The sequence below is a fragment of the Streptomyces sp. NPDC048258 genome (assembly GCF_043201995.1).
In the GTDB taxonomy this organism is placed as follows: Bacteria; Actinomycetota; Actinomycetes; order Streptomycetales; family Streptomycetaceae; genus Streptomyces.
The window spans coordinates 482,626-537,558 of the sequence record NZ_JBICZH010000001.1 but is presented as its reverse complement, the minus strand read 5'-3'; the positions used below and the strand labels follow the sequence as shown (position 1 = coordinate 537,558).

Below are 54,933 nucleotides of genomic sequence, written 5' to 3'. Positions count from 1 at the left end.
CTCCTCGGCCGCGACGACGTCGCCGTCGCTGATGGAATCCTCCAGGCAGAGGACCATGGAGACGACTCCGCGGCCGGCCTGCTTGCGGATGTCCCGGGCGAGCTGGGGGCGGGTGGCGGGGCTGTACAGCGTGGCACCCAGAGCCGCCGCGAGGACGCGGGCGGGCGAGGCTCCGGTGAATTCCGCCGGTTCCTGGTGGAAGAGGTCCTTACGGACAGTGGGCGATATGTGCCCGAAGTGACGCATGTGCTTCCCCCGTACTGCCTCGGCGGCCCAACTGGCGTGGCCGGTAATAGTACGTACGAACGTGAGTCAAGAGTTCCTCAAGCACATGAAGTTCAGGTAACCCTCTTGCACCATGCCCAGCTCTCGCGTTCGGGACAAGGCCCTACGGGGGGCCGCATTGTCCCGGTCCACCCCGGGAGGGCAGGATGACGGGCATGACGCACGCGATGCAGAAGGGCTCGAACATCCCGGTGGCCGCCGTGGCGGTCCGGGCGGTGCTCCGCTGGACGGCCGGCCCCGAGGTGCCGGACGTGGACGCCTCCGCCCTGCTGGTGGGCGCCGACGGCCGGGTGCGTTCGGACGAGGACTTCGTCTTCTACAACCAGCCCCGGCACCCCTCGGGGGCCGTTTGGCGACTCGGCAAGAAGCAGCTCGGTGACGCGGTCACCGACGCCGTCCAGGCGGACCTGCGGACGGTGACCCCGGCGGTGGACCGGATCCTGGTGGTCGCCTCCGCCGAGGACGTCCCCTTCCAGCAGGTCCGCGACCTGCGGATCCTCCTCTACGACGCCACCGCGGCCGGTGGCGCAGAGCCGCTGGCCTACTTCGACGTGCGGCCCGAGACGGGCGCCGAGACGGCGCTGATCTGCGGCGAGCTGTACCGCCGGGGCGAGGGGTGGAAGTTCCGCGCCCTGGGCGAGGGCTACTCCGACGGGCTGGTGGGGCTGGCGACGGACCACGGGATCTCGGTCGACGAGAACGCCGCCGATCCCGCCGCGAGCCCGGAGGCCGGGCCGACCGCCGGACCGACCGCCGGACCCACCTCCGAGCAGACGGCCGCGATGGCCCCGCCTGCGCCGCCGGCGCCGCCGACGCAGGCCCCGCCGCCGGTCCAGCCCGCCTACGGGTACCCGCAGCCGGTGTCCCCGGCCCCCGTGCCGGGTCCTGCCGCCGACCCGTCGTTCCGGCTGCCGGTGCAGGGCCCGCAGTTCATTCGCCGCTGACGCCTCCGGCGCCGACGAGGCCGCGAGGCCACTGACGCGCCGGGCCCCGGCCCCGCCCGGGGCTCCGGTCAGGCCTTGCTGCTCTTGTAGCCCCGCCCCCACTGGAGCCCCCAGCCGTACAGCCGGTCCAGCTCGGCCTGGAACCCGTACACGAACTTCACCTCGCGCCGCACGACGAGCTCGCCCTTGACGCGCTCCAGGGAGACCACCGCGCAGGAGCGGGCCTGCGGCTGCCGCTCCTCCAGGGGGATCTCGATCCGCGGCCCGGTGACCGGGAACAGGGTGACCAGGGCGTGGGTCCGGTCGAAGGCCGGGGTCTGGTCGTAGATGTAGACGAAGACCAGCAGCCGCTTGATCTCGTCGGCGTGGTCGAGGTTGACGTAGAGCGTCTCGCCGGACGCCGAGCCGAACCGGTCGTCCCCGCTGAGCTTGACGTACGGCGGGTCGTTGATGTCGCCGAGCAGGTTGCCCAGCGGCTGGACGACGCCGCGGGTGCCGTCGGTCAGCTCGTAGAGACAGCCCATGTCGAGGTCGACATTGACCATGCCCTGGGTGTGCGCCTGCACCATGTCGGGCTTGAACAGCTTGAACGGGTGCCGGAAGAGCTGGCCGCTCTGCCCGGAGCTGCCGCCGATGTCCGAGGTGCGCATGCGCCAGGACAGGTTGACGCGCAGATTGCCGTGGACCGCCCCCTGTTTGGTGAGCGAGACCGTCGGATGTCGCTTGGTCAGCTCGATCGCGTTCGACGAGGCGCTGCCCGACTGGAACTGCACGGCGCGGCTGCCCATGATGCCGTCGAAGAAGCCCATCCCCTACCCCCCTTGATCCTTTGATCCCTTGAACCCCTGGTCCCCAGGTCCGCCGATCCTGCGATCCCTACGGAAGCGGGGCGGCCCGCCGGGTCCGTGGACCCGCCCGGCCGCCCCGCAAATGGAGCGTTCCGCATTACCGCCGCGGTCATGCCTCGGCGGTGGAACCCTCCAGTTCCAGGCGCTTGTTCCGGCGCACCGAGGACCAGAAGGACCATCCGATGAGCAGCACGCCGACGAGACCCGTGATGATCTCGTTGATCTCGTACTGGATGGTGATGAGCAGGAGCACGGCGAGCGCGCCGATGGCGTAGTGCGCGCCGTGCTCCAGGTAGACGTAGTCGTCGAGGGTGCCCTGGCGGACCAGGTAGACCGTCAGCGACCGGACGTACATGGCACCGATGCCGAGGCCGAGGGCCATGAGCACGATGTCGTTGGTGATCGCGAAGGCGCCGATGACCCCGTCGAAGGAGAACGAGGCGTCGAGGACTTCGAGGTAGAGGAACATGAAGAAGGCGGCCTTGCCGGCCATCGCGACGGCCGAGACGGGCTTGCCGCTCTTCTTGGCCGCTTCCTCGGCCTCGTGCTCGGCTTCCTCCTCTTCCTCCAGCTTGTTCTCGAAGTAGCCGGAGAGGCCGCCGACGACCATGTAGGTGATCAGGCCGAGGATGCCGGAGATCAGGACGGTCTGGCCCTTGTCCACGTGGACGCCGCCGTGCTGGTGGGCGTTGGCGGCGAAGGTCATCGAGGTGACGGCCAGGACGATCAGCGCGATGCACGCGGACAGCATGTCGACCTTGCCGAGCTTGGCGAGCGGGCGCTCCAGCCAGGCGAGCCACTTGATGTCCCGGTCCTCGAAGATGAAGTCGAGGAAGATCATCAGCAGGAACATTCCACCGAACGCGGCGATGGACGGGTGAGCGTCCGTGACGAGCTGCTCGTACATCTCCTTGTCGTTGATGGCCAGTTCCACGGCCTCGATGGGCCCGATCTTGGCGCTGATCGCGACGATCACGACGGGGAAGACCAGTCGCATACCGAAGACCGCGATGAGTACGCCGACGGTGAGGAAGATCTTCTGCCAGAAGGCATTCATCTTCTTCAGGATTCCGGCGTTGACCACCGCGTTGTCGAAAGACAGCGAGATCTCGAGGACCGACAGGATCGCCACGATCCCGAAGGCCTGCCACCCCCCGTAGAACACCGCTGCGACCAGACCGAGCGCAGTGATTGCGAACGACCAGCCGAAGGTTTTGAGAACCACTGGCACCCCATCGTCTTGTACGGCTTTACGAAACGTTGACCCCGAAGTCTAGAGCGATGCCCCTCAGGCCCGACGCGTACCCCTGCCCCACCGCACGGAACTTCCACTCACCCCCGTACCGGTAGACCTCGCCGAAGATCATCGCGGTCTCGTTGGAGGCGTCCTCGGAGAGGTCGTAGCGGGCCAGTTCCTGGCCGTCCGCCTGGTTCACGACGCGGATGAAGGCGTTGCTGACCTGGCCGAAGCTCTGCCGGCGGGAGTCCGCCTCGTGGATCGAGACCGGGAAGACGATCTTGTCCACGCGGTCCGGCACCTTGGTGAGGTCGATGATGATCGACTCGTCATCGCCCTCCCCCTCGCCGGTCAGGTTGTCACCCGTGTGTTCGACGGATCCCTCGGGGCTCTTCAGGTTGTTGTAGAAGACGAAGTACTCGTCCCCCAGCACCCGGCCGCTGTTGCACAGCAGCGCGCTGGCGTCGAGGTCGAAGTCCGCGCCCGTGGTCGAGCGCGCGTCCCATCCGAGGCCGATCAGAACCCGGGTGAGGTTCGGTGCGGCCTTGGAGAGGGAGACATTGCCCCCCTTGGCGAGTGTGACGCCCATGTTGTGGTCCTCCCCGGACGACGGTGTGGCGGTCTGGCGGTGCGGCGGGTGTGGCTGGTGGTGCCGTGCGCGGTCCCGTGCGGGCCGCGCGGTCCCGTGCGGGCGGTGCATCCCGTGCGGGCCGTAAAGCCGGTCCGGCGCCGTACACACAGTGCACGGCGCCGGACGGGTGATTGCTCTCAGGCTCAGACGTTGACGCCGAAGTCCTGCGCGATGCCGCGCAGGCCCGAGGCGTAGCCCTGGCCGATGGCGCGGAACTTCCACTCCGCGCCGTTGCGGTACAGCTCGCCGAAGACCATGGCGGTCTCGGTCGAGGCGTCCTCGGAGAGGTCGTAGCGGGCGAGCTCGGTGTTGTCGGCCTGGTTCACGACGCGGATGTACGCGTTGCGGACCTGGCCGAAGCTCTGCTGGCGGCTCTCGGCCTCGTAGATCGAGACCGGGAAGACGATCTTGGCGACATCGCCCGGGACACCGGCGAGGTTGACCTTGATCGCCTCGTCGTCGCCCTCGCCCTCACCGGTGGTGTTGTCACCGGTGTGCTCGACCGAGCCGTCGGGGCTCTTCAGGTTGTTGAAGAAGACGAAGTTCGCGTCGCTGGCGACCTTGCCCTGGTCGTTGGTCAGGATCGCGCTGGCGTCGAGGTCGAAGTCGACACCGGTGGTGGTGCGAGCATCCCAGCCCAGACCGACGATGACCGCCGTCAGGTTAGGCGCGGCCTTGGTCAGCGAGACGTTGCCGCCCTTGCTGAGGCTGACTCCCACGGGTCCTCCATTGGGTTCATGTGTGGGGCGGGGCCCCGTCGTGCGGTTGCTACCGGATCAACGTTTCGATCCTAGTGACGGGTTCCCGCCTGGGCACGGTTTTCGCAGCGAACTGCGACCGACGAGCCGACCAGGGCCGACCGGGGTCGACCACGGGCCGACGACGGGCCTCAGAGGCTGTCGAGGGCCTTGATGTACTCGTTCAGGTCACGCGCGTCGGGCAGACCGTTGACGACAGTCCAGCGCACGACGCCGTCCTTGTCGATGATGAAGGTGCCGCGGACCGCGCATCCCTTCTCCTCGTCGAAGACCCCGTACGCGCGGGAGGTCTCCCCGTGCGGCCAGAAGTCCGACAGCAGCGGGTAGTCCAGGCCCTCCTGCTCGCCGAAGACCCGGAGGGTCGGCACGGAGTCGTTGGAGACCGCGAGGAGCTGGACCTCGTCGTTCTGGAAGCGCGGCAGCTGGTCGCGCAGCTCGCACAGCTCGCCGGTGCAGACGCCCGTGAAGGCGAAGGGGTAGAAGAGCAGCACCACGGCCTTCTCCCCCCGGAAGTCGGAGAGCCGCACGGTGGCGCCGTGGTTGTCCTTGAGCTCGAAGTCCGGGGCCTTGTCGCCGACCTGGATCGCCATCTCTCGCGTCCCTTCGTTTCTTTCCTGCATAGCCGCGTTGGGCTGTTCGGGTGAGGCAAAGCCTATGTACGCCGGGGGCCGGGAACGCACACACCCCGCCGACCGGGGTCGACGGGGTGACAAAGTGTCCGCTCGGCTGCGGGGCGCGGCTCAGCGCTTGGACTTGACGGCGGTCTTGGGCGTCACCAGCTTGGTGGCGCCCCACTCCTTGCCTACGGGGAGACCCTTGGCCAGCGAGAGGCCGGCGGTCTCCGCGGCTTCCTTGATGTCGCTGGCCTCGACGTAGCCGGGGCGGCCCGTCTTGGGGGTCAGCAGCAGGATCAGTGCGCCGTCCTCGATCAGCTCGGTGGCATCGACCAGAACGTCCGCCAGGTCGCCGTCGTCCTCCCGGAACCACAGCAACACGGCGTCGGCGACGTCGTCGTAGTCCTCGTCGACGAGTTCGCCGACGAGCCCATCAACGACATCACGGAATTCCTGATCGACGTCGTCGTCGTAGCCGATCTCCTGGACCACCTGTTCGGACTGGAAACCCAGCCGGGCGGCCAGGTTCTCCGCGTGGTCCGCGGTCGCGCTCACGGGGTGCCTCCTGCTCATGTTCGGTGAATGTCTTCTGGCGGCGCGCGTACGCGCAGCATTGGACGTAGTCCACACGGGCGCGGCGGATCGCGCAAGTACCCGGCCGCCGAGACCGTCGAAACGGTGACGATTGCGGCCGTCTCGCCGCAACTTTCAGCCCCTCCGTATACACCTCGGGTGATTCATCCCACACCATTCCGGTTCATTCGTCATCGCTTCAGGACTTTCCTACCTGTTTGAGGGACGAACGGCCTTACGAAGGACGTGACCGGCTTGGGCGTAAGGTTGCGATTTGGCCGCACCTGCCTCCGACCCCTCCCCAAGGCTCCCTGCCGTCTCCAGGGATTACCCAGTGGTAGAGATGACGATTTCGGCCGAGCGTAAGACCATGGGAGGCGGCGAACCCAAGGCACGACTCCCCCGACAGCGAAGGAACAGCGTGGCTTCCGCATCCGATCGCAATCCGATCATCATTGGCGGCCTGCCGAGTCAGGTCCCGGACTTCGATCCGGAGGAGACGCAGGAGTGGCTCGACTCCCTGGACGCAGCTGTCGACGAGCGGGGCCGTGAACGCGCCCGCTACCTGATGCTGCGGCTGATCGAGCGGGCCCGTGAGAAGCGCGTGGCCGTGCCCGAGATGCGCAGCACGGACTACGTCAACACGATCGCCACCAAGGACGAGCCCTTCTTCCCCGGCAACGAGGAGATCGAGCGCAAGGTCCTGAACGCCACCCGATGGAACGCGGCCGTGATGGTGTCGCGCGCCCAGCGCCCGGGCATCGGGGTCGGCGGCCACATCGCGACGTTCGCCTCCTCCGCCTCCCTCTACGACGTGGGCTTCAACCACTTCTTCCGGGGCAAGGACGAGGGCGACGGCGGCGACCAGATCTTCTTCCAGGGCCACGCGTCCCCCGGCATCTACGCCCGCGCCTACCTCCTGGACCGGCTCACCGAGCAGCAGCTCGACGCGTTCCGGCAGGAGAAGTCGAAGGCCCCGTACGGCCTTTCCAGCTACCCGCACCCGCGGCTGATGCCGGGCTTCTGGGAGTTCCCGACCGTCTCGATGGGCCTCGGCCCCATCAGCGCGATCTACCAGGCGCGGATGAACCGGTACATGGAGGCGCGCGGGATCGCGGACACCTCCAAGTCCCACGTATGGGCGTATCTCGGTGACGGCGAGATGGACGAGCCGGAGTCGCTCGGCCAGCTGTCCATCGCCGCGCGCGAGGGTCTGGACAACCTGACCTTCGTCGTCAACTGCAACCTCCAGCGCCTCGACGGCCCGGTGCGCGGCAACGGCAAGATCATCCAGGAGCTGGAGTCGATCTTCCGGGGCGCCGGCTGGAACGTCATCAAGCTGATCTGGGACCGCTCCTGGGACCCGCTGCTGGCCCAGGACCGCGACGGCATCCTGGTCAACAGGATGAACACCACCCCCGACGGGCAGTTCCAGACGTACGCCACCGAGTCGGGCGCGTACATCCGCGACCACTTCTTCGGGGACGACCAGCGGCTGCGCGCGATGGTCGAGAACATGACCGACCAGCAGATCCAGCACCTGGGCCGCGGCGGACACGACCACAAGAAGGTCTACGCGGCGTACGCGGCGGCCAAGGCCCACAAGGGCCAGCCGACGGTGATCCTGGCGCAGACGGTCAAGGGCTGGACGCTCGGCCCGAACTTCGAGGGCCGCAACGCGACGCACCAGATGAAGAAGCTGACGGTCGACGACCTCAAGCGCTTCCGCGACCGCCTGCACATCCCGATCACGGACGCGCAGCTGGAGAACGGCGCGCCGCCGTACTACCACCCGGGCCCGGGCTCCCCCGAGATCCAGTACATGCACGACCAGCGCAGCGCGCTCGGCGGCTACGTGCCGACCCGCGTGGTGCGCGCGAAGCCGCTGGAGCTGCCGGGCGACGCGGCGTACGCGGCCGCCAAGAAGGGCTCGGGCCACCAGTCGATCGCCACCACGATGGCCTTCGTCCGCATCCTGAAGGACCTGATGCGGGACAAGGAGATCGGCAAGCGCTTCGTGCTGATCGCGCCCGACGAGTACCGCACGTTCGGTATGGACGCCTTCTTCCCGAGCGCCAAGATCTACAACCCGCTGGGCCAGCAGTACGAGGCGGTCGACCGTGACCTGCTGCTCGCGTACAAGGAGTCCCCGACCGGCCAGATGCTGCACGACGGCATCTCGGAGGCGGGCTGCACGGCCTCGCTGATCGCCGCGGGTTCGGCGTACGCGACGCACGGCGAGCCGCTGATCCCGGTGTACGTCTTCTACTCGATGTTCGGTTTCCAGCGCACGGGTGACCAGTTCTGGCAGATGGCCGACCAGCTGGCGCGCGGTTTCGTCCTCGGCGCGACCGCCGGCCGGACCACCCTGACGGGTGAGGGCCTCCAGCACGCCGACGGTCACTCCCAGCTGCTGGCCTCGACGAACCCGGGCTGTGTCGCGTACGACCCGGCCTACGGCTACGAGATCGCGCACATCGTCAAGGACGGTCTGCGGCGGATGTACGGGCCGGAGTCGGAGGACGTCTTCTACTACCTGACCGTCTACAACGAGCCGATCCAGCACCCGGCCGAGCCGGCGGACGTCGACGTGGACGGGATCCTCAAGGGCATCCACCGGGTGTCGCAGGGCACGGCGGGCACCATCGGGGCGCAGATCATGGCCTCGGGCGTGGCGGTGCCGTGGGCGCTGGAGGCGCAGCGGATCCTGGCCGCCGACTGGAACGTGCGGGCGGACGTCTGGTCGGCGACCTCCTGGAACGAGCTGCGCCGCGAGGCCGTCGAGGTGGAGGAGCACAACCTGCTCCACCCTGAGGAGGAGCAGCGCGTTCCGTACGTGACGCGGAAGCTGTCCGGCGCGGAGGGTCCCTTCGTGGCGGTCTCCGACTGGATGCGGTCGGTGCCGGACCAGATCTCGCGGTGGGTGCCCGGCCCGTACACCTCGCTGGGCGCGGACGGCTTCGGCTTCGCCGACACCCGCGGTGCGGCCCGGCGCTTCTTCCACATCGACGCCCAGTCGGTGGTCCTGGCGACGCTCACCGAGCTCGCCAAGGCCGGCCGGATCGACCGTTCGGTGCTGAAGCAGGCCGTCGACCGCTACCAGCTGCTGGACGTCGCGGCGGCCGACCCGGGCGCGGCGGGCGGAGACGCGTAGCCGTCACCCTTCCGTGGGGGCGCTGGGACACCTGTCCCAGCGCCCCTTACTCGTTCTTTACGATGCTGGCATGAAGGAACCCTCCCGCCAGGCGCACTGGGAGCGCCGTACGCAGGCCCCCCTCCTGGTGCTCGCCGTGGCCTTCGCCGTCGCCTACGCCGTGCCCATCGTGGCGCCCGACGCGGACCCGGCGGTCCACCGGGCGTGCACGCACGCGGAATGGGTGGTGTGGGGAGCGTTCGCGGTCGACTACCTGGTGCGGCTGGTGCTCGCCGGGGACCGCAGGGTCTTCGTACGGACGCACTGGCTGGACCTGGCCGCGGTGGTGCTGCCGCTGGTCCAGCCGCTGCGGCTGCTGCGGCTGGTCGCCACCTTGATGCTGGTGGGGCGCCGGGCCCGGATGGCTCCGCAGATCCGGCTGACGACCTATGTGGCCGGGGCCGTGGTGGGCCTGCTGATGTTCGGCTCGCTCGCGGTGCTGAGCGTGGAGCGGGACGCCCCCGACGGGAACATCAAGAACCTGGGCGACGCGGTGTGGTGGTCCTTCACCACCATGACGACGGTCGGGTACGGCGACCACTCCCCCACCACCGGCCTCGGCCGGGTGCTGGCCGTCGGGCTGATGCTGTCCGGGATCGCCCTGCTCGGTGTGGTGACCGCCAACATCGCCGCCTGGTTCATCGCCCGCTTCGAGCGGGACGACCAGGTGGAGCGGCTTCAGCTGGCGGCCATCCTGGAACTCCAGTCGGAGGTACGGGCGCTGCGCGCCGAGGTCGCGGCGCTGGGCGGCGGGGCGGCCGAGCCGGCCGGTCCGGCCGAGCCGGTCGAACGGCCCGCCGCCCCGGCGCCGCGCGAGGCTACGTCTCCCACACCTTGAACGCCCTGACCTGGTACGGCGACTGGGGCAGCCAGACCCCGTCGCCCGGGTAGGTCTGGAACTCGCCGGTCTCCGCGCACACCGCCGACTGGTACGTGGTCACCGGGCGGCCGGTCCGGTTGGTGAGGGACTGGGCGCTGGTCCCCGCGGGCAGGGCGGTGCAGCTGTTGATGTCCAGGGTGCTCAGCTCGTGGGTCTGCCGGGTGCCCTTGAACTCCGGCTTCGCCCACAGGCACAGCTGCCCGGTCGCGCAGGCCCCGAGCGTGGCCGGGCCGGCGGCGTGCGCCGCGCCGGACGTGCTCGGGATGAGGGCGGTGAGGGCCAGGCCGACGACGGCGAGAGTGGTGCTCCACGTACGCATGACGGGTCAACTCCTTGTGGACGGACGGGCCCCGGACCGTTTCCGGAGCTCCGCCGACACCACGCTGACCTGGGCCGATGGCCGAGCGGAAGAGGCCTCGGGCAGGTCCACCCTGATAGGCGACAGCCCCGCCGGAACCATCCGGCGGGGCTGTCGTACGTACGGAGTTGACGCCTCCGCGGGCGCTGGACCCGGGCCCTCAGACGTGTGCGGCGCCCGCCCCCGCGGCGGCGTTCTCGCCGCGCTTGGTGAAGCAGGCGACGACGGCGGCGAGGACCGCGACCACGCCGGCGACGGTGAAGGCGGTGCTCATGCCGGACACGAAGGTGTCGTGCGCGACCTTGGTGATCGCCTGCGCGACGGGCTCCGGGGTGCCCGGCTGGACGGGGGCCATGCCGACCTGGACCCCCTTCTCCACGAGGGCCTGCTGCTCCGGGGCGAGCGGAGGCAGCCCGGCCGCGCGCCAGTTGTCCCCGAACGAGTTGCCGACCGCACTGGCCATGACCGCTCCCAGGACGGCGGTGCCGAGGCTGCCGCCGACCTGCATGGCGGCCTGCTGGAGGCCGCCGGCCACGCCGGACAGCTCCAGCGGGGCGTTGCCGACGATGACCTCGGTGGCGCCGACCATGACGGGCGCGAGGCCGAGGCCGAGCAGGGCGAACCAGAGCGACATGCTGAGCGTGCCGGTGCCCGGGGTCAGCCGGGCCATGCCGAAGCATGCGGCGGCGGTGGCGACCATGCCCCCGACGAGCGGGATCCGGGGCCCGACCCAGGTGATGAGGGCACCGGCCAGCGGCGAGCCGACGATCATCATGCCGGTCAGCGGCAGCAGGTGCAGGCCGCTGTCGACCGGGCTCATGCCGTGCACGTTCTGCAGGTAGAAGGTGACGAAGAACAGGCCGCCCATGAACGCGAAGGCCATCAGCACCATCAGCACGGTGCCCGCGGACAGCGGCAGCGAGCGGAACATGCCCAGCGGGATCAGCGGTTCGGCGACCTTCGTCTCCCAGACGGCGAAGAACGCGAAGCAGAGCACGGAGGCGGCGAGGAAGAACAGGGTCTTCCAGTCACCCCAGCCCCACTCCCCGGCCTTGATCAGGGCCCAGATGAGGGAGAACATCGCGCCCGACAGCAGCAGGATGCCCAGGATGTCGAAGGAGCGCGGGGCGTTCGGGGCGCGGTGGTCGACCAGGATGAGCAGGCCCAGGATCAGCGCGACGACCCCGACGGGGACGTTGATGAAGAACACGGACTGCCAGCTGCGGTGCTCGACGAGGAGGCCGCCGATGATGGGCCCGGCGGCCGTCGAGGCGCCGATGACCATGCCCCAGATGCCGATGGCCATGTTGAGCTTCTCGGCGGGGAAGGTGGCGCGCAGCAGGCCGAGCGCGGCGGGCATCAGCAGCGCGCCGAAGAGGCCCTGCGCGACACGGGCGGCGATGACGAGCTCGACGCCGTCGGACATGCCGATCACGGCGGAGGAGAGCCCGAAGCCGGCGATGCCTATGAGGAAGGTCTGGCGGTGGCCGAAGCGGTCGCCGAGCTTGCCCGCGGTGATCAGGGAGACCGCGAGGGCCAGCATGTAGCCGTTGGTGATCCACTGGATGTCGGCGAGCGAGGCGTGCAGGTCCGCCGCGATCGCCGGGTTGGCGACGGCGACGATCGTGCCGTCCAGCGCGACCATCATGACGCCGATCGCGACGGCGAAGAGGGTCAGCCAGGGATGGCCGCGCAGGCCCGAACGGGCCGGTGCCGATCCTGGTTCCTTGGCGGGCACCTGGTCGTCGACGGTGATCTGACTAGTCATGCGAACAGGCTAGTGACAGCGACTGACACTTCACAAACGGCTCAGCGGTGCCGCCGATGTCGCGTGGGTCACAGGTAACCTGACCGCTTCACTCAGCGTCAGAAGAGCAGAAGAACATCGGAAAGGAGCCCCACGGTGATGACCGACGAGCGGCCGGCGCCGGCCGCACCGGTGGTGGCGGGACTGCGCGAGCGCAAGAAGCGGCGCACCCGGGACGCACTGCTGCGCGCCGCCCTGCTGCTCTTCATCTCGCAGGGGTACGAGCGGACCACCGTCGACGAGATCACCGACGCCGTGAACGTGTCCCAGCGGACCTTCTTCCGCTACTTCGCGAACAAGGAAGAGGTCGCCTTCGCCGTCCAGGACCTGGTCGAGTCGCACTTCTTCGCCGAACTCCAGGCCCGGCCGCCCGCCGAGGGCCCCTTCGCGGCGATGCGGGGCGCGGTGCTCGCCGCCTGGGACACCGTCGAGGAGGCCATCTCCGAGGTGGTCCCCGTCGACCTCTACATGCGCAGCTATCAGTTGATCGAGTCCACCCCGGCCCTCCTCGCCGTGCACCTGCGCCGCTCCACCGAGCTGGAGGAGCGGATCGCCCGGCTGATCGCCGCCCGTGAGGGCCTGGACGTGGACGCCGACCCGCGGCCGCGGGTGGCCGTCGCCGCGTTCTCGGGAGTGATGCGGGTCACCGGGCGGCTGTGGGGGCAGGGCGAGGACACGAGCGTGGCCGCGATCCGGCGGATGACCGAGGCGTACCTGGACCAGATCGGCCCGGCGCTGGCGGCGGATTGGCGCCGTACGCCCGCCACGGACCGGGGCTGACCGGCGGCACCGGGGTCTGCCGGGCGGGACGGCGACCGGAGTTGTGGAGCAACCCGGTCGGCCGTGAGTCCCGTCACCCGGCGCGCCGTGGCCGGAAGGCGTCTCCTACGCTGGTCGCAGTGAAACTGTCCGGCCTTGCCCACCCCACCGCCCCCGGCGCCGACCCGCGCCCCGCCGCCCTGCGCACCCTGCTCGCGCTCGCGGTGGTCTTCGTCATGCTGGCGACCACCGGATGGACGGCCGTGCACCGCCCCGAGAGCGGCACCCCGCTGCGGGCCGCGGCCCTCGCCGCCTGGGCCACGGCCCGGATCGACGGCCGCCCGGTGCCGCCCGCGGACGCCCCCGTACGGACGGTGGCCCGCTTCTTCGGCGGGCTCGACGGCGCCCAGCGGGCCCGGCTCGCCGACGGCTATCCCCTCGTGGTGGGCAACCTCGACGGGGTCCCCGCCGCCACCCGCTACCGGGCCAACCGGCTCGGCCTGGAGCGGGCCGGCCGGGTCGAGGAGGCCCGCGGCCGCGATGTCGCCCTGACCCCCGCCGACCGCGCCGCCGCCGTCCGCCGCTCGCACCGCTTCGCCTCGCTCGCCGAACCCGGCCGGCAGATCCTCGCCTTCGACCCCACCGGCGGCGGCCGCGTCGCCGAGGTCTTCGGCGACCTCGACGCAGCCCGCCGGGTCTCGGTGATCGTCCCCGGGGTCGACACCGACGTGCTCACCTTCGAGCGCACCCAGCGCCGCTTCACCGCCCCGGTCGGCATGGCCGAGTCCCTGTACGAGGCCGAGCGCGCGGCCGCGCCGGACAGCCGGACGGCGGTCATCGCGTGGGCCGGTTACACCGCGCCCACCGGGGTCGGCATGGACGCAGCCACCGGCCGGATGGCCATGGACGGCGCCGTCCTGCTCAGAGCGCTGATCATGGCCCTGCCCGGGAACTCCAGCGTGGCGCTGTTCTGCCACAGCTACGGATCGGTGGTGTGCGGGGTCGCCGCGCACGAGCTGCCGGCCCGGGTGACGGACGTCGTGGTGGCGGGCAGCCCCGGGATGCGCGCGGAGAACGTCGCCGGACTGCGCACCTCGGCCCGGGTCTGGGCCACGCGGGACGAGGGCGACTGGATCGCGGACGTACCGCACCTGGAGGTCGGCGGGCTGGGCCACGGGGCCGATCCGGTGTCCCCGGAGTTCGGCGCGCGGCTGCTGTCCTCGGCGACGGCCAGGAGTCACACCGGCTATTTCGCGCCAGGGACCGACTCGGTGGACAACTTCGCCAAAATCGGAACCGGCGCGTTCGGTTCCGTGGTCTGCGCGACCGGCGACGACGCGTGCCGCCGTGGAACTTCCGGGGCAGAGCAGGACTGACGCGCGTAGAGACGCGTAAAAGGGGCCTCGCACCGAGGGGGGACGTGCGGGGCCCCCTCCCTTTACCATGTGCCGCATGGGTGACGTACTGGCCGGAAACCATGCCGTCTGGGAGTTCGACTCGGACTCGGTGCTCATCCGCTTCGCACGGGGGATAAGAACGCCGAGGACGCCGAGACTCTTTCACGCGCTCGGCTCACGCCGGATCCCCCTGGAAGCGGTGTCCGGGGTGACCGTGACCGCCGGGAAGCGGGACACGGTGGTGCTGCGCGTCCGTCCGCGGCCGGGCGCGGATCCGCTGATGGAGGCCGCGGCGGGGCAGTTGAAGGAGTCCTGCGACCCGTACCGGCTGGTGCTGCCGGGCGAACGGGCCCCGCACGCCGCCGCCTTCGCCGAGGCGCTGCGCTTCCGGCTCGGGCCGGAGGCCGCCGAGCCGGCCGCCCGTTTCCTGGTCGACGTACCGCGGCCGCCGCTGCGCCTGAGGGCGTACGACGCGCGGGTGGGTTTCGACGGCTCGGGGGTCGTCTTCCACTGGTCCCGTACGGGCGCCACCTCCACCAAGTGGAAGGCGGGCGACCAGCGTTACCCCCTCTCGGCCCTCACCGGCGTGGAGTGGAGGTCTCCGGGCGGGCCCGGCGGACATCTGCGGCTGCTCGTGCGGGACGCCGCCGCCGATCCCCGCCCGGACCACGACCTGGCGGCCGCCGTCTTCGGCGTGGGGTACGGGGCGGCGCACGAGTCGCTGCCGTTCGCCGCGGCGGTCCTCGCCGGCTTGCGGGGCCGCGCCGCCGTGCCCGCGGTCCCCCGGGCCCGCTCCGGAGACGACCGCCTGCGGCACCTGAGCGAGCTGTACTCGGCGGGGCTGCTGACGGACGCGGAGTACACGGCCCTGCGCGACCGCTTCGCCGCGGATCCGCTGTAGCGGGGCCCATGGGGGCCGAGGCCGTGAGCCGGGCTGCGCCCGCCCTCCCAGGGGCTCCGCCCCCGGACCCCCGCGCCTCAAACTCCCCCAGCTACCGCTGGGAGGTACCCCCAGGCGGGGCTGGATTTGGCTCGCGTCCGCACGGAAGTGCGCGCTGCGGCAACCCCCCTGGGCGGGAGGATCGCCTGGCGGACGGCATCAACCAGATCCAGCCCCGCCGGCGTTTGAGTCGCGGGGTCTGGGGCGGAGCCCCAGCAGCGGCGCCACGAACGGGTGGGTCAGGCTTCGCGGGCCGCCGAGGTGAAGGTCATGTCCGGGTAGCGGTCGCCCGCCACCCGCGCGGCGATCGGCTCCAGCGAGGCCAGTTCCGCGTCCGACAGGGTGATCCCGGTCGCCGCGGCGTTCTCGCGGAGGCGACCCGCCTTGCGCGTGCCCGGGATCGGGATCACGGTCAGCCCGTGCACCGCCGCCCGCTGCTGCACCCAGGCCAGGGCGATCTGCGCCGGGCTCGCCCCGTGCGCCTCGGCGATCTCCCGCACCGGCGCCAGCAGCGCCGCGTTGGCCTTCGCGTTGTCGCCGGTGAACCGCGGCTGGTGGCGCCGGAAGTCCTCCGCCGAGAGGTCCGCCGCCGCGTCCGCGAAGGAGCCCGTGAGGAAGCCCCGGCCCAGCGGGGAGTACGGCACGAAGGCCACCCCCAGCTCCGCCGCCGCACCCACCGCGCTGCGCTCCACGTCCCGGCTGAACAGCGACCACTCCGACTGCAGCGCCGCGATCGGGTGCACGGCGTGCGCCTCGCGCAGCTCCGCGCCGGTGACCTCGCTGAGCCCGAGGTGGCGCACCTTCCCCTCCGCCACCAGCTCCGCCATGGCGCCCACCGACTCGGCGAACGGCACGGCCGGATCGCGCCGGTGCATGTAGTACAGGTCGATGACGTCCACGCCGAGCCGGCGCAGGCTGTCCTCCACCGCCCGCCGGATGTAGGGGCGGTCGTTGCGGACGCCCCGGTAGTGCGGGTCGTCGCTCCGCTCTATGGCGAACTTCGTCGCCAGGGTGATCTCGTCCCGGTGCGCGGCCACGAAGGGGGCGAGGAACTCCTCGTTCCGCCCCCGCCCGTAGGTGTCCGCGGTGTCGAAGAGGGTGACCCCGGCGGCCAGCGCCGCGTCGAGGGTCTCGCGGGCCGCCGCCTCGTCGGTGTCCCCGTAGAACTCGCTCATGCCCATGCAGCCGAGGCCCTGGGCGCCGACCAGCGGGCCGCCCTTGCCGAGTTCGACCTGCGCGAGGGTGGTGCCGTCCCACGTGATGCCGTCGTACTCCGTCATGACTGTGCCTTCCCCGCGATCTCTTTGGCCGTATAAAGATCGATCTTGTAATCCAGTACGGCGAGCGCGTCCGTCAGCTCCGACAGCCGCGCCCGCACGTCGCGCCGCGTCCGCTCCAGCAGCTCGCGGCGCTCGTCCACCGTGTGCTCGCCCTCGCGGACCAGTTCGGCGTACCGGACCATGTCCGCCACCGACATCCCGGTGGCGCGCAGCTTGCCGACGAAGGCCAGCCAGTGGAGGTCCTCGTCGCTGAAGCGCCGCTGTCCCGAGTGCGAGCGGTCCACGTGCGGCATCAGGCCGATCCGCTCGTACCAGCGCAGCGTGTGCTGGGTCAGACCGGTCCGGGCCTCGACCTCGCTGATCGTGTACCGCGTCCGCGTCAGGCTCTGGCTCATGGCCTCCACGCTAAAACCCTTGAGTGCACTCCAAGCAAGTAGGCTCGACCGCATGCACAGCATGGAGGCCGTCAACGGCATGGAAAGCCTGCGGATCATCGAGAACTGGCCGGTGCCGACCGCCGCCGCGGCCGTCGTACGCGCCGACGGGAGCCTGGCCGGCTCCCACGGGCCCGTCGACCACCGCTTCGCGCTGGCCTCGGTCACCAAGCCGCTCGCCGCGTACGCGGCCCTCGTGGCGTACGAGGAGGGCGCGATCGAGCTGGACGAGCCGGCCGGGCCCGAGGGGTCGACGGTCCGTCACCTCCTCGCCCACACCAGCGGGCTGGCTTTCGACGAGCACCGGGTGACCGCCCCGGCCGGGCAGCGCCGGCTGTACTCGAACGCCGGTTTCGAGGTGCTCGGCGACCACATCACCAAGGCCACCGGCATCCCGTTCGCCGAGTACCTGCACCAGGCGGTGTGCGAGCCGCTGGGCATGACGGCGACCACCCTGGAGGGCTCGCCCGCCAAGGACGGCGTCTCCACCGTCTCCGACCTCGTGCGGTTCGCCGCCGAACTGCAGGCGCCCCGGCTGCTCGACGTCCGCACGGTCGCCGCGGCCACCTCGGTCGTCCACCCCGGCCTCAAGGGCGTCCTGCCCGGCTACGGGCACCAGTCGCCCAACGACTGGGGGCTCGGCATGGAGATCCGCGACGGCAAGTCCCCGCACTGGACGGGCGGCTCCTCCTCGCCGCGCACCTTCGGCCACTTCGGCCAGGCCGGCACCTTCCTGTGGGTGGACCCGGACGCGCGCGCCGCGTGCGTGGCGCTGACGGACCGCGCCTTCGGCCCGTGGGCCGTGGAGGCCTGGCCCCCGTTCACCGACGCGGTCCTGGCCGAACTCAGGACCCAGGCCCGGGCTTAGCCGGGAAGTTCCCAGATCAGCAGCTCGCCCGGGGACCCGGCGACGATCTCCAGGTCCCGCTCGTCGGTGATCCGGACCGAGTCCCCGGGGCCGAGTTCCTCGCCGTCCAGGCGCAGGTCGCCGCGCACCACGTGCAGGTACACCCGCTCCGCCGCCGGTACGGGCACCCGCTCGCCCGCGCCCGGCCGCCGCACGTGCAGCACGGCGCCGGCCGCCGGGACCGCGTAGGGCGTGCTGTCGGCGATGCCCCGGATCAGCTCGTACGAGGGCTCGCCGCCCGCGGTGAGCGGCGCGAGCCACATCTGCACGAAGCGCAGCCGCCCGGTGCCGTCGTTGCGCTCCACGTGCCGCACCCCGGATCCGGCGCTGAGCCGCTGTACGTCGCCGGGCCGGACCAGGCCCTTCTCGCCGGTGCCGTCCTGGTGGGTGAGCTCGCCCTCGACCACCCAGGTGACGATCTCGGTGTGGCTGTGCGGGTGCTCGTCGAAGCCGGCGCCCGGGGCGAGGGTCTCCTCGTTGCAGGCCAGGACGGGGCCGAAGCGCAGATTGTCCGGGTCGTAGGAGGACCCGAAGGAGAAGGCGTGCCGGGTCGTGATCCCGGTGGCCGGGTCCCCGCCCTCGTACCGGTCGGCGCCGCGGCGTACATCAATCATGGTGGCCACCGTAGACCCAGCCGTGGCACAGGGCCCGGCCCGGACACGGGACCGGACTCCGCACAGCCTTCCCGATAAGGCAGTCTTGTCCCGTGCCCCAACCCGAACGTGAGCATTCCCCCGCGACACACGCCGCGCATCACGCGCCCGCCCATCCGCACACCGCGACGCTGCGCCGACTGGAGAAGTCCTCCGGCCGGCTCGCCGCCAACGCGATCGCGCGGATGGACGAGACCCTGCCGTGGTACCGGGCGATGCCCCCGGAGAACCGGTCCTGGATCGGCCTGGTCGCACAGGCCGGTATCGCCGCGTTCACGGAGTGGTTCCGGCACCCGGAGACCCCGCAGGCGATCTCCACCGACGTGTTCGGGACGGCTCCGCGCGAGCTGACCCGGGCGATCACCCTGCGCCAGACCGTCGAGATGGTCCGCACCACGATCGAGGTCATGGAGGCCGCGATCGACGAGGTGGCGGCCCCGGGCGACGAGCAGATCCTGCGCGAGGCGCTGCTGGTGTACGCCCGGGAGATCGCCTTCGCGACGGCCCAGGTCTACGCGCAGGCCGCGGAGGCGCGCGGGGCGTGGGACGCGCGGCTGGAGTCGCTGGTCGTCAACGCGGTGCTGTCCGGCGAGGCCGACGAGGGCGCGCTGTCGCGGGCGGCGGCGCTGGGCTGGAACTCCCCGGAGCACGTGTGCGTGGTGCTGGGCACCGCGCCGGAGGGGGACAGCGAGCTGACGGTCGAGGCGATCCGGCGCGCGGCCCGCCACCACAAGCTCCAGGTCCTCACCGGTGTGCTCGGGGACCGTCTGGTGGTCATCGCGGGCGGCAGCGACAACCCGATGCAGGTCGCGAAGTCCCTGATCGGACCGTTCGCGGCGGGCCCGGTCGTGGCCGGCCCGGTGGTGCCCGACCTGCTGAACGCGACGAAGTCGGCGCAGGCCGCGGCGGCCGGACTGAAGGCGTGCACGGCGTGGCAGGACGCGCCGCGCCCGGTCCTGGCGGATGATCTCCTGCCGGAGCGCGCGATCGCCTCGGATCCCGCTGCCCGGGAGCAGCTGGTGGAGGAGATCTACAGACCGCTTGAAGAAGCGGGCTCAGCTCTGCTTGAGACGCTGAGCGTGTATCTGGAGCAGGCGAGCAGCCTCGAAGGGGCTGCGCGGATGCTGTTCGTGCACCCCAACACGGTGCGCTACCGGCTGCGACGTGTGACCGACGTCACCGGCTGGTCACCCTCTGATGTCCGTTCAGCGTTCACGCTGCGGATCGCCCTGATTCTCGGGCGTCTGGCCGACGGCGATCCTCAGTCCTAGACTTTTGTCGGACATCAACAATTACCCCGACGGTTCTTGGTCCCTGTCCCCACGGGCGGCAGGGACCATCCACAAGAGAGAGTGTGAGGGTGCTCGTACTCGTCGCTCCCGGCCAAGGCGCTCAGACGCCCGGCTTCCTGACTCCCTGGCTCGACCTTCCCGGTGCCGCTGACCGCGTCGCCGCCTGGTCGGACGCCATCGGGCTCGACCTTGCCCACTACGGCACGAAGGCCGACGCGGACGAGATCCGCGACACGGCCGTGGCCCAGCCGCTGCTGGTCGCCGCCGGTCTGCTGTCCGCCGACGCCCTCGGTTCCCGTTCGGCCTTCGGTGCCGTCGCGGGGCACAGCGTCGGTGAGATCACCGCCGCCGCGTACGCCGGTGTCCTGACCGACGCCGACGCGCTGTCGTTCGTCCGTACGCGCGGTCTGGGCATGGCCGAGGCCGCCGCTGTCACCGAGACCGGCATGGCCGCGGTCCTCGGCGGCGACCGTGACGTGGTCGTCGCACACCTGGAGAAGCTGGGTCTGACCCCCGCCAACATCAACGGCGCGGGGCAGATCGTGGCCGCCGGCACCATGGAGCAGATCGCTGCCCTGGAGGCCGACAAGCCCGAAGGCTCCATGAAGGTCGTCGCCCTCAAGGTCGCGGGCGCCTTCCACACGCACCACATGGTCCCGGCCGTCGACAAGCTGGCGGAGGCCGCGCAGGCCCTCTCCCCGGCGGACCCGGCGCTGAAGTACGTCTCGAACAAGGACGGCCTCGTCGTCACCACGGGCGCCGACGTCGTCGCCCGCCTGGTCGGCCAGGTCGCGAACCCGGTCCGCTGGGACCTGTGCATGGAGACGTTCGCCGAGCTCGGTGTCACGGGGATCATCGAGCTGTGCCCCGGCGGCACCCTGACGGGTCTGGCCAAGCGCGCGCTGAAGGGCGTACCGAGCGTGGCCCTGAAGACCCCGGACGATCTCGACAAGGCCGCGGCGCTCGTCGCCGAGCAGACGGCCTGAGAGAAGGAGCCCACACAGCATGTCCAAGATCAAGCCGGCCAAGGGCTCCCCGTACGCCCGCATCCTCGGTGTCGGCGGCTACCGCCCGACCCGTGTGGTGCCCAACGAGGTCATCCTCGAGACGATCGACTCGTCCGACGAGTGGATCCGCTCCCGCTCGGGCATCGCGACGCGGCACTGGGCCTCGCCCCAGGAGACCGTCGCCGCGATGTCGGTGGAGGCCTCGGGGAAGGCACTGGCCGACGCCGGTGTCTCGCCCGAGCAGATCGGTGCCGTGATCGTCTCGACGGTCTCGCACTTCAAGCAGACCCCGGCCGTCGCGACCGAGATCGCGCACCGGATCGGCGCGGTCAAGCCCGCCGCCTTCGACATCTCCGCGGGCTGTGCCGGTTTCGGCTACGGCCTGACCCTGGCCAAGGGCATGGTCGTGGAGGGTTCGGCGGAGTACGTACTCGTCATCGGCGTGGAGCGGCTCTCGGACCTGACCGACCTGGAGGACCGCGCGACGGCCTTCCTGTTCGGTGACGGTGCCGGCGCCGTGGTCGTCGGCCCCTCGGACGAGCCGGCCATCGGCCCCACGGTGTGGGGTTCGGAGGGCGACAAGTCCGAGACCATCAAGCAGACCGTGCCGTGGGACGAGTACCGCAGCAAGGACAGCGCCGAGAAGTTCCCGGCCATCACGCAGGAGGGTCAGGCGGTCTTCCGCTGGGCCGTCTTCGAGATGGCCAAGGTGGCCCAGCAGGCGCTCGACGCCGCCGGGATCACCGCCGATGACCTGGACGTCTTCATTCCGCACCAGGCAAACATGCGGATCATCGATTCGATGGTGAAGACTCTGAAGCTGCCGGACCACGTCACGGTCGCCCGTGACGTGGAGACTACCGGCAACACCTCGGCCGCCTCGATCCCGCTCGCTATGGAGCGGCTCCTGGCGACCGGAGCGGCGAAGAGCGGCGACACCGCGCTCGTCATCGGCTTCGGGGCGGGACTCGTCTACGCCGCGACGGTCGTTACCCTCCCCTAGGGCCCGGGTTCCACAGCCCGGCCCGAATCACCAGTTAGCTATAGAAGGAGCGCCACATGGCCGCCACGCAGGAAGAGATCGTCGAGGGTCTCGCGGAGATCGTCAACGAGATCGCCGGTATCCCGACCGAGGACGTTCAGATCGAGAAGTCCTTCACCGACGACCTGGACGTCGACTCCCTCTCCATGGTCGAGGTCGTCGTCGCCGCCGAAGAGCGCTTCGACGTCAAGATCCCGGACGAGGACGTCAAGAACCTCAAGACGGTCGGCGACGCCGCCAGCTACATCCTGAAGCACCAGGCCTGAGCCTGACGAGCGTTTGTCGCCACCTGGCGGTGGCGCCGTGACAATTCAGCACCCCCTGAGACGTGGAGAAAGAATTCCTGTGAGCCCGACCAATCGCACCGTGGTCGTCACCGGTATCGGCGCAACCACTCCGCTGGGTGGCGACAGCGCTTCGACCTGGGAAGGTCTGCTCGCCGGCCGTTCCGGCGTAAAGCCCCTGGAGGGCGAGCGCTTCGCCGAACTCCCGGTCCGTATCGCCGCACCGGCCGCCGTGGACCCGAGCGAGGTCCTGCCCCGGCCGCTGGCCCGCAAGCTCGACCGCTCGGCGCAGTTCGCCCTCATCGCGGCCCGCGAGGCGTGGGCCGACGCCGGCTACACCGCCCCCGCGGGCGAGGACGCCGGTATCGCGCCCGAGCGCCTCGGCACCGTCATCGCCTCCGGCATCGGCGGCGTGACGACCCTGCTCGACCAGTACGACGTGCTGAAGGAGAAGGGTGTGCGCCGGGTCTCCCCGCACACCGTCCCGATGCTCATGCCGAACGGCCCGTCGGCCAACGTGGGCCTGGAGGTCAACGCCCAGGCGGGCGTGCACACTCCGGTCAGCGCCTGCGCCTCCGGCGCCGAGGCCATCGGCTACGCCGTCGAGATGATCCGTACCGGCCGTGCCGACGTGGTCGTCGCGGGCGGCACCGAGGCGGCGATCCACCCGCTGCCCATCGCCGCGTTCGCCAACATGATGGCGATGTCCAAGAACAACGAGAACCCCGAGCAGGCCTCCCGTCCGTACGACAAGGCCCGTGACGGCTTCGTACTGGGCGAGGGCGCGGGCGTCGTCATCCTGGAGTCCGCCGAGCACGCCGCCGCGCGCGGTGCCCGGGTCTACTGCGAGGTGCTGGGCCAGGGTCTGTCCGCGGACAGCCACCACATCGCGCAGCCGGAGCCGACCGGCCGCGGTGTCGCGGCCGCGGTGCAGAACCTGCTCGACAACACGGGTCTCGACCCGGCCGAGCTGGTCCACCTGAACGCGCACGCCACGTCCACCCCGCAGGGTGACACGGCCGAGCTGAAGGCCCTGCGCAAGGTGCTGGGCGACGACCTCGACCACATCGCGATCTCCGCGACCAAGTCGATGACCGGTCACCTGCTGGGCGGCGCGGGCGGTATCGAGACCGTCGCGACCGTGCTGGCGCTGTACAACCGGCTGGCCCCGCCGACGATCAACCTCGACGACATCGACGACGACATCGACGCGGACATCGTGCGCGGCGAGCCGCGCAAGCTGCCGGCCGACGGCCCGATCTCGGCGATCAACAACTCGTTCGGTTTCGGCGGCCACAACGTCACGCTGGCGTTCCGTACCGTCTAGTGCGCCTGAACCGGCGCCGCTCCCGCGGACGTGGTTGCTCGCCGCGGGGGTTGCCCAATTGATGGTTGCGGTGTTCGTCTCTTGAACACCGCAGAAGGCCCACCCGGGTGATTCCGGGTGGGCCTTCTGCGTTGGGCGGCGCTCAGACCACCTGGTGGAGCCAGCGGACCGGGGCGCCCTCGCCCGCGTAGCGGAAGGGCTCCAGTTCGTCGTCCCACGGTTTGCCGAGCAGTTTGGCGATCTCCGCCTCCAGGTCGGTCTCGCCGCGCGCGGACCGGGCGAGGGCGGCGCGCAGCCGGTCCTCCGGGATGAGGATGTCGCCGTGCATCCCGGTGACGGCGTGGAAGATGCCGAGCTCCGGGGTGGAGCTGTAGCGCTCCCCCTCGGCGGTCGGGCAGGGTTCGGCGGTCACCTCGAAGCGCAGCAGGTGCCAGCCGCGCAGCGCGGAGGCGAGTTTCGAGGCGGTGCCCGCTTCGGCCTGCCAGGAGAACTCGGCTCTCCAGGTGCCCGGCGAGGCGGGCTGCCTGATCCAGTCGAGGTTCACCCGCACCCCGAGCACGCCCGCAACAGCCCATTCCACGTGCGGGCAGAGCGCGCGCGGTGCGGAATGCACGTACAGAACTCCACGTGTCGTCACCGGGACCTCCAGTGTGGGACGAGGTCGGGAATAAACTCCAGAAAACGGACAGTATGTGACGTGATGTAATGTAACGGAAATTATTTGACATTGCGCTACGGGACCTGCGGCCGAAACGCCACGGGAAAAAGCTACCGTGCGCCAGAGGTCATGGTGTGACGTACGGTCGCTCCAAGGCCCGTAAACACAGAGCTTTCACTCAGCAGGACCCCCCGAACGATGCGGGGCGTCGAGGAGGAGACCATCCCATGCGCACCACCGCTCCGCGCCGCCGCGCGCGCCGGACACTAGCGGGCGCGGGAGCGGCGGTCGTCCTGCTGGCCGGAGCGGTGACGGGGTGCGGGCCGGGCGGCAAGGGTGACGAGGGCGTGCGCGGGGCGCAGGCCGCGCCGCGCTGGAACACGGCACCCTCTTCGATCGCGGCGGTGGGCGACTCCATCACCCGTGGTTTCGACGCCTGTTCGGTGCTCGCCGACTGCCCGGAGGTCTCCTGGGTCACGGGCAACGACCCCGCGGTCCGCTCCCTGGCCGCACGGCTGCTCGGGGAGGCGGAGGCGCCCGTCCGCAGCTGGAACCACGCGGCGACGGGCTCGCGGATGGCGGACCTGCCGGGGCAGCTGGCGGAGGCGGCCGGACACAAGCCCGACCTGGTCACCGTGATGGTGGGCTCGAACGACGCCTGCCGGCCCACGGCTTCGTCGATGACGCCGGTGGCGGAGTTCCGGGCCGGTTTCGAGCAGGCCCTCGCGGCGCTGCGGGCCGCCTCCCCCGCCACCCAGGTGTACGTCTCCAGCGTGCCGGACCTCCAGCGGCTGTGGGAGCAGGGCAAGGACGACCCGATGGTGCGGAAGATCTGGAGCCTGGGCATCTGCCAGTCGATGCTCGCCGATCCGCTGTCGGCGGGCTCGGGGGCGACGGCCCGGCGCGAGCAGGTGCGGGCGCGGGTGGTCGAGTACAACGAGGTGCTCCGCGAGGTGTGCGCGAAGGACGCGCTGTGCCGCTACGACGGCGGCGCGGTCTTCCAGTACCCCTTCGGCGCGGACCAGTTGAGCCGCTGGGACTGGTTCCACCCGGGCAAGGAGGGGCAGGCGCGGCTGGCGGAACTGGCGCACCGACAGGTGACGGCGGCCGAGCCGCCGCGTTGACGCCGGTGGGCAGGGGGCGGGTGTCAGGACCCGCCCCCTGCCCGGTCTGTTTTCCGAACCCAGCGGGGGTGATTTCCGGCCATTCCCGCTGTTACGGTGCGTTACGGGATGTCGAGCGTGGCCGTCAGCCTCGTGTCGCCGTGCGAGTGGCTCGCGCGGACCTCGTAGCTGCCGCCGATCCGCTGCCAGCCGCGGGTCCCCTCGTCCCAGATCTCGAAGGCCCGGGCGGGCAGGGCGATCTCGGTCTCGACGCTCTCGCCGGGGCCCGCCTCGACGCCCGCGAAGGCGGCCAGCCAGCTCGCCGGACGCTCCACCGGGTCCTCGACCGGGGCGAGGTAGATCTGGACGACCTCGCGGCCGGGCCGGGTGCCGGTGTTGGTGACACGGACCCGGGCCGTGGTGCCGGTGACCTCCAGGGACTCGTACGCCCAGTCGGTGTAGCCGAGGCCGTGCCCGAAGGGGAAGGCGGGGGTGATGGACCGGGCCTCGTACGCCCGGTAGCCGATGCAGAGCCCCTCGCGGTACTCCAGGCGCCCCTCGGTGGGGATGACCTCGGTGACGGGCGCGTCGGCGAACCGGGCCGGCCAGGTCGTGGGCAGCCGCCCGCCCGGCTCCGCGTCCCCGAGGAGTACGTCGGCCAGCGCGGCCCCGCCCTCCTGCCCGGGGAACCAGGTCAGCAGCACGGCCGCCACCTCCTCGCGCCACGGGAGCTCAACCGGGGAGCCCGCGTTGACGACGACCACGGTGTTCGGGTTGGCCGCGGCGACGGCGCGGACCAGATCGTCCTGACGGCCCGGCAGGGTGAGGTCGCGGCGGTCGAAGCCCTCGGACTCCACGCGCTCGGTGGTGGCGACGACCACGACGGCGGTGTCGGCGGCGCGGGCGGCCGCCACGGCCTCCGCGATCAGTTCCTCCGGGTCGCGCCGCGGACCGAGGTGGAGCAGCGAGAACATGATCGCCTTGAGCGGCAGCGCGGTCACGTCCGGGACCTGGTAGGTCAGCGACACCTCCACCGGCTCCCCCTCGGTGAGGGTGAGCCGGGCACGTTCGCTGGGGGCGCCGAAGAAGGCTTCGAAGGGGTCGGCCTCGTTGCCCATCTCCTGGACGCCGCCCCACAGGGTCTCCCCGCCGACGGCGAGGGCGAAGGCGCCCAGCCCCCGGGTGCCGAAGGCGTGCTCGCCGCTCTCGCGCGGCAGGAACGTCCCGGTGACCTCGATGGTCGCCATCGTCTCGTACGTGGCACCCGCGGGCAGGTCCTCGCCGATCCACTGGACCTGGCCGGACGGGAGGCTGCCCTCGCCGAGGACGGCGCCGGAGGCGTCGCGGCAGACGGCGCGGAGCTCGAAGCCCTTGTCGGCGGGGGCGAGTTCGTCGGAGGGGTCGGCGCCGACGGCGAAGGTCAGGGACCCGTCCGGAAGCGCGGCGGTGAGGCCGTCGAGCGGGGAGACGACCCGCTCGGGGAAGACGGTGGCCGAGCCGCCGCCGAGGACGCGGGCATCGCGGGCGGCGGCGCCGATCAGGGCGACGGTGCGGCCGGCGGCCGCGTCGAGCGGCAGGGTCCCGTTCTCGTTGCGGACGAGCACGAAGCCGCGGGCGGCGAGCTCGCGGGCCAGCGCCTGGCCGTCGACCGGGGCCGGGGCCTCGGCGACGACGGCGGGGGCGCCCTCCAGGAGGCCGACGCGTGCGGCGAGGCGCAGCACGTTGCGCACGGCCGCGTCGACGGCGGATTCGGGGACCTCCCCGGCGCGGACGGCCTCGGCGAGGGCGGGGCCGTAGACGGTCTGCGGGCCGGGCATGGCCACGTCGAGGCCGCCCTCGATGTCGCCGGTGGTGGACCGGGCGGCCATCCAGTCGGAGACGTTGTAGCCGTCGAAGCCCCATTCGCCGCGCAGGACTTCGTTCACCAGGTAGCGGTGCTCGGTCATCGTGGTGCCGTTGACCTGGTTGTAGGCGGTCATGATGCCCCAGGGGCGGGCGTGGGCGACGATGGCCTCGAAGGGCGCCAGGTACAGCTCGCGCAGCGGGCGCGGGGCGATGACGCTGTCGACGGTGAACCGCTCGGTCTCGGCGTCGTTGCCGACGAAGTGCTTGACCGTGGTGCCGACCCCGCCGTCCTGGACGCCGTTCACGTAACCGGTGCCGACGGCGCCGGTGAGGTGGGGGTCCTCGGAGTAGCACTCGAAGTGGCGGCCGCCGAGCGGGGAGCGGTGCAGGTTGACGGTGGGCGCGAGGAGGACGTGGACGCCCTTGCGGCGGGCCTCCTGGGCGAGGAGCCGGCCGGCGCGGCGGGCGAGGGCGGGGTCCCAGGCCGCGGCGAGCGCGGTCGGAGAGGGCAGCGCGATGGACGGGTCGTCGGCGGTCCAGCGCACGCCGCGCACCCCGATGGGGCCGTCGGACATGACCAGGGACCGGAGCCCGATCTCGGGGAGGGCGGGCAGGGACCACATGTCCTGACCGGCCAGCAGGCGGGCCTTGGTGTCGAGATCCAGCTTGCCCAGCGCCGTCTCGACGGCGTTTTCGCGGGCCTGATCGGCATCGGTCACGGCCGTGCCTCCTCGGTGAGTGCGGTGAGTGCGGTGCGTGCTGCGTGCGGGTGCCCCCATCGTGGACCTGTTACCTGTAGAGCGGTAGGGGTTGTAATCTTTTCGTGATATTCAGATGCCGTACGGTCCTGCTGGCGGGTCCGAACGAGAGGGGTGCCGGGGCAATGGCCAGAGCGAAGAGCGAGGAGCGGCGCGGGGAGATCGTCCTCGCGGCCGTCGAGGTGATCGCGGAGCGCGGCTACCGGGGCGCGTCCCTGGGCGCGGTCGCCGAGCGCGTGGGCCTGACCCAGCAGGGGCTGCTGCACTACTTCCCGACCAAGGAGGCGCTGCTGGTCGCGGTGCTCGAGGAGCGCGACCGCTGGGACACGGGCGGCGGCTCACGCGCCTCGGCGGGTGCCTGGCGACTGGACCTGCTGGCCTCACTGGTGGAGTACAACGCCATGCGCCCGGGCATCGTGCAGACCTTCTCGGCGCTGCTGGGCGAGAGCGTCACCGACGGGCACCCGGCCCGGGAGTTCTTCACCGAGCGCTATGCCCAGGTCCGCGGCGAGATGGCGGCGGTGCTGCGCTCCGAGTTCGGCGACCGACTCCCCTCGGGCCTCACCCCCGAACAGGCGGCCCCGCTCCTGACGGCGGTCATGGACGGCCTCCAGTACCAGTGGCTCCTCGCCCCGGAATCGGTGGACATGCCTGCCGCGTTCCGCTCCTTCCTGACCCTGCTGCGGGGTCCCACAGCGGAGTGATCGCCCGAGGGCAGCCGGCCGAAGCAGATGCCCACAGCCGGATGCGAGGGCGATTCCGGGAGGTCGCCGACGCGATGACATCCTGAGCCCATGAAGATCGCCGCAGCGCAGATGACCTGTGTACCCGCCGACGTGCGGGCCAATGCCGCGCGGGCCGCCGTGCTCGCCCGTCGGGCGCGCGAGGAGGGGGCCGAGCTGGTGGCGTTCCCCGAGTTCACGCTGACCGGTTACGAGTTGGCGGCGCTGGCCGCCGACCCCGGGCTCTGGACGGACGCCGACGATCCCCGGCTGGACCCGGTGCGTTCCGCCGGCATCGCGACCGCGATCAATGTCGCGCTGCCGGCCGGCGACGGGCGTCCCGCCATCGCGACGCTGGTGCACGACGCGGACGGCGCGCACGTGACCACGTACGCCAAGCAGCACCTCTACCGGCACGAGCAGGACGTCTTCCGGCCCGGCGAGCAGGACGGGCGTTTCGAACTCGGCGGGATCCGCTTCTCGTTGGGCGTCTGCTACGACAACCACTTCCCCGAGCTGACCGGCCGGGGGGCGGCCGACGGCTGCCGCGTCCACCTCGCGAGCTCCCTCTACGGGACGGGCGACGGGATCCGCGAGCGCGCCACCGTCCACCCGGGCATCGCCGAGGAGCACGGCCTGTACGTCGTCCTCGCCAACCACGTCGGCCCGGCGGGCCCGTGGACCGGCTGCGGCGGCGCGGCCGTATGGGCCCCGGGCGGCGCGCTGCTGGCCGAGGCGGACGACCGTACGCCGTCCGTGGTGACCGCCGAGGTCGGAACAGCCCGGGTGGCCGGGGTCTGACGACCCCGGCCGTCAGGCGGGTTCAGGCACCCGCGAGTGGCGTCCGTGGCGCGGGGCGTCCCGGTCGGGGGGCTGCGGCGCGGCGGGCTTCCGGTCCGACAGCAGGGCCGGCACCACGAGCAGCAGCGCCGCCACCGTGTACACGCCGACCCACACGGCCCAGCCGCCCGGCGGGGCCCAGTGGGCATGGGTCGGCACCCATGAGCCCGAGGTACCGACCGCGAAGCGGCGCAGCGTCCAGTAGAACGACGCCGCGTCGGCCAGCGCCAGGCCGACGGCGGTGAACCCGACCAGCCTGCGCCAGGGGAAGCCCCGGTCGGGCGCCCGATCCGCACAGATCAACACGGCCATCAGCGGCAGGCCGACGGCGAAGGGCAGCAGGTAGCGGCCCTGCCACACCATGCCGATCTTCTCCGCCTGCGAGGCCTGGGCGACCACCGGCAGCATCACGATGGCCGCGATCATGCCGAGCACCGCGATCGACTCGCGCGTGCGGCCGTAGGCCAGCGCCAGTGCCGCGAGCGTCGCCAGCACCCCCAGCCAGACCAGCCAGGTGAAGGCGGGGGCCGGGGTGTCCAGCCAGCCGAAGTACCCGAGCATCTGCTTGACGTAGGTGTAGGTGTTGCCGAGGGTCTTCTTCGCGGCCGTGGCGGCGGTGAGACTGTCCGGCGTGTTGATCACCGAGTTGTCCGGGTGCCTGGACGCCCAGAGCAGCGCACCGGCCGTCGCGATGCCCAGCAGCGCCGTCCACGCCCAGAGGGCCTTGCGGCGCAGCACCTGCCCCAGCACTCCGCGCCGTGCCAGCAGCAGGCAGAAGACCACGGCTCCGGCGAACCAGATCAGCCCGAGCGGCCGGATGTTGATGAGCACCAGACCGCCGATGCCCAGCCTGGCCAGCCGGCGGTTCAGCAGCCGCGGGTCGGGGGACAGCACGATCGACAGCAGGGCCGTCCACACCAGGATCCCGGCGGCGATCTCACCGCCGCTGGGGTTGACCATGCCGCCCATGTACAGCGTCATCGGGGTGGCCGCGGCCAGCACGCCCAGCACCGCCAGCGAGCGCCGCCGCCACTCGGCGGCCGTGACCAGCGCGCTGGCCAGCAGGGCCGAGCAGAGCAGCGCCGACGCGAAGCGCATGAGGTACAGCCCCTTGGGGCCGTCGACCAGCAGGCTCGGCCAGCCGGTCGCCAGGTAGTAGGCCGGGTGGTAGCGGCCGGCCGCGGTGGTGGCCTGCACGGTCTTCTGGGAGTTGCCGAGCGAGGGGGCGCACGACGCGGGCTTCGCCTCCTGCCACGCGTAGCACTCGTGCACCTTGGGGAGGTTGCGGTACCACTCCGGGAGCTGCACCCCGGTCTCGGCGAACTGCCCCTCGATGCCCGCCACCACGTGCGGAACCATCACCTCGGGTCCGCCGATCTGACCCCTGGCGACGGCCGCCGCGCGGATGAAGTGCGCGTGCTCGTCGGGGGAGCTCGCGAGCGGGCTGGCGGCGGACCAGGAGCCCGCGAGCGCGAAGAACAGCGCGAAGGCGACCAGCCACAGCCGCTTCGGAGTCCTGGCCGACCAGTCGGCCAGCCGCGTCAGTGCGGAGATCATCGGTTTCCTCGAGTCATCGGATGAAGCTCAGCCAGCTCTGGTCGCCGTCCTTGGAGCAGGTGCCGCCCGGGGCGAACTTCGGGCAGCTCCCGTCCTGCTCCGTGATGGTGTGCGACACCCAGGGCAGGATCCGGTAGGTGCCGTCCTTGGCCGGCATGTAGCGGTCGGCCATCGAGGAGGAGACGGTGCCGAGGAGCAGCAGCAGGGCGCACAGGGCTCCGATCACCGCCCCTTCGCGTCCGGGGAAGCCGGTACGGGGCGTGCCGTCGGCGTCGTCCGTGCGACGCGCGGCGGCCATCCGCTGCGAGACCAGATGGGCGACCAGCGCGCACAGCAGCAGGCCGCAGTAGAGCAGCTGGTTGTTGGTCCGGGTGTACAGCTGGACGGTCTGCGTCTCGTACATGTGCGAGGCGATGTACATCCGCATCACCCACGCGCTGATGAACATGGCCGCGATGGTGACCACCATCGGCCTGCGGATGCCCAGCCAGATCGCGGCACCGAGGCAGACGAAGGTGACCAGGGCGAAGAGCCCGACCCCGCCGTACTCGCCGGGCGGCGGCCAGTCGCCCACCTTGCCCGGCATGTCGGTGCGCCACATCAGGTAGTAGGCCGGGTCGGTGAAGTTGTCGAAGCGGAAGTTGTAGTCCTTGGTGGTCTGCCCCTCGGTCAGCATGACCATCAGGTAGCGCCCGGCGACCACGAGGAACGCCGCCAGGGTGGCACCGAGGAAGGCCGCGCCCTTGAGGCGGCCGGTCCGCCACGGGAAGTACAGCAGCGCGGCGAACAGCACACCCGCCGCGCTCCACAGGAACCAGCCCGAGTAGGTGAGGAACAGCAGGCCGAGCAGCAGGCCGAAGCCGGCGCCCTTGAGCAGCAGCGGCCGCCAGCCGTCGGTCCCGCTGCGGCGCAGCGACACCACCATCGCCACGAGTACCGGGACCAGCAGTACGAGGACCGTCTGGCTGTACGGCTTGTACGCGTCGATGAGCGAGAAGGCCGGCGCCACACCGAAGGCGAGCGCGCGGACCGGGCTGAGCAGCATGCGCCAGCAGAGGTAGACCAGCGGCCCGAAGGCGGCGGCGCCGAGGATCTGGAGGTCCTTGAAGGCGTACGCGGTGTTGCCGCCGCGGAACCACTCGGCGTAGTAGCCGAGGGTGTGGAGGGGGGCCGGCGGGTAGACCGGCGAGCCCGAGGGGCGGCCGTTGGCCACGGCGTGGGCCCACTCGACGATGCGGCCGCTGTCGCCGTTGAGGCCGAACATCGGCCACGGCGTGCCGTGGAGTGCGACGACCGCGCCGGCCGCGACGAACCCGCTGGCCAGACCCGCGAGGGCGGCCGCGGCGAGCCGGGCGGCCAGGTCGAAGTGGCGGCCCCGGCGCAGCCTCATCGCGAGCGCGACCGCGGCGATGAACAGCAGGCCGACCAGAGCGAACCGCAGCTGGATCGCGGCGAGGCCGCTGACCTGGGCGATCCTGTCCAGCGGGTTGAGCTTGAAGCCGCGGGCCAGCACCGGCAGGACGAGCGCCGCGGCGAAGGCGACGACGGCTTCGAGGAGCAGGAGCGAGCCGCGGGAGCGCAGCGCGCCGCGGGCCGCCGGTATCGGGCGGGCGGGCGCGTCCGGTCCGCCCGAGGAGGGCAGCGCGGTCACCGGGCCCGCGGTACTGACTGTCACTGCTGTGTCCCTACTGCTGGTCGGTCCTCGGCCCGACGGCCGGTCGTTGCTGGGCAAGCCGCTGCCCGACTCCGGACCCCCGTGCCGAAGCTCCGGGCCGGGGCGGACTCAAGGGCAGTGAGAGACAGCCTTGGCACTTGCTGCCATGCATACTACGGGCCCTCCCTGGGAATAGAGGGGCCCGGGGAAGCGACCGCCTACGGCCGGACCAGGCCTAGGCCGAATCCGGGAGAAGGTGCCTGGCGCCCCATTCCCCCAGGGCTTCCAGGGCCCCGTTCAGCCCCTGGCCCAGCGGGGTCAGCGAGTACTCGACGCGCGGCGGGACCTCGTCGTAGACCTCGCGGTGCACGATGCCGTCCGCCTCCAGCTCGCGCAGCTGGGCGGCGAGCACCTTCTCCGAGACGCCCGGAACGAGCCGGCGCAGTTCACCGAACCGGCGGGGGCACTGCTCCAGTTCCCACAGGAGCGAGACCTTCCACTTGCCGTCGATCACGGACATCGCCGCGGCGATCCCGCAGTGATCCGCACCGGGCCTTCGTACCACCGCCACCGCGCACCCCTCCCACCTGCTCGCTCACCTCGGGGTAACCACCCACTCCAAGGTGCGTACTTGAGCGCCTCACGGCCTGCCACCAGGCTAAACGCCATGACCGACAACACGCCGCAGAATCCGCTCGCCCCCCTCGCCCTGCTCGGCCTCGGTGACATGGGCACCGCCCTCGCCCGTACCTGGCTCGCCGCCGGGCACGGGCTCACCGTCTGGAACCGCACCGCCGCCAAGGCCGGACCGCTGGCCGCCGAAGGCGCCGTCGTCGCGGCGAGCGCCGCCGAGGCCGTGGCCGCGAGCCGGCTCGTCGTCCTGTGTCTGCTGGACGACGCCAGCATCGACTCGGCGCTGGCCGGCGTCGACCTGACCGGCAAGGACCTGGTCAACCTCACCACCGGCACTCCGGCCGAGGGCCGCGCCCGCGCCGCCTGGGCCGAGGAGCGCGGGGCCCGTTTCATGGACGGCGGGATCATGGCCACGCCGACGATGATCGGCGTCCCGGAGTCCGGGGCCTACGTCTTCTACAGCGGCTCGCGGCCGCTCTTCGACACACACCGGGCGGCGCTGGAGGTCCCGGCCGGGGCCCGCTTCGTCGGCGAGGACGCCGGTCACGCGGCCCTGCACGACGTGGCGCTGCTGAGCGCGATGTACGGGCTGTTCGCGGGCATCTCGCACGCCTACGCGCTGATCGAGGGCGAGGACATCGCCCCGAAGGACCTGGCTCCGCTGCTGTCCGAGTGGCTCGGCGCGATGGGCTTCTTCGTCGGCAACGCCGCCGAGCGGCTGACCTCCCGGGACTTCACCACCGGGGTGGTGTCCAGCCTGGCCATGCAGGTCGCGTCCAGTGGAACCCTGCTGCGCACCGCCGAGGAGCAGGGGGTCGGCGCCGAGCTGATCTCCCCGTACCTGGAGCTGATGCGGCGCCGGCTGACCGCCGATCCGGCCGCCCACGGCGGCGAGGACACGGTCGGGGCGATCACCCTGCTCAAGCGGTAGTCACGAGTACGCGGGCGGCGGCGGTCCGAACCCACCGGCCGCGGCGTCGGCCCGGGCCTCGAACCCGGCCCCCGCCTCCGGAGCCTCGTCGGCCCCCGTCAGGTCCCGCGCCATCAGCGTGGCCCCCGCCACCGCGCCCGGCATCAGGAACACCGCGACCAGGGGCACCAGGAACGACAGCACCAGCGGCACCCCGAAGCCCAGCACCAGCATCCGCCGCGACCGCAGCAGTACCAGCCGCTCGGGCAGGTCCACCTTGCGCCGCTGGAGGGCGACGGCGGTGAGTTCCTGGGTCAGGAAGTACCCGGAGACGCAGAACCCGAGCGCCGGGACCACGGTCTGCCCGATCACCGGGATGAAACCGAGGGCGAAGAGCAGGATCCCGTACAGCAGCACCCGGCCGAGCACCTTCACACTGTCCCGGGCCGAGACCCACAGCTCCAGCCAGAGCGGGAGCCCGGACTCGGGCACGTCGCCGCCCTCGCTCCGGTCGACCTGCTCCGAGAGGGACTCGTAGAACGGCTGGCCGATCAGCAGGGTCACGGCGGTGAAGGTGATGACCGCGAGGAAGAGCCCGAGGCAGAAGACCAGCGCGGTCAGGAAGCCGCGGAAGAGCCCGGGCCACGGCGACGCCCAGCCGTCGGCGAAGGGGGTGGCCCAGGCGGTGAGGTCGTCGGCGCCGTAGCCGAGCCCGACCAGCGCTCCGGCGTACAGGACGAGGGAGACCAGCCCGGGCAGCAGCCCGAAACCCAGCCACCGTCCGTGCCGGAACACCCATCGCTGTCCGGCCAGCAGATACCGGAAACCCCCCGCAAGATCACGCATGGCGCCAGTCTACGGCGAAGGCCGCACCCCGGATCGGGGTGCGGCCTTCGCTGAGCCGTGCCGGATCAGACGGCGAGCTCGACGGTGATGTTGCCGCGGGTCGCCTTGGAGTACGGGCAGACCTCGTGGGCCTTCTCGATGAGGTCCTTGGCGGTGGCGGCGTCCACGTTCGGGATCACGGCGGAGATCTTGACGATCAGGCCGAAGCCCTCGTCGTTCTTGCCGATGCCGACCTCGGCCGTGACGGTGGAGCCGGAGATGTCGGCGTTCACGTTCTTGGCGACGACACCCAGGGCGCCCTGGAAGCAGGCGCTGTAGCCGGCGGCGAACAGCTGCTCCGGGTTGGTGCCGGCGCCGCTGCCGCCGAGCTCCTTCGGCGGGTTCACGACGACGTCGAGCTGGCCGTCGTTGGTGGCGACGCGGCCGTCACGGCCGTTCTCGGCGGTGGCGACAGCGGTGTACGCGACGTCGGAGTACTGGATGGACATGTAAGAAGATCCTCCTGGTAATCGCCGAGACTCGCGCCCACGGTCACGACGGTGTGGGGTGAGCCTAACCGGTGAAAGAAACGATCATCTTTCCGGTGTTCTCGCCGCGCAGCATGCCGAGGAAGGCGGAGGTCGCGTTCTCGACGCCCTCGACGACCGTCTCGTCGTACCGCAGCTCACCGGAGCGCAGCCAGCCGGCCACGTCCTGGACGAACTGCTGCTGCAGTCCGGCGTGGTCGTTGACGAGGATGCCCTGGAGCCGCAGCCGCTTGCCGATGACCTGCATCAGGTTGCGCGGGCCGGGGGCGGCGTCGGTGTCGTTGTAGTGGGCGATCGCGCCGCACAGGGTGGCCCGGCCGTTCACGTTCAGGGAGGAGATGGCGGCCTCCAGGTGGTCCCCGCCGACGTTGTCGAAGTAGACGTCGATGCCCTCGGGCGCGGCCTCGCGCAGCTGCTGGCCGACGGGGCCGTTCTTGTAGTTGAAGGCGGTGTCGAAGCCGTACTTCTCCGTGAGGTGCGTCACCTTCTCGTCCGAGCCGGCCGAGCCGATCACCCGGGACGCGCCCTTGATCTTCGCGAACTGGCCGACGAGGCTGCCGACCGCACCGGCCGCGCCGGAGACGAAGACGGCGTCGCCCTCCTTGAAGGAGGCGACCTCGAAGAGGCCCGCGTAGGCGGTCAGGCCCGGCATGCCGAGCACGCCGAGGTAGGTGGAGAGGGGGGCGAGCGAGGCGTCCACCTTGGTGGCGAACTTCGCGTCGAGGTCCGCGTACTCGCGCCAGCCCAGGTGGTGCAGGACGTGGTCGCCGACGGCGAAGCCCTCGGCGGCGGAGGCGACGACCTCGCCGACCCCGCCGCCCTGCATCGGCTCGTCCAGCTGGAACGGCGGGACGTAGGACTTCACGTCGTTCATCCGGCCGCGCATGTACGGGTCCACGGACATGTGGAGGTTGCGCACGAGGATCCGGCCGGGGGCGGGCTCGGCGGACACGGGCACCTCGCGCAGGGCGAAGTCCTCGGCGACGGGCCAGCCCTGCGGCCGACGGACGAGGTGCCACTCGCGGCTGACGGCGGGGATCTGAGACATGCGGCGCTCCTGGTAAGAACGAAATTGCTTCACTAGGTGAAACAACCATGCGCCTGGATATTTCATGTTGTCAAGTAAATGGGTACTCTGGATCCATGCCCAGTCGTCGCGTAGACCCAGTGACCGTCGAGGTCGTCGAGCTCATCGGCGACGTCGTGGCCCGGTACCACATGGAGTACGAGCATGCGGCCGCCAGCCACCAGCTGACCGGCGCGCAGGCCCGAGTGCTGAACCTGCTCTCCCTGGAGCCGATGCCGATGCGCCGCATCGCGCAGAAGCTGAGGTGCGAGCCCTCGAACGTGACCGGCATCGTCGACCGGCTGGAGACACGCGGCCTGGTCGAGCGCCGCCCGGACCCCGCCGACCGCCGGGTGAAGCTGGCCGCCCCCACGGAGGAGGGCCTGCTGACCGCGGACCGGCTGCGCGAGTCGCTGGACTTCGCGCGCGAGCCGCTGGCCGGCCTGTCGGCAGAGGAGCGGACGGCCCTGCGGGACCTGCTCAGGCGGATGCTGGGCTGACCCGGCGGCTCAGAACCAGCCGCAGAAGAGCCAGCAGTCGTCCTCGGTCGGCTTCGGCGTGGGCTTCGTCGGCGACGGGGTCGGGGTCGGGGTCGCCGGCTGCGCACTGCCGGTGGCGCTCTGCGACGGCTTCCCCGACGTGGTCGGCTTTACGTTGTTCCCCGGGCCGGGGGTACCGGACGCCGAGCCCGACGTCGTCGGCGCGGGGGCGGACGACACCGGCGCCGGCTGCGCGGCGCCCCCGGAAGGCGCGCCGGAACCGGCCTTCTTCGCAGACCCGGCGGCGGCCTTCGCGGTGGCCTTTCCGGACGGGCCCGCGGGCGCGCCGGAAGTCGGCAGGTCCGGCAGCGGCGCGGGCTGCTGCGGTCCGGCGTCGTCGGTCAGCACCACCGTGGCGGCCCGGTCGCTGCGCTGCCCGTCGGTGGCCATCTTGGCCACCCCCAGCGAGCCGGCGGTCGCGAGCAGCAGCCCTAGCCCGATGGTCAGCACGGTCCGGCGGCGCCTGCGGTGCGTGGCGCGGCGGCGGGCACCGGCCCTGCGCTCGTTCGGCGCGGAGAGCACCACGAGCGAGTCCGCGTACACGTCGGCCAGCGTGGGCTGCGGTGCGGGCTCGTCCGCCACGGCCACGGGCGCGGCGGCGGGCGCGGCGGGCATCAGGTACTCGGCCGGGGTTCCGCACCCGGCGCACGCCAGCGCGCCGTTGAGGTGCCTCCGACACGCGGGGCAGTAGTTCATAGGGCCCGCAGGCTACGGGGTTCCCGGCAACATCCGTATCCCGGGAACGTAAGGATCCTGTGTGGAATTGTTGCCTCCATGACAGCGAACCCAACTCCGGGCGCCCACAATCCCTTCGGGCCGGCCGCCTTCCAGCTGGTGCTGCTGCGCAGGATGGCGGACTTCCAGCCGGATCTCGCCGACGAGGCCCGCAGGCGGCTCGGCGCCTCGCTCGCGGAGCAGCGGGAGGCGAACAAGCGCTGGCAGGCGATGGTCCGCTCGCCCCGCTCCCGCGGCGCCCTCTCCCGCTACCGCTCGGTGCTCGGCCCGCCGGAGTCCGCGGAGCCGCGCAGCATCGGGGACCTGGAGTGCGAGGCGCTGCTGTGGCCGGTGCCGCTCTGGCCGGACCTGCGCTTCGAGGTGCTGGCCGCGCCGGACGGGGCGGTGTGGAACGAGTGGCTGGTACGGGCCCCGGGCGCGCGGGGGCCCGTACTGGAGTCGGCGGACGATCTGCGGCCCTGGTCGGCGACGGTGGACGAGGTGGCGCGGGCCTTCGCCCCGGTGCGGCCGATGGAGGGCACCGCGCCGACCCGCTGGCGCCTGGCGTTCGCCGCGGGGGCGAAGAGCTGCGTGGCCGAGTTCACGTACGGCCTGCTCCAGCGGGTCTCCTGCGAGGAGCCCGGGACCTAGGTGACCGGGGCTCTAGGAGGCGAGGAAGGACCGGACCCCTGCCGAGGTGGCGTCGTCGCCGAGCAGGTCGTTGTGCTTGAGGCAGCCGACCGGCGTGTTGGCCGCCCCGGTCAGCGGGACGCTGTCGTCCGGGTTGACGACCTCGTCGCAGTTCGACCAGAAGGTCGCGTACTTCACCGTGCCCGGGGTCTCGTCCCCGCCGTTCAGGTTCTTCACCACGTACGAGCCGGGGGTCATGTCCCGGCACGCCTGGTCCCACAGCGCGCAGGCCCACGCGGTGGAGGTGCCCCGGTTCGGCCCGGCCAGCGAGACCCAGTGGCCCACGGTGGCCGTACCGCCGCCGAACTTCACGTACCAGCGGCTCACCAGCGAGCCGAAGGAGTGCGCGACGACGTCGACCCGGGCGGCGCCGGTCTGCCGGCGGACCTCTTCGACGTACGCGCCGAACCGCCCGGCGAGGACCTCGTTGACCGACAGGTGGGTGTCGTAACCCCAGGAGAAGAGTTCCGAGTCCGCGTACCCGGCGGCGCGCAGGTCCTCGCGCAGGGCTCCCCAGACGCCCGGATCGGCGTTGTAACCGTGCACGAAGACCACCGGATTGCGCGATGAGGCCTGCTCGGAGGCGTGGGCCGTGACCCGGTCGGCGGCATGGGCCGATACGGGCGCCGGCAGCGCCAGGCAGAGCGTCAGGAGTGCCAGCAGTCTCTGGCGGGCCGTCAGCATCGAGTCCCCTTTACCTTGTTACGCGTGAGTAGCGCGTGCGGTGCGCGCATGGTGCTGCCTGTCGGTACAGAAATCCACCCCCATGCAGCCGCGACGCACCCCCGACCGGAGCATCACAACGGGCGATTAGTCAGAAATGCCCGAGAAGATATGACAAGCGACCGGCATTCCGCCGGTCCTCTTGCGTCAGCGCTCCCCGGAGGATCTGCCGTGACCGTCAGTCTTGAGCAGTTGCGCCGCTGCCACGTCGCCGTCGACCTGGGGGCCGCCAGGACCCGCGTGTACGTCAAGGGCGCCGGCCTCGTCGTCGACGAGCCCAGCGTCGCCGCGGTGAACACACGGACCGGCGCGCTCATCGCCGTCGGCACCTTCGCCGAGCGGATGACCGGCCGCACACCCGACTACATCCGGGTCGTGCGCCCCGTCTCCGGCGGCACCGTCGTCGACATCGAGATGGCCCAGCGGATGCTGCGTCACCTGCTCGGCGAGAAACTGCGGCGCGCCCTGCGCCGCAAGCCCCGGCTGCGGGCCGCCGCCTGCACCCCGCACGACGCGGACCCGCTGGCCCAGCGGGCGACCGTGGAAACCCTCGTCGGGCTCGGCGCCCGCCGCGTCGAACTCGTCGACACCCTGATCGCGGCGGCCGTCGGCTGCGGCCTGCCGGTGGAGCAGCCGACCGCGACGATGATCATGGTGTGCGGAGCGGCCGCCACCCAGGTGGCCGTCCTCTCCCTCGGCTCGATCGTCACGGCCGAACGGATCCCGGTGGGCGGCGAGGCCATCGACCACGCGGTGGTCCAGCACCTGCGCCACGCGCACGAGCTGATGCTGCCGAGCCAGGCGGTGCGGCCGCTCCAGCTGGCCCTGCACGGCAACGGCATCACCTCGGAGGGGCCTGCCTCCACCCTCATCCACGGCCGCGACGTGGCCACCGGACTGGCCCGCTCCGTCCACGTGGACACGGCGGCGGTCCGCGACGCCATCCACACCCCGCTGACCGCCGTCCTCGACGGCATCGGCAAGGTGCTCCGGGACTGCCCGCCGGACCTGGTCGCGGACCTGACGGACCGGGGGATCATGATGGTGGGCGGCAGCGCCCTGCTGCCCGGCCTCGACCAGATGCTCCGCGACTCGACCGGCATGCCCGTCGCCATCGCGGAACGGCCCGACGTGTGCGCCGTACTCGGCCTCGGCGCGATGCTGGAAGGGAAGATCGCCCCGATGGTTCTCAACCCGCTGGCCGAATGACGGACGCCGGGGCGGAGCCCGACGAGGAGCCCGAACAGGGCCCCGACGAGGAGCCCGACCGGCCCTCCGCCCTCCCGGTCCTGCTGGATGCGGTGCTCAGCGTCGGCTCCGAGCTGGAGCTGAACACCACCCTCCAGCACGTCGTGGACTCGGCAACCGAGCTCTGCGCGGCGCGGTACGGAGCGCTCGGGGTCATCGACCCCGAGCGCGTCCGGCTGACCGCGCTCTTCACCACCGGGCTGACCGAGGCCGAGCGGGCGGCGATCCCCCGGCTGCCCGACGGGCGCTCCGGCGTGCTCGGCGCGCTCATCAGCGACCCCCGGCCGCTGATGCTGGACGATCTGACGGCGGACCCCCGCTCCACCGGGTTCCCACCGGGCCACCCGCCCATGCACACCTTCCTGGGCGTGCCGATCCGCGTGCACACCGAGGTCTTCGGCAACGTCTACCTCACCGAGAAGCGGGGCGGCGGCCCGTTCACCGACGAGGACCTCGCCCTGGTGCGCGTCCTGGCCTCGCAGGCGGGGATGGCGATCGGCAACTCCCGGCTCTACGAGACCGCGCGCCGCCGGGAGCGCTGGATCGAGGGCGCCGCCGCCGTGACCACCACCCTGCTGGCCGGGCGCCCGGCGGCGGACGCGCTGATGTGCGTGGCCGAACGGGCCCGGCTGCTGGCGGACGCGGCGGCCGGGGTGGTGCTCCAGCCGACCCGCGAGGGCGGCATGGAGATCGTCGCCGCCTCCACCCACGGGGATCCCGGGGACCTGGTGGGGACGGCGATCGCCCCCGGTTCGCCCGTACTGGAACAACTCCTCGGCGGCGAACCGGTCTTCATAGAGGACTCGGCCACCGACCCCCGGATGACCACGCACGTCCGCGAGCGGTTCGGGCCCAGCATGATGCTCCCGCTCCAGAGCGGCGGCCAGCTGATCGGCACCCTGGCCCTCCCGCGTGCCCGGGGCGGTCGCCCGTACGACGCCGTGGACCGGCTGCTGGCCTCGCAGTTCGCCTCCCATGCGGCACTGGCCCTCGTCCTCGCGGACGCGCAGCACGACCGGGAGCAGCTCGCGGTGTACGAGGACCGCGACCGCATCGCCAGGGACCTGCACGACCTGGTCGTCCAGCGGCTCTTCGCCACGGAGATGATGCTGGAGAGCACCCGGCGGCGCTCCTCGAACGCGCCGTCGGGGGACGCGGTGGGCGACGAGCTGAGCCGTGCCGTGGACGAGCTGGACTCCACCATCCAGGAGGTCCGCACGGCGATCTTCGCCCTCCAGCAGCCGCCGACCGACGCCCCGACGACCTTCCGGGGCCGGGTGCTGCGCGAGACGGGCGGCGCGGCCGTGCTGTTCGGCTGCCAGCCGTCGGTGCACTTCGCGGGGGCGGTGGACGCGCTGCTGCCGGAGCCGGTGGCGGCCGAGCTGCTGGCCGCCCTGCGCGGCGCGCTGGCCGCGGCGCACCGGCGCGGTGAGGTCACCTCCATCGACGTGGAGGTGGACGCGACCCCGTACCGGGTCCGCCTGACGGTGGCGGACGACGGCCGCACGGAGTCGGGGACGCGGGGGACGACACTGACGTGGGAGTCGGCGCTGTAGCCCTGCCGGGTGCTTGGCGGGACGCGTGCCGCCCCCGGCCCCGGCGGGCTCTTACGGCTGGCCCGGGCGGTTGGCGGCCCGGAGGGCGATGCGGGTGTTGGACTGTGCCACCCCGGCCTCCCGCTTCAGGCGGCGGAGCAGGCCGTCGAGGGCGGCGGGGTCGGCGGCCCGGGCGCGTACGAGGTAGTCGTGCTCGCCCGTCACGTGCACGACCTCGGTGATTCCCGGGAGCTTGGCGACCTGCCGTTCGAACTCCTCGTTGGTGGTGTCCTGGCGCAAGGTGACGTCGATGAAGACGACGAGCCCGCCGCGGGTGTCGGCGGCCGGGTCGACCAGGATGGTGAATCCCCGGATCACGCCGTCCCGGCGCATCCGGCGCACCCGGTCGGCGGCGGCGTTGGAGCTGAGGCCGACCCGGACGCCGAGGTCGCGGTACGAGATCCGCGCATCCTGCCGCAGGATGCCGAGGATTTCCCTGTCGAGGCGGTCCATACCGCGATTCTCGCAGCCGGGGCCGATATCGGTGCCCGTCCGGCGGCCCGCGGGCCGGACCCTCCCCCCATGAGCGAACTGATGACTCCGGCGCTGGCGGGTGCGGTCGCCGGCCTGGGCGTGGCGATGCCGATGGGCGCGATGAGCGTGCTGCTGCTCCAGGAGGCGATGCGCCACCGCCGGGCGGCGGTGGCGGCGGCCGCGGGTATCGCGGCGGTCGACCTCGGCTACGCCGCGGTGGCCACCGCGCTGGGCCCGTGGGTGGCCTCCCACATCTCCCCGATCGAAGCCTGGGTCCGCCTGACCTCGGCAGTGATCCTCCTGACCATCGCCGCCCGAGGCCTCACCAAGCCCCTCCGCCACCCCGCTCCCCCATCCCCGCCGCATGATCCGGCCCCGCCGCACGACCCTGCCCGGCCGCCCCTCCCGACCGAGCCACACCCTCCGGCCCCGTCGGCGTTTTTGGCGGGGGATCCGGGGCGGAGCCCCACCACTCCAGCCCCGCCGGCGTTTGAAGCGCGGGACCCAGGGCCGAGCCCCACCACTCCAGCCCCGCCGACGCTTGAGGCGCGGGACCCAGGGCCGAGCCCCACCACTCCAGCCCCGCCGACGCTTGAAGCGCGGGACCCAGGGCCGAGCCCCACCACTCCAGCCCCGCCGACGCTTGAGGCCCGGGACCCAGGGCCGAGCCCCACCACTCCAGCCCCGCCGACGCTTGAGGCGCGGGACCCAGGGCCGAGCCCCACCACTCCAGCCCCGCCGGCGCTTGAGGCCCGGGGTCCGGGGCGGAACCCCGATTTTCCAGCCCCGCCGGCGCTTGAGGCCCGGGGTCCGGGGCGGAGCCCCGGGTCCGGAGCCGGGGCCGACCTCCGGCCCGCAGGCGGAGCCGACCTCGCGCCCCGCCCGGTCAAGGCCTTCGCCCGGTACGTCGGCCTCACCGCCCTCAACCCCACCACCGCCCTCTACTTCGGCGCCCTCACCACCGCGCAGGGCGCCACCCTCCGCACCGGCCCGGCCGGAGCCGCCTTCCTCCTCGGCGTCGGCGCCGCCTCGCTCCTCTGGCAGCAGTCCCTCGTCGCACTCGGCGCACTCGCCGGGAGCAGGATCTCCGACACCGCCCGCGCGTGGACCTTCCGCCTCGGCTACGGCCTCGTCGCCGCCTATGCGATCAAGATCGTCCTTCCCCTCCCGTGAACAGCGCCAGGGGGTGTCTTGTCGGTCGGGCCGGATCAGGGAGCGGTGTCTGGTGCCGTGGATCGCAAGGCGGAGGATGGGGGTCCCCCCGGACGGAGTCTGGGGGAGAGTCGACGCGGTGGGGGCACCTCCCAGCGGTAGCTGGGGGACGTCGGCGACCGACGAGAACGCGGCGAGGCGCGGTGCCGGACACCGCGAGCCCGGCATGACCGGCAAGACACCCCCTAGGGTGAGCCCGTGACGACGACCCGCCTCTCGGCCCGCGCGGCCATCGCCTCCGTGGCCGACCCCGGCAGCTTCACCGAACTCCCCGCCCCCCGACGGGAGTCACCGGCCGACGGCCCCCTGGCCTGGACCGGCTACGACGACTCCCGCGCCCGCGCCGCGCAGCGGACCGGCGAGCAGGAGTCCGTCGTCACCGGCACCGCCCGCATCGGCGGCCGCGAAGCCGCCGTGATCTCCTTCGAGTTCGGCTTCCTCGGCGGTTCGCTGGGCGAGCGCACCGGAGACCGGCTCGAAGCCGCGTACAGCCACGCTCGCGAGCACCGCCTCCCCCTCGTCTCCCTGATCGCCACCGGCGGTTCCCGCATGCAGGAGGGGATGCTCGCGCTGACCCAGCTCCAGCGCGTGGCCCGCCAGTGCGTGCTGACCCGGGCCGCCGGGCTGCCCCAGATCGCCGTCCTGCGCGATCCGACCACCGGCGGCGGCTGGGCCACCCTCGGCGCCGGGGCCGACGTCGTCCTCGCGCTCCCCGGAGCCCAGGTCGGCTTCGCCGGTTCCCGCGTGCGGCCCGCGGACGCGGACCCGGCGGCGTACTGCGCCGAGGGCCAGTACGCAGCCGGGCACGTGGACGCCGTGGTTCCCCCGGCCGAGCTCCCCGGGGCCTTGTCCGACTGGCTCCGCGTCCTGACCGCGCCCCGCGCGGACGGTCCCGTCGAGCCCCCGGCCGCGCTGGCCTGGGGGCACCTCCCAGCGGTAGCTGGGGAAGTACCGCCCCCCGCGACCGGCTGGGACGCGGTCCGGCAGGCGCGTCATCCGGACCGCCCGCGCGCCGCGGCGTACCTGGACGCGTACTTCACCCTCCGCCTCCCGCTCTCCGGGGACCGGGCGGGCGGCACCGACCCCGGGATGCTGTGCGGATTCGGGCTGCGGGAGGACCGGGCCGTGGCGTACGCCGCCCAGTGCGGCACCGCCACCCGCCCGGCGGGATACCGTACGGCCGCCCGCGTCCTGCGCCTCGCGGACCGGCTCGGCATCCCCGTGCTCACCCTGGTGGACACCCCGGGCGCGGCCAACGACGCCGCCGCCGAACACGAGGGCGCGGGCGCGGCCATCGCGGACACCTTCGCGGCGCTGGCCGCGGCCACCGTCCCCGTCACCACCCTGCTGATCGGCGAGGGCGGCTCGGGCGGCGCCCTCGCCCTGGCCGCGCCGGGGAACACCTGGGTCACCCCGGACAGTTATTTCTCTGTCATCGCCCCGGAGCTGGCGGCGGCCATCCTCAAGCGCCCCCCGACGGCCGCCCCCGCCACGGCGGACCAACTCCGCATCCGCCCCCAGGACCTGGTGGCCCTGGGCGTCGCCCGCGGCATCGTTCCCCCCGCCCCACCCGCCTCCGCCGCCGCATCCGGCCACGTCGGCGACTGAGGCGGTGCCGGGGCGGCGCCCCGGCACCGGACCCGCACGCACCCGCTCAGCCGGCGGCCCGGCCCGACCGGGCGTAGCGCCCCGGGCTGGTCCCGACGTGGCGCCCGAAGTGGCGGGTCAGGTGCGCCTGGTCGTAGAAGCCCGCCGCCGTGGCCGCCTCGGCCGGCCGCGCCCCCGCCAGCAGCAGCCGCCGCGCCACCGCCACCCGCCGCCCCGTGAGATAGGCGTGCGGCGGCAGCCCGTAAGCCGTCCGGAAGCTCCGGATCAGCTGTGTGGGATGGATGTACCCCAGCTCCGCCGAGGCCTCCTCCAGGGTGATCCCCTCGACGACCCGCGCGTCGAGCAGTTCACGAAGCCGTACGGCGGCCTCCGCGCCCGCCGCCCCGCCCGCCGGCGCCTCGCGCCCCGCCAGCCATCGGTGCAGCCGCTCCCGTACGAAGGCCAGCCGCGACTGGGCTTCGAGGGGGTCCCGCTCCCCGAGCGCCAGATGCAGCCCGTGCACGCGCTCGCGCAGCGCGGGGTCGGCCAGCAGCGGGGTGTCGACGGCGGCTCCGGTCAGCCGCTCCGGCAGCACGGAGGTGTCCAGGTACAACACGCGCTTGCGGAAACCCGCCTCGGTCACGGTCCGCCCGTCGTGGACCACCCCCGGCGGCAGCAGCACCACCGCCTCGTCGACTCCGACGCCGTGCCGCTCACGGTCCAGCCCGAAGTCGACCCGCCCGCCGTCCAGGATCATCAGCGCCCAGGTGTCGTGCACGTGGGCCGGATACGCGTGCTCGGTGAAACGGGCGTGGAAGACCTCGGCGATGCCCGGCACCGACGGCTGCCAGGCGGAGACGGTGCTGCGCGGACGTATCGCGGCCATGTCAGGAACGTACAAGACCGCCCGCGCTGCCTCCCGCAGGCTGTCCGCATGACGACACAGAAGGTCAACATCGCCGAGAAGCTGGCCGGATTCACCGAGCAGTGGGCCCCCCGACGGATCGCCCGCGTCAACGACTACGAGGTCAAGCTCGCCAGGCTCCAGGGCGAGTTCGTATGGCACACCCACGAGGACACCGACGAGCTCTTCCTGGTGGTCGGCGGCACGCTGACGATCCGCCTGCGCGACGGGGACGTCGTCCTCGGCCCCGGCGAGATGTACGTCGTCCCGCGCGGGGTGGAGCACTGCCCGGCGGCGGACGAGGAGGCGCAGATCCTGCTGTTCGAGCCGGCCGGCACCACCAACACCGGTACCGCGGGCGGCGACCGCACCCGCGAACCGGTCGACGCGTGAGATCCCGGCGGGTGGCTCAGGCCTGCGGCGACCGGGCGTCGTAGCGGGCGAACGCCCGCCAGCGGAGCGCGAGCAGGCCCAGCACCAGCACACAGGCGAGGCCCCCGCCCGTGATCGCCACGGCCGGGGAGGTCAGGTCCGCGACGGTCCCGGCGAAGAAGTCCCCGAGCCGGGGCCCGCCCGCGACGACCACGATGAAGACGCCCTGGAGGCGGCCGCGCATGTCGTCGGGGGTGGCGGCCTGGAGCATGGTGGTGCGGAACACCATGGAGATGGTGTCCGCGCACCCGGCCAGGGCCAGGAAGAACAGACCGAGCCACAGGTTCCGGGTGAGCCCGAAGACCGCGATCGCCAGGCCCCACGCGGCGACGGCCACGAGGATGGCCAGCCCGTGCCGGCGGATGCGGCCCTGCCAGCCGGAGAACAGCCCGCCCAGCAGCGCCCCGAGAGCGGGCGCGGCCACGAGCAGGCCGACGGTCTTCGCGTCGCCGCCGTACCAGAGCACGGCGATGGCCGGGAACAGTGCCTTCGGCTGCGCCAGCACCATGGCGGACAGGTCGGTGAAGAAGGTCATCCGGATGTTGGGCCGGGTCCCGAGGAAGCGCAGACCGTCGACGACGGAGGCCCTCCCCCGCGTCCCCTCGGCGCGGTCGGGCTTCATCGACGGCAGCCGCCACATCGTGTAGAGGGCGGCGGTGAAGGTCACGACATCGATCAGGTACGCCGCCTGGTACCCCCACCAGCCGACGATCAGCCCGCCCAGCATCGGGCCGGCCATCGCCCCGGAGGTCATGGTCACGGAGTTCAGCGCGTTGGCGGCGGGCAGCTGCTCGGACGGCAGCAGCCGCGGGATCATGGCGGACCTGGCCGGTCCGGAGAGCGCCCCGCACACCGCCTGGAGCGCGACGACGGCGTACAGGAACCAGACCCGGTGGTAGCCGAGCAGTGCGGCCGCCGCGAGCGCGGCCGACAGCCCGGCGGCGCCGAGGGAGCTGTAGAGGCCGAGCTTGCGCCGGTCCACGGTGTCGGCGATGGCTCCGCCGTAGAGCCCGAAGGTGACGAGCGGGACGAGTGAGAAGAGTCCGACGAGGCCGACGGAGAAGCTGGACCCGGTGATGTCGTAGACCTGGAGCGAGATCGCGAGGGCGGTCATCGCCTGGCCGAGCCAGGAAATGGTGCCGCCGATCCACAGCCGCCGGTAGTCCAGGGACGTACGGAGCGGCGTGAGGTCGGCGAATATCCGCCGCTGAGGGCGGTCGGGCGCGGCGGTACGGGTCACAGCGGATGATAACCAGGGGCCGGTCGACGGCCCTGGTCATTTTTTGCCGCACGCACACAACGGCAACAGTCGCCCCACCCGGATCCCGGGCCCCACACCGGGCCACCGCTTGCCGCTAACTCGCCACTATCACCGGACATTTGACCGAATCGCCGTACGCTCCCCGCCTCGCGTTCGGCTCATGATGAAAAGACTCGTATGTCCAGGGAGGCGTAGTGATCGAACCTGGCAACAGCACCACGAGCACCGGCACCGCGCAGAACACGGTGCGCCCCACCGTTCCCCTCACCGTCGGTGTCGAGGAGGAGTTCCTCCTCGTCGACGCCCGCACGTTCCGGGTGGTGCCCGCCGCCCCGCTCGTCCTCGCCACGGCCGGCGGGGTACCGGGCGAGATACACCCCGAGGGCACCCGCTACCAGGTGGAGATCTCCACCCCGATCGCGCACTCGGCGACCTCGCTGCGCGAGGAGCTCGCCACCCTGCGGCGCACCCTCGGGCGGGCGGCCCGCGCCCACGGCTGCCGCCTGCTGGCCGCACCCTCGCCGGTCGTGGCCGTGGAGGGGCCGTTGCACCTGACCGACGACGAGCCGCGCCAGCGCGAGCAGCACCGCCGCTTCGGCTCGCTCACCGACACCCTCGTGAGCTGCGGCCGCCACATCCACATCGGCACGCTCGACGTGGACACCGCCGTGGCGGTGTCCAACCGGGTCAGACCGTGGCTGCCGACACTGATCGCGCTGGCCGCCAACTCGCCGTTCTGGGGCGGCCGTGACACCGGCCACGCCAGCTGGCGGGCGATGGCCTGGTCGGGCTGGCCCTCGGCGGGACTGCCCCCGCACTTCACGTCCACGGCCCACTTCCGGCTCTCGGTGCAGACCCTGCTCGGCTCCGGGGCGGCCCTGGACACCAAGATGGTCTACTGGGACCTCCGCCCGTCGGGGCACTGGCCGACGCTCGAGATGAGGGCGCCGGACATGTCCCCGGACATCGACACGGCCATCCTCCAGGCCGAGCTGGTCCGCGCCCTGGTCGCCACGGCCCTACGGGAGATCGCGGAGCGGCGGCCCGAACCGGCCCTGCGGGACGACGTACTGCGCCTGGCGCGCTGGCGGGCGGCCCACGACGGCCTGGAGGGCTTCGGCCTCGACCCGTACACGGGAGCCGAACTCCCGGCGGCCGACCTCGCGGAGGCCCTGCTGGACCTGGTCGCCCCGGCCCTGGTCGCCGCCGGCGACCTCGACCACGCAGCCAAGACGCTGGGCGCCCTCCTCCGCGACGGCTCGGGCGCCCACCGCCAACGCGAGGCCTTCGCCCGCCGCCAGGACCTGACGGACGTACTGCGTTACCTCGCGGACGAAACGGAGAACTTCTAGCCGGGCACCGAAATCCCCCCGGAAACGTCAAAGCCGCAGGTGCAATCGTTTCTGCACCTGCGGCTCGCAGTGGGGCGGGTGGGACTCGAACCCACGGCCGACGGATTATGAGTCCGCTGCTCTAACCGGCTGAGCTACCGCCCCTTCACGGCGTGGCGCGTACATGTGTGCGCGCCGTCTGCCGCAGCATAGCCGCTCATACGATCTCCTGCCTCGGATGCCTCGCATGATCGGCTTCGCCTGTTCAGAGAGACCGCACTGCGGGCTGCCCGGTTCCCTGAGAGGGCAAAAAAGAAGAGGACCCATGTGGGCCCTCTTCTCCTTGCTCCCCCGGCTGGACTCGAACCAGCAACCCTCCGGTTAACAGCCGAATGCTCTGCCAATTGAGCTACAGGGGACCGAGCTCCCCCGACTGGACTCGAACCAGTAACCTGCCGGTTAACAGCCGGCTGCTCTGCCAATTGAGCTACAGGGGATTGCTGCGGTGCATCGAACAGCCCACCTCCGGCCTTGCCGGGGGGCGAGCGCCCGCTGCGAGTCATAGATTAGCGCAAGCAGGGGGGTGCTCCGCCAATCGGTATCGACAGCAGGCCGGGCACCACACGACGAAGGGTGGCAGGCATGCGGTACAAGGTCACGTTCGTGGTCGGACTGGCCCTCGGGTACGTGCTCGGAACCCGGGCCGGGCGCGAGCGTTACGAGTCCATGAAGAAGTCCGCGCGGGAGTTCGCGCAGAACCCCGCCGTGCGCAACGCCGCCGAGACCGCCGGGCACACCGGGCGCGTGTACGCGGGCAAGGCCTACGCCGTGGTGAGCGAGAAGGTCGGCGACGCCGTTCCGGCTTCCCTGGTCGGGCGGGTACGGGGACTGCGCGACCGGTCCGGCGGCGTCGAGGACGACTGGGGCACCAGCAACACCTGAGGCATCCGAGGTTCCCGGGACCCGTGGGATTCCGGGGGCTCCGGAGCGGAGGAGTCCGGCCCGGCGTGCGGCAGAATTCTCCGCATGGGGATAGTCGCCGGGCTGGACAGCTCTTCCGCCTTCACTCGCATAGTCGTCTGCGACACCGAAACGGGTGCCGTGCTGCGCCAGGGGTACGCACCCCATCCACAGCCCACCGGGGAACCCGACGGCGCGCATCCCCACGAGACCGATCCGCAGGCCTGGCTGCTCTCGCTCGGCGAGGCGGCCGGCGGCGGGCTCCTCGAAGGGGTCCAGGCCATCGGGGTCTCCGCCCAGCAGCACGGGCTGCTGCCGCTGGACGCGCAGGGCGGGCTGGTCCGCCCGGCCCTGGTCGGCAACGACAAGCGCGGGCAGGTCGCCGCCGCCGACCTCGTCGACAGTCTGGGCGGCCGGCAGGCGTGGGCCGAGGCGGTGGGCTCGGTCCCGCACGCCGCTCAGCCCCTGGCGAAGCTGGCCTGGCTGGCCCGCACCGAGCCCGAGGCCGCCCGCCGGGTGGCCGTGGTGATGTCCCCGCACGACTGGCTGGTCTGGCAGCTGCTGGGCCGGCCGGTCCGGCGGACCACCGACCGCGGCGGCGCCTCCGGTACCGGGTACTGGTCGGCGGCCACCGGTTCCTGGCGTCCCGACCTGGTCGAGCTGGCGCTCGGGCACCAGGCGCTGCTGCCCGAGGTGCTCGGCCCGGCCGACGCCGCCGGGACCACGCCCGAGGGGCTGCTCATATCGGCCGGCACCGGCGAGACGATGGCCGCCGCGCTCGGGCTGGGGCTCGGCCCCGGCGACGCGGTGGTCTCGCTGGGCGCCTCCGGTTCGGTGATGGCGGTGCACCACGAGGCGCTGTCGGAGCCGGGTGGTCTGATCACTTCCCTGGCCGACGCCAGTGGCATGCACCTGCCTGTGGTGAACACCTCCAACGCCGTACGGGCGCTGCGCGGCACCGCCGAGCTGCTGGGCACCGACCTGGAGGGGCTGTCCGAGCTCGCCCTGAAGTCGACGCCGGGCGCGCACGGCCTCGTGCTCCTGCCGTATCTGGAGGGTGAGCGGACGCCGAACCTGCCGCACACCGCCGGGACCCTGTCCGGGCTGCGCCGGGACTCGATGAAGCCGGAGCACCTGGCCCGGGCCGCTTTCGAGGGCATGCTGTGCGGGCTGGTGGACGCCCTCGACGTGCTGCGCTCGCGCGGGGTCGAGATCCGCCGGGTGTTCCTGCTGGGCGCGGCGGCCGAGCTGCCGGCCGTACAGGCCGCGGCCCCCGGACTGTTCGGCACGCAGGTCGTCGTACCGGCGCCCGCCGACTACGCGGCGCTGGGCGCGGCGCGCCAGGCGGCGTGGGCGCTCGGGGTGGCGCAGGGCACGCTGGCCCCGCACACCCCGCCGGTGTGGCCGGCCCCGGCGGCGCAGGTCTTCGAGCCGGGCGAGGAGTTCCCGGCCTGGCAGGCGGTGCGCCAGCAGTACATCGCGACGAGGGAGCAGATCCACCCCGGCGCGTTCTAGGACTCTCCGGCCAGGACTCCGCAGCCGGTATTCCGCGGACGACGGCTGGGTCCCTGGTCGCAGGACGGCCTACTCCTTTTGACCGGCCTTTGCGAAAAGCGCTGGGGATCGGGCCGCCGGTTGGCCGAAGATGGGGTGAACCCCCTCGATCTTGCCGACCGGAGCCTGCGCGTGCTCATACGACTTCTGCGGACCCATCTGGGTCCGTACCGGAAACCCATCGCCCTGCTGGTCCTGCTGCAGCTGCTGCAGACCAGCGCCAGCCTCTATCTGCCCACCCTCAACGCCGACATCATCGACAACGGTGTCGTCAACGGCGACACCGGCTACATCCTGCGCTTCGGCGCGCTGATGCTCGGTGTCTCGCTCGTCCAGCTCGTCTGCAACGTCGGGGCCGTCTACTACGGCGCCCGTACGGCGGCGGCCTTCGGGCGGGACGTGCGCGCCGCCGTCTTCGACCGCGTGCAGAGCTTCTCCGCGCGGGAGCTCGGCCAGTTCGGCGCCCCGTCCCTGATCACCCGTTCGACGAACGACGTCCAGCAGATCCAGATGCTGGTGCTGATGACCTTCACGCTGATGGTCTCGGCGCCGATCATGTGCGTCGGCGGGATCGTCATGGCGCTGTCGCTCGACGTGAAGCTGTCGGGCGTGCTGCTCGCCGTCGTTCCCGTGCTCGGTCTGTCGGTCGGCGCCATCGTCCTCAAGACGCGGCCGCTGTTCCGCCTGATGCAGGCGCGCCTGGACACCGTGAACCGGGTGCTGCGCGAGCAGATCACCGGCAACCGGGTGATCCGGGCCTTCGTCCGCGACACGTACGAGAAGGATCGTTTCCGGGAGGCCAACGAGGACCTCACCGGGGTGTCGCTGGCCGCCGGCAAGCTCCTCGCCCTGATGTTCCCCACGGTCATCGTGGTCGTGAACATCTCCAGCGTCGCCGTCATCTGGTTCGGCGCGATGCGCGTGGACAGCGGCGGCATGGAGATCGGCCAGCTGACGGCCTTCCTCGCCTACCTGCTGCAGATCGTCATGGCCGTGATGATGGCCACCTTCATGTTCATGATGGTGCCGCGCGCCGAGGTGTGCGCCGAGCGCGTCCAGGAGGTCCTGGACACCCGTTCCAGCGTAGTCCCGCCCACCGACCCGGTGCGCGAGCTCGCCCGGCGCGGGCGCCTCGAACTGCGCGGCGCCGACTTCCGCTACCCGGGCGCCGAGGCCCCGGTGCTCCGCGGGGTGGACCTGGTGGCCCGTCCCGGCGAGACCACGGCGGTGATCGGCTCCACCGGAAGCGGCAAGTCCACGCTGCTGGGCCTGGTCCCGCGGCTGTTCGACGCGACCGGCGGCGAGGTGCTGGTCGACGGCGAGGACGTACGCCGGCTCGAACCGGAACTGCTCGCCAGGACGGTCGGCATGGTCCCGCAGAAGCCGTACCTCTTCTCCGGAACCGTCGCCTCCAACCTGCGCTACGGGCGCCCGGACGCGAGCGACGAAGAACTGTGGCGGGCCCTGGAAGTGGCCCAGGCCAAGGACTTCGTGTCCGAGCTGGAGGGCGGCCTGGAGGCCCCCATCACCCAGGGCGGCACCAATGTCTCCGGCGGCCAGCGCCAGCGTCTGGCCATCGCCCGCACCCTGGTGCAGCGCCCGGAGATCTATCTCTTCGACGACTCCTTCTCGGCCCTGGACTACGCGACGGACGCGGCGCTGCGCGCGGCGCTCGCCCGCGAGACCGAGGACGCGACCGTGGTGATCGTCGCCCAGCGGGTGTCCACGATCCGCGACGCCGACCGGATCATCGTCCTGGACGAGGGCCAGGTGGTGGGCGAGGGGCGCCACCACGAGCTGATGGCCGGCAACGAGACCTACCGGGAGATCGTGCTCTCCCAGCTGACGGAGGCGGAGGCCGCATGAGCGGGCCCGGAGGACGGATGATGGCGGGGCCGGCCCAGCGGTCCATGGATTTCAAGGGCTCGGGGAAGCGGCTGCTGGGGCAGCTCGCGCAGGACCGGGCCAAGCTGTCGGGCATGGTCGCGGCCGTCGTCGGCAGCGTCGGCTGCGCGGTCGTCGGCCCGAAGATCCTCGGCCAGGCCACCGACCTGGTGTTCGCGGGGATCGTCGGCCGGCAGATGCCGGACGGGCTCACCAAGCAGCAGGCGCTGGACGGGCTGCGCGACAGGGGCCAGGGCGGCATGGCGGACATGCTGTCCGGCACCGACTTCACCCCCGGCAAGGGCATCGACTTCGGCGCCGTCGGGGTCGTCGCCATCTGGGCGCTGGTGGTGTTCGTCCTCGCCGGCCTGCTGATGCTGGTCGCCACGAGGCTGTCGAACCACGTGATGAACGGCACCGTCTACCGGATGCGCGAGGAGCTCCAGGCGAAGCTGTCGCGGCTGCCGCTGTCGTACTTCGACCAGCAGAAGCGCGGTGAGGTACTGAGCCGGGCCACCAACGACATCGACAACATCGGCCAGACCCTGCAGCAGACGATGGGCCAGCTGCTGAACTCGCTGCTGACCATCGTCGGCGTGCTCGCGATGATGTTCTGGATCTCGCCGCTGCTGGCGCTGGTCGCGCTGGTGACCGTACCGGTCTCGGTCTTCGTCGCGGCGAAGATCGGCAAGAAGTCGCAGCCGCAGTTCGTGGCGCAGTGGAAGTCGACCGGCGCGCTCAACGCCCACATCGAGGAGATGTACTCGGGCCACACGCTGGTCAAGGTCTTCGGGCGGCAGAAGGAGTCCGCGGCCGTCTTCGCCGAGCAGAACGAGGCGCTGTACCGGGCCTCGTTCAAGGCGCAGCTGGTCAGCGGCATCATGCAGCCGGTGATGCTGTTCATCTCGAACATCAACTACGTGCTGATAGCGGTCGTCGGCGGGCTCCGGGTCGCCTCGGGCACCCTGTCGATCGGTGATGTGCAGGCCTTCATCCAGTACTCGCGGCAGTTCTCGATGCCGCTCACGCAGGTCGCCTCGATGGCGAACCTCGTGCAGTCAGGTGTCGCCTCGGCGGAGCGGGTCTACGAGCTGCTCGACGCGGAGGAGCAGGAGCCCGACGTCGAGGTTCCGGAGCGTCCGGAGGAGCTGCGCGGCCAGGTCACGCTCGACAAGGTGGCCTTCCGCTACGAGCGGGACAAGCCGCTGATCGAGAACCTCTCGCTGTCGGTCGAGCCGGGCCAGACGGTCGCGATC

At 71.9% G+C, this 54,933-nt stretch carries 53 protein-coding genes and 3 tRNA genes (2 of these 56 cut by a window edge); 28 read left to right on the top strand and 28 right to left on the bottom strand.

Features of this window, described 5'->3' with window-relative positions; genetic code table 11:
* Positions 1-246: the beginning of an HpcH/HpaI aldolase/citrate lyase family protein gene (locus tag ACGFYQ_RS02565; protein WP_393739105.1), read on the bottom strand. 921 nt of this gene lie to the left of the window's left edge; the window shows 246 of its 1,167 coding nt (coding positions 1-246); its start codon is at positions 244-246; the stop codon falls past the left edge of the window.
* Between the two features lie 194 nt (positions 247-440).
* Between ACGFYQ_RS02565 and ACGFYQ_RS02560 the strand changes: the two genes are divergently transcribed.
* Complete coding sequence (locus ACGFYQ_RS02560; protein ID WP_393739103.1) at positions 441-1,229, top strand: TerD family protein; 789 nt, start codon at positions 441-443, stop codon at positions 1,227-1,229.
* A gap of 68 nt (positions 1,230-1,297) precedes the next feature.
* Here the strand turns inward: ACGFYQ_RS02560 and ACGFYQ_RS02555 are convergent, their stop codons facing one another.
* The 6 genes from ACGFYQ_RS02555 to ACGFYQ_RS02530 form a co-directional block, all read right to left on the bottom strand.
* A complete protein-coding gene (locus tag ACGFYQ_RS02555) occupies positions 1,298-2,038 on the bottom strand; it encodes a Tellurium resistance (protein ID WP_393739101.1) in 741 nt (246 codons plus the stop codon).
* A gap of 148 nt (positions 2,039-2,186) precedes the next feature.
* Positions 2,187-3,302, bottom strand: coding sequence for a DUF475 domain-containing protein (locus ACGFYQ_RS02550; protein ID WP_393739099.1), 1,116 nt, complete (start codon positions 3,300-3,302; stop codon positions 2,187-2,189).
* 25 nt (positions 3,303-3,327) lie between these two features.
* Positions 3,328-3,903 carry a TerD family protein gene (locus ACGFYQ_RS02545; RefSeq protein WP_393739097.1) on the bottom strand — a complete coding sequence of 192 codons (576 nt, stop codon included), beginning with the start codon at positions 3,901-3,903 and terminating at the stop codon, positions 3,328-3,330.
* Positions 3,904-4,088: 185 nt separating this feature from the next.
* Positions 4,089-4,664: a TerD family protein gene (locus ACGFYQ_RS02540; protein WP_266788238.1), complete on the bottom strand. Its 576-nt coding sequence runs from the start codon at positions 4,662-4,664 to the stop codon at positions 4,089-4,091.
* Positions 4,665-4,834: 170 nt separating this feature from the next.
* On the bottom strand, positions 4,835-5,293 hold the full coding sequence (locus ACGFYQ_RS02535) for a peroxiredoxin (RefSeq protein ID WP_393739094.1): 459 nt from the start codon (positions 5,291-5,293) through the stop codon (positions 4,835-4,837).
* 150 nt (positions 5,294-5,443) lie between these two features.
* Entirely contained in the window at positions 5,444-5,872 is a 429-nt protein-coding gene (locus tag ACGFYQ_RS02530; RefSeq protein ID WP_362398661.1) for a DUF3052 domain-containing protein, read from the bottom strand.
* Positions 5,873-6,311: 439 nt separating this feature from the next.
* Between ACGFYQ_RS02530 and aceE the strand changes: the two genes are divergently transcribed.
* Both aceE and ACGFYQ_RS02520 read left to right on the top strand, forming a co-directional pair.
* Positions 6,312-9,044, top strand: a complete 2,733-nt coding sequence (gene aceE, locus ACGFYQ_RS02525; RefSeq protein ID WP_393739091.1) for a pyruvate dehydrogenase (acetyl-transferring), homodimeric type — start codon at positions 6,312-6,314, stop codon at positions 9,042-9,044.
* Between the two features lie 70 nt (positions 9,045-9,114).
* Positions 9,115-9,921: a potassium channel family protein gene (locus ACGFYQ_RS02520; protein WP_393739089.1), complete on the top strand. Its 807-nt coding sequence runs from the start codon at positions 9,115-9,117 to the stop codon at positions 9,919-9,921.
* On the opposite strand, the gene ACGFYQ_RS02515 is transcribed toward ACGFYQ_RS02520, so the two are convergent.
* Both ACGFYQ_RS02515 and ACGFYQ_RS02510 read right to left on the bottom strand, forming a co-directional pair.
* Entirely contained in the window at positions 9,902-10,282 is a 381-nt protein-coding gene (locus ACGFYQ_RS02515; protein WP_393739087.1) for a peptidase inhibitor family I36 protein, read from the bottom strand. The two genes, ACGFYQ_RS02520 and ACGFYQ_RS02515, sit on opposite strands and share 20 nt — an antisense overlap.
* Positions 10,283-10,481: 199 nt before the next feature.
* The gene (locus tag ACGFYQ_RS02510; RefSeq protein WP_393739085.1) at positions 10,482-12,089 is read right to left on the bottom strand and encodes an MFS transporter; all 1,608 of its coding nucleotides are present in this window, start codon (positions 12,087-12,089) and stop codon (positions 10,482-10,484) included.
* Positions 12,090-12,227: 138 nt separating this feature from the next.
* On the opposite strand from ACGFYQ_RS02510, the gene ACGFYQ_RS02505 reads away from it, so the two are divergent.
* The 3 genes from ACGFYQ_RS02505 to ACGFYQ_RS02495 all read left to right on the top strand — a co-directional run bounded on the left by ACGFYQ_RS02505 (position 12,228) and on the right by ACGFYQ_RS02495 (position 15,185).
* Positions 12,228-12,908, top strand: coding sequence for a TetR/AcrR family transcriptional regulator (locus ACGFYQ_RS02505; protein ID WP_393739083.1), 681 nt, complete (start codon positions 12,228-12,230; stop codon positions 12,906-12,908).
* 203 nt (positions 12,909-13,111) lie between these two features.
* Positions 13,112-14,263, top strand: coding sequence for an alpha/beta hydrolase (locus ACGFYQ_RS02500; RefSeq protein WP_393739707.1), 1,152 nt, complete (start codon positions 13,112-13,114; stop codon positions 14,261-14,263).
* Between the two features lie 67 nt (positions 14,264-14,330).
* On the top strand, positions 14,331-15,185 hold the full coding sequence (locus tag ACGFYQ_RS02495; RefSeq protein WP_393739081.1) for a DUF4429 domain-containing protein: 855 nt from the start codon (positions 14,331-14,333) through the stop codon (positions 15,183-15,185).
* A 278-nt stretch (positions 15,186-15,463) separates the two neighbouring features.
* Here ACGFYQ_RS02495 and ACGFYQ_RS02490 read toward each other — a convergent pair whose 3' ends face one another.
* Together ACGFYQ_RS02490 and ACGFYQ_RS02485 are read right to left on the bottom strand one after the other, a co-directional pair.
* Complete coding sequence (locus tag ACGFYQ_RS02490; RefSeq protein WP_393739079.1) at positions 15,464-16,504, bottom strand: aldo/keto reductase; 1,041 nt, start codon at positions 16,502-16,504, stop codon at positions 15,464-15,466.
* Positions 16,501-16,899: a MerR family transcriptional regulator gene (locus tag ACGFYQ_RS02485; protein ID WP_393739077.1), complete on the bottom strand. Its 399-nt coding sequence runs from the start codon at positions 16,897-16,899 to the stop codon at positions 16,501-16,503. The genes ACGFYQ_RS02490 and ACGFYQ_RS02485 overlap by 4 nt, the downstream gene beginning before the upstream one ends.
* A gap of 79 nt (positions 16,900-16,978) precedes the next feature.
* On the opposite strand from ACGFYQ_RS02485, the gene ACGFYQ_RS02480 reads away from it, so the two are divergent.
* Complete coding sequence (locus ACGFYQ_RS02480) at positions 16,979-17,806, top strand: serine hydrolase domain-containing protein (protein WP_393739705.1); 828 nt, start codon at positions 16,979-16,981, stop codon at positions 17,804-17,806.
* Here the strand turns inward: ACGFYQ_RS02480 and ACGFYQ_RS02475 are convergent.
* Complete coding sequence (locus ACGFYQ_RS02475; RefSeq protein ID WP_393739075.1) at positions 17,803-18,459, bottom strand: pirin family protein; 657 nt, start codon at positions 18,457-18,459, stop codon at positions 17,803-17,805. The genes ACGFYQ_RS02480 and ACGFYQ_RS02475 overlap by 4 nt on opposite strands.
* Before the next feature lie 92 nt (positions 18,460-18,551).
* On the opposite strand from ACGFYQ_RS02475, the gene ACGFYQ_RS02470 reads away from it, so the two are divergent.
* The 5 genes from ACGFYQ_RS02470 to fabF all read left to right on the top strand — a co-directional run bounded on the left by ACGFYQ_RS02470 (position 18,552) and on the right by fabF (position 23,450).
* Positions 18,552-19,769, top strand: coding sequence for a PucR family transcriptional regulator (locus ACGFYQ_RS02470; protein ID WP_393739073.1), 1,218 nt, complete (start codon positions 18,552-18,554; stop codon positions 19,767-19,769).
* 89 nt (positions 19,770-19,858) lie between these two features.
* Positions 19,859-20,776, top strand: a complete 918-nt coding sequence (locus ACGFYQ_RS02465) for an ACP S-malonyltransferase (protein WP_393739071.1) — start codon at positions 19,859-19,861, stop codon at positions 20,774-20,776.
* 19 nt (positions 20,777-20,795) lie between these two features.
* Positions 20,796-21,800 (top strand): ketoacyl-ACP synthase III, encoded by a 1,005-nt coding sequence (locus ACGFYQ_RS02460; RefSeq protein ID WP_393739069.1) that lies wholly within the window; start codon positions 20,796-20,798, stop codon positions 21,798-21,800.
* Positions 21,801-21,856: 56 nt separating this feature from the next.
* The gene (locus ACGFYQ_RS02455; protein ID WP_362398632.1) at positions 21,857-22,105 is read left to right on the top strand and encodes an acyl carrier protein; all 249 of its coding nucleotides are present in this window, start codon (positions 21,857-21,859) and stop codon (positions 22,103-22,105) included.
* Positions 22,106-22,184: 79 nt separating this feature from the next.
* Positions 22,185-23,450: a beta-ketoacyl-ACP synthase II gene (fabF, locus tag ACGFYQ_RS02450; protein ID WP_393739067.1), complete on the top strand. Its 1,266-nt coding sequence runs from the start codon at positions 22,185-22,187 to the stop codon at positions 23,448-23,450.
* A 142-nt stretch (positions 23,451-23,592) separates the two neighbouring features.
* Here the strand turns inward: fabF and ACGFYQ_RS02445 are convergent, their stop codons facing one another.
* Positions 23,593-24,087: a DUF3145 domain-containing protein gene (locus ACGFYQ_RS02445; protein WP_030160508.1), complete on the bottom strand. Its 495-nt coding sequence runs from the start codon at positions 24,085-24,087 to the stop codon at positions 23,593-23,595.
* 248 nt (positions 24,088-24,335) lie between these two features.
* Here ACGFYQ_RS02445 and ACGFYQ_RS02440 point away from each other — a divergent pair, with 248 nt between their 5' ends.
* A complete protein-coding gene (locus tag ACGFYQ_RS02440; protein ID WP_393739064.1) occupies positions 24,336-25,232 on the top strand; it encodes an SGNH/GDSL hydrolase family protein in 897 nt (298 codons plus the stop codon).
* Between the two features lie 101 nt (positions 25,233-25,333).
* Here ACGFYQ_RS02440 and ACGFYQ_RS02435 read toward each other — a convergent pair whose 3' ends face one another.
* Positions 25,334-27,835: a beta-glucosidase gene (locus tag ACGFYQ_RS02435; protein WP_393739062.1), complete on the bottom strand. Its 2,502-nt coding sequence runs from the start codon at positions 27,833-27,835 to the stop codon at positions 25,334-25,336.
* Positions 27,836-27,939: 104 nt separating this feature from the next.
* On the opposite strand from ACGFYQ_RS02435, the gene ACGFYQ_RS02430 reads away from it, so the two are divergent.
* Positions 27,940-28,518: a TetR/AcrR family transcriptional regulator gene (locus ACGFYQ_RS02430; RefSeq protein WP_393739060.1), complete on the top strand. Its 579-nt coding sequence runs from the start codon at positions 27,940-27,942 to the stop codon at positions 28,516-28,518.
* Positions 28,519-28,608: 90 nt separating this feature from the next.
* Positions 28,609-29,337, top strand: coding sequence for a carbon-nitrogen hydrolase family protein (locus ACGFYQ_RS02425; RefSeq protein ID WP_393739058.1), 729 nt, complete (start codon positions 28,609-28,611; stop codon positions 29,335-29,337).
* A gap of 12 nt (positions 29,338-29,349) precedes the next feature.
* Here the strand turns inward: ACGFYQ_RS02425 and ACGFYQ_RS02420 are convergent, their stop codons facing one another.
* The 3 genes from ACGFYQ_RS02420 to ACGFYQ_RS02410 form a co-directional block, all read right to left on the bottom strand.
* The gene (locus ACGFYQ_RS02420) at positions 29,350-30,933 is read right to left on the bottom strand and encodes a DUF2142 domain-containing protein (protein WP_393739056.1); all 1,584 of its coding nucleotides are present in this window, start codon (positions 30,931-30,933) and stop codon (positions 29,350-29,352) included.
* Positions 30,934-30,946: 13 nt separating this feature from the next.
* Positions 30,947-32,608, bottom strand: a complete 1,662-nt coding sequence (locus ACGFYQ_RS02415; protein ID WP_393739054.1) for a hypothetical protein — start codon at positions 32,606-32,608, stop codon at positions 30,947-30,949.
* A 214-nt stretch (positions 32,609-32,822) separates the two neighbouring features.
* On the bottom strand, positions 32,823-33,107 hold the full coding sequence (locus tag ACGFYQ_RS02410; protein WP_393739052.1) for a winged helix-turn-helix transcriptional regulator: 285 nt from the start codon (positions 33,105-33,107) through the stop codon (positions 32,823-32,825).
* 147 nt (positions 33,108-33,254) lie between these two features.
* On the opposite strand from ACGFYQ_RS02410, the gene ACGFYQ_RS02405 reads away from it, so the two are divergent.
* Positions 33,255-34,151 carry an NAD(P)-dependent oxidoreductase gene (locus ACGFYQ_RS02405; RefSeq protein ID WP_393739050.1) on the top strand — a complete coding sequence of 299 codons (897 nt, stop codon included), beginning with the start codon at positions 33,255-33,257 and terminating at the stop codon, positions 34,149-34,151.
* Here ACGFYQ_RS02405 and ACGFYQ_RS02400 read toward each other — a convergent pair whose 3' ends face one another.
* The 3 genes from ACGFYQ_RS02400 to ACGFYQ_RS02390 form a co-directional block, all read right to left on the bottom strand.
* Positions 34,152-34,976 (bottom strand): EI24 domain-containing protein, encoded by an 825-nt coding sequence (locus ACGFYQ_RS02400; RefSeq protein WP_393739048.1) that lies wholly within the window; start codon positions 34,974-34,976, stop codon positions 34,152-34,154.
* A gap of 65 nt (positions 34,977-35,041) precedes the next feature.
* The gene (locus ACGFYQ_RS02395) at positions 35,042-35,464 is read right to left on the bottom strand and encodes an organic hydroperoxide resistance protein (RefSeq protein ID WP_328925522.1); all 423 of its coding nucleotides are present in this window, start codon (positions 35,462-35,464) and stop codon (positions 35,042-35,044) included.
* A gap of 64 nt (positions 35,465-35,528) precedes the next feature.
* Positions 35,529-36,551 (bottom strand): NADP-dependent oxidoreductase, encoded by a 1,023-nt coding sequence (locus ACGFYQ_RS02390; RefSeq protein ID WP_393739045.1) that lies wholly within the window; start codon positions 36,549-36,551, stop codon positions 35,529-35,531.
* 95 nt (positions 36,552-36,646) lie between these two features.
* On the opposite strand from ACGFYQ_RS02390, the gene ACGFYQ_RS02385 reads away from it, so the two are divergent.
* Entirely contained in the window at positions 36,647-37,069 is a 423-nt protein-coding gene (locus tag ACGFYQ_RS02385; protein WP_393739043.1) for a MarR family winged helix-turn-helix transcriptional regulator, read from the top strand.
* Positions 37,070-37,078: 9 nt separating this feature from the next.
* Here the strand turns inward: ACGFYQ_RS02385 and ACGFYQ_RS02380 are convergent, their stop codons facing one another.
* Positions 37,079-37,804, bottom strand: a complete 726-nt coding sequence (locus ACGFYQ_RS02380; protein WP_393739041.1) for a hypothetical protein — start codon at positions 37,802-37,804, stop codon at positions 37,079-37,081.
* A 78-nt stretch (positions 37,805-37,882) separates the two neighbouring features.
* On the opposite strand from ACGFYQ_RS02380, the gene ACGFYQ_RS02375 reads away from it, so the two are divergent.
* Complete coding sequence (locus ACGFYQ_RS02375) at positions 37,883-38,473, top strand: hypothetical protein (protein ID WP_393739039.1); 591 nt, start codon at positions 37,883-37,885, stop codon at positions 38,471-38,473.
* A 12-nt stretch (positions 38,474-38,485) separates the two neighbouring features.
* On the opposite strand, the gene ACGFYQ_RS02370 is transcribed toward ACGFYQ_RS02375, so the two are convergent.
* Positions 38,486-39,196, bottom strand: a complete 711-nt coding sequence (locus ACGFYQ_RS02370; RefSeq protein WP_393739037.1) for an esterase/lipase family protein — start codon at positions 39,194-39,196, stop codon at positions 38,486-38,488.
* 210 nt (positions 39,197-39,406) lie between these two features.
* Between ACGFYQ_RS02370 and ACGFYQ_RS02365 the strand changes: the two genes are divergently transcribed.
* Positions 39,407-40,444 carry a rod shape-determining protein gene (locus tag ACGFYQ_RS02365; protein WP_393739035.1) on the top strand — a complete coding sequence of 346 codons (1,038 nt, stop codon included), beginning with the start codon at positions 39,407-39,409 and terminating at the stop codon, positions 40,442-40,444.
* Positions 40,441-42,039 (top strand): GAF domain-containing protein, encoded by a 1,599-nt coding sequence (locus tag ACGFYQ_RS02360; protein ID WP_393739033.1) that lies wholly within the window; start codon positions 40,441-40,443, stop codon positions 42,037-42,039. Before ACGFYQ_RS02365 ends, ACGFYQ_RS02360 begins: the two co-directional genes overlap by 4 nt.
* A gap of 51 nt (positions 42,040-42,090) precedes the next feature.
* Here the strand turns inward: ACGFYQ_RS02360 and ACGFYQ_RS02355 are convergent, their stop codons facing one another.
* Positions 42,091-42,531, bottom strand: a complete 441-nt coding sequence (locus ACGFYQ_RS02355) for an Lrp/AsnC family transcriptional regulator (RefSeq protein ID WP_393739031.1) — start codon at positions 42,529-42,531, stop codon at positions 42,091-42,093.
* Between the two features lie 69 nt (positions 42,532-42,600).
* Between ACGFYQ_RS02355 and ACGFYQ_RS02350 the strand changes: the two genes are divergently transcribed.
* A complete protein-coding gene (locus ACGFYQ_RS02350; RefSeq protein ID WP_393739029.1) occupies positions 42,601-43,725 on the top strand; it encodes a hypothetical protein in 1,125 nt (374 codons plus the stop codon).
* Between the two features lie 237 nt (positions 43,726-43,962).
* Positions 43,963-45,372 (top strand): carboxyl transferase domain-containing protein, encoded by a 1,410-nt coding sequence (locus ACGFYQ_RS02345; protein WP_393739027.1) that lies wholly within the window; start codon positions 43,963-43,965, stop codon positions 45,370-45,372.
* Between the two features lie 46 nt (positions 45,373-45,418).
* Here ACGFYQ_RS02345 and ACGFYQ_RS02340 read toward each other — a convergent pair whose 3' ends face one another.
* Positions 45,419-46,237, bottom strand: a complete 819-nt coding sequence (locus tag ACGFYQ_RS02340; protein ID WP_393739025.1) for a helix-turn-helix domain-containing protein — start codon at positions 46,235-46,237, stop codon at positions 45,419-45,421.
* Between the two features lie 48 nt (positions 46,238-46,285).
* Between ACGFYQ_RS02340 and ACGFYQ_RS02335 the strand changes: the two genes are divergently transcribed.
* Positions 46,286-46,648 (top strand): cupin domain-containing protein, encoded by a 363-nt coding sequence (locus ACGFYQ_RS02335; RefSeq protein ID WP_393739023.1) that lies wholly within the window; start codon positions 46,286-46,288, stop codon positions 46,646-46,648.
* A gap of 16 nt (positions 46,649-46,664) precedes the next feature.
* On the opposite strand, the gene ACGFYQ_RS02330 is transcribed toward ACGFYQ_RS02335, so the two are convergent.
* Positions 46,665-47,927, bottom strand: coding sequence for an MFS transporter (locus tag ACGFYQ_RS02330; protein WP_393739021.1), 1,263 nt, complete (start codon positions 47,925-47,927; stop codon positions 46,665-46,667).
* A gap of 215 nt (positions 47,928-48,142) precedes the next feature.
* Between ACGFYQ_RS02330 and ACGFYQ_RS02325 the strand changes: the two genes are divergently transcribed.
* A complete protein-coding gene (locus ACGFYQ_RS02325) occupies positions 48,143-49,300 on the top strand; it encodes a glutamate--cysteine ligase (protein WP_393739019.1) in 1,158 nt (385 codons plus the stop codon).
* A 70-nt stretch (positions 49,301-49,370) separates the two neighbouring features.
* Here ACGFYQ_RS02325 and ACGFYQ_RS02320 read toward each other — a convergent pair.
* The 3 genes from ACGFYQ_RS02320 to ACGFYQ_RS02310 form a co-directional block, all read right to left on the bottom strand.
* Positions 49,371-49,444: transfer RNA gene (locus tag ACGFYQ_RS02320), tRNA-Ile, on the bottom strand.
* Between the two features lie 181 nt (positions 49,445-49,625).
* Positions 49,626-49,698, bottom strand: a tRNA-Asn gene (locus ACGFYQ_RS02315).
* Positions 49,699-49,703: 5 nt separating this feature from the next.
* A tRNA-Asn gene (locus ACGFYQ_RS02310) sits at positions 49,704-49,776 on the bottom strand.
* Between the two features lie 145 nt (positions 49,777-49,921).
* Here ACGFYQ_RS02310 and ACGFYQ_RS02305 point away from each other — a divergent pair.
* The 4 genes from ACGFYQ_RS02305 to ACGFYQ_RS02290 form a co-directional block, all read left to right on the top strand.
* Positions 49,922-50,221, top strand: coding sequence for a YtxH domain-containing protein (locus tag ACGFYQ_RS02305; protein WP_393739017.1), 300 nt, complete (start codon positions 49,922-49,924; stop codon positions 50,219-50,221).
* 84 nt (positions 50,222-50,305) lie between these two features.
* On the top strand, positions 50,306-51,754 hold the full coding sequence (locus tag ACGFYQ_RS02300; RefSeq protein WP_393739015.1) for an FGGY family carbohydrate kinase: 1,449 nt from the start codon (positions 50,306-50,308) through the stop codon (positions 51,752-51,754).
* Positions 51,755-51,925: 171 nt separating this feature from the next.
* Complete coding sequence (locus ACGFYQ_RS02295) at positions 51,926-53,659, top strand: ABC transporter ATP-binding protein (RefSeq protein WP_393739013.1); 1,734 nt, start codon at positions 51,926-51,928, stop codon at positions 53,657-53,659.
* On the top strand, positions 53,656-54,933 hold the 5' portion of the coding sequence (locus ACGFYQ_RS02290) for an ABC transporter ATP-binding protein (RefSeq protein WP_393739011.1). 645 nt of this gene lie beyond the right edge of the window; 1,278 of the gene's 1,923 nt are visible here — the first part of the coding sequence; the start codon lies at positions 53,656-53,658; its stop codon lies off the right edge, out of view. The genes ACGFYQ_RS02295 and ACGFYQ_RS02290 overlap by 4 nt, the downstream gene beginning before the upstream one ends.

Coding starts and splice junctions, on each gene's coding strand:
- ACGFYQ_RS02560 (WP_393739103.1), top strand. CDS start 441: ATGACGCACGCGATGCAGAAGGGCTCGAACATCCCGGTGGCCGCCGTG.
- ACGFYQ_RS02555 (WP_393739101.1), bottom strand. CDS start 2,038: ATGGGCTTCTTCGACGGCATCATGGGCAGCCGCGCCGTGCAGTTCCAG.
- ACGFYQ_RS02545 (WP_393739097.1), bottom strand. CDS start 3,903: ATGGGCGTCACACTCGCCAAGGGGGGCAATGTCTCCCTCTCCAAGGCC.
- ACGFYQ_RS02535 (WP_393739094.1), bottom strand. CDS start 5,293: ATGGCGATCCAGGTCGGCGACAAGGCCCCGGACTTCGAGCTCAAGGAC.
- ACGFYQ_RS02520 (WP_393739089.1), top strand. CDS start 9,115: ATGAAGGAACCCTCCCGCCAGGCGCACTGGGAGCGCCGTACGCAGGCC.
- ACGFYQ_RS02515 (WP_393739087.1), bottom strand. CDS start 10,282: ATGCGTACGTGGAGCACCACTCTCGCCGTCGTCGGCCTGGCCCTCACC.
- ACGFYQ_RS02510 (WP_393739085.1), bottom strand. CDS start 12,089: ATGACTAGTCAGATCACCGTCGACGACCAGGTGCCCGCCAAGGAACCA.
- ACGFYQ_RS02505 (WP_393739083.1), top strand. CDS start 12,228: ATGACCGACGAGCGGCCGGCGCCGGCCGCACCGGTGGTGGCGGGACTG.
- ACGFYQ_RS02495 (WP_393739081.1), top strand. CDS start 14,331: ATGTGCCGCATGGGTGACGTACTGGCCGGAAACCATGCCGTCTGGGAG.
- ACGFYQ_RS02490 (WP_393739079.1), bottom strand. CDS start 16,504: ATGACGGAGTACGACGGCATCACGTGGGACGGCACCACCCTCGCGCAG.
- ACGFYQ_RS02485 (WP_393739077.1), bottom strand. CDS start 16,899: ATGAGCCAGAGCCTGACGCGGACGCGGTACACGATCAGCGAGGTCGAG.
- ACGFYQ_RS02480 (WP_393739705.1), top strand. CDS start 16,979: ATGGAAAGCCTGCGGATCATCGAGAACTGGCCGGTGCCGACCGCCGCC.
- ACGFYQ_RS02475 (WP_393739075.1), bottom strand. CDS start 18,459: ATGATTGATGTACGCCGCGGCGCCGACCGGTACGAGGGCGGGGACCCG.
- ACGFYQ_RS02460 (WP_393739069.1), top strand. CDS start 20,796: ATGTCCAAGATCAAGCCGGCCAAGGGCTCCCCGTACGCCCGCATCCTC.
- ACGFYQ_RS02455 (WP_362398632.1), top strand. CDS start 21,857: ATGGCCGCCACGCAGGAAGAGATCGTCGAGGGTCTCGCGGAGATCGTC.
- ACGFYQ_RS02440 (WP_393739064.1), top strand. CDS start 24,336: ATGCGCACCACCGCTCCGCGCCGCCGCGCGCGCCGGACACTAGCGGGC.
- ACGFYQ_RS02435 (WP_393739062.1), bottom strand. CDS start 27,835: ATGGGGGCACCCGCACGCAGCACGCACCGCACTCACCGCACTCACCGA.
- ACGFYQ_RS02430 (WP_393739060.1), top strand. CDS start 27,940: ATGGCCAGAGCGAAGAGCGAGGAGCGGCGCGGGGAGATCGTCCTCGCG.
- ACGFYQ_RS02425 (WP_393739058.1), top strand. CDS start 28,609: ATGAAGATCGCCGCAGCGCAGATGACCTGTGTACCCGCCGACGTGCGG.
- ACGFYQ_RS02420 (WP_393739056.1), bottom strand. CDS start 30,933: ATGATCTCCGCACTGACGCGGCTGGCCGACTGGTCGGCCAGGACTCCG.
- ACGFYQ_RS02410 (WP_393739052.1), bottom strand. CDS start 33,107: ATGTCCGTGATCGACGGCAAGTGGAAGGTCTCGCTCCTGTGGGAACTG.
- ACGFYQ_RS02405 (WP_393739050.1), top strand. CDS start 33,255: ATGACCGACAACACGCCGCAGAATCCGCTCGCCCCCCTCGCCCTGCTC.
- ACGFYQ_RS02400 (WP_393739048.1), bottom strand. CDS start 34,976: ATGCGTGATCTTGCGGGGGGTTTCCGGTATCTGCTGGCCGGACAGCGA.
- ACGFYQ_RS02395 (WP_328925522.1), bottom strand. CDS start 35,464: ATGTCCATCCAGTACTCCGACGTCGCGTACACCGCTGTCGCCACCGCC.
- ACGFYQ_RS02390 (WP_393739045.1), bottom strand. CDS start 36,551: ATGTCTCAGATCCCCGCCGTCAGCCGCGAGTGGCACCTCGTCCGTCGG.
- ACGFYQ_RS02385 (WP_393739043.1), top strand. CDS start 36,647: ATGCCCAGTCGTCGCGTAGACCCAGTGACCGTCGAGGTCGTCGAGCTC.
- ACGFYQ_RS02380 (WP_393739041.1), bottom strand. CDS start 37,804: ATGAACTACTGCCCCGCGTGTCGGAGGCACCTCAACGGCGCGCTGGCG.
- ACGFYQ_RS02375 (WP_393739039.1), top strand. CDS start 37,883: ATGACAGCGAACCCAACTCCGGGCGCCCACAATCCCTTCGGGCCGGCC.
- ACGFYQ_RS02370 (WP_393739037.1), bottom strand. CDS start 39,196: ATGCTGACGGCCCGCCAGAGACTGCTGGCACTCCTGACGCTCTGCCTG.
- ACGFYQ_RS02360 (WP_393739033.1), top strand. CDS start 40,441: ATGACGGACGCCGGGGCGGAGCCCGACGAGGAGCCCGAACAGGGCCCC.
- ACGFYQ_RS02355 (WP_393739031.1), bottom strand. CDS start 42,531: ATGGACCGCCTCGACAGGGAAATCCTCGGCATCCTGCGGCAGGATGCG.
- ACGFYQ_RS02350 (WP_393739029.1), top strand. CDS start 42,601: ATGAGCGAACTGATGACTCCGGCGCTGGCGGGTGCGGTCGCCGGCCTG.
- ACGFYQ_RS02340 (WP_393739025.1), bottom strand. CDS start 46,237: ATGGCCGCGATACGTCCGCGCAGCACCGTCTCCGCCTGGCAGCCGTCG.
- ACGFYQ_RS02335 (WP_393739023.1), top strand. CDS start 46,286: ATGACGACACAGAAGGTCAACATCGCCGAGAAGCTGGCCGGATTCACC.
- ACGFYQ_RS02305 (WP_393739017.1), top strand. CDS start 49,922: ATGCGGTACAAGGTCACGTTCGTGGTCGGACTGGCCCTCGGGTACGTG.
- ACGFYQ_RS02300 (WP_393739015.1), top strand. CDS start 50,306: ATGGGGATAGTCGCCGGGCTGGACAGCTCTTCCGCCTTCACTCGCATA.